This window comes from Pararhodobacter zhoushanensis (assembly GCF_025949695.1).
In the GTDB taxonomy this organism is placed as follows: domain Bacteria; phylum Pseudomonadota; class Alphaproteobacteria; order Rhodobacterales; family Rhodobacteraceae; genus Pararhodobacter; species Pararhodobacter zhoushanensis_A.
On the sequence record NZ_JAPDFL010000001.1, the window covers coordinates 560422 to 618092 of the forward strand.

Sequence of the window (57671 nt, forward strand, 5' to 3'; positions counted from 1 at the left end):
AGCACGATCCGGCCCTTGTGCAGCAGCACCGAGACACCGACCGCACCATCCTGCGCGCGCGCGTCGAAGACGTGGTTGATCATGTCCATGACCAGCGCCGATTTGCGCGTCGCCCCGGTGACCAGCGCGTCGCCATGCCCGTGCTGAAGCATCAGCGCCGAGAAGATGTGCCGGTCGCGGGTGGTCATGCGATGGACGTCGCGTTGGTCGAAGCCTTTGCGTTGCAGGCGTTTGTAGAGATAGTTCTTGTACACCTCGAGGTGGCGCGTGTTGGCGGCATTCACCACCGTCAGTTCGCGCACCGCGTCGGCCAGACCGGCGGTTTCCAGACGGCGTTTGACGTCTTCCTCCTGGCCCACCACCAGCGCCTTGCCCAGACCGGCGCGCTGATAGGCGACGGCGGCGCGCAGCACGCGCTCGTCATCGCCTTCGGCAAAGATCATCCGCGATTGCGCCTGACGGGCGCGAGCGAACAGGCTCTGCTGGATCGAGGCCGTCGGGTCCATGCGCGAGCGCAGGGTGTGGCGGTAGGCGTCCATGTCGATGATCGGACGGCGCGCGACGCCGGTGTCCATGCCCGCCTTGGCGACGGCGGGCGGGATCACGTAGATCAGGCGCGGATCAAACGGCGTGGGGATGATGTAATCGCGGCCAAAGCTGAGCTTGCGACCGTAGGCCATGGCGACCTCATCGGGCACGTCTTCACGCGCGAGTTCGGCCAGCGCACGGGCGCAGGCGATCTTCATCTCATCGTTGATCGCCCGGGCGTGGATATCCAGCGCGCCGCGGAACAGGTAGGGGAAGCCGAGGACGTTATTGACCTGATTGGGATAATCCGAGCGCCCGGTGGCGACGATGGCGTCGGCGCGCACGGCATGGGCCTCTTCCGGCGTGATCTCAGGATCGGGGTTGGCCATGGCGAAGATGACCGGGTTGTCGGCCATGGATTCGACCATCGCGGGCGTCACCGCCCCCTTGGCCGATACGCCAAGGAACACATCCGCCCCGCGCATCGCCTCTTCCAGCGTGCGGGCGTCGGTGGTGGCGGCATGGGCCGATTTCCACTGGTTCATACCCTCGCTGCGGCCCTGATAGATCACGCCCTTGGTGTCGCACATGATGCAGTTGTCATGCTGCGCGCCCATCGACTTGAGCAGTTCCAGACAGGCGATCCCGGCGGCCCCTGCCCCGTTCAGGACGATCTTCACATTCTCGATCTTCTTGCCGCTGATCTCCAGCGCGTTGATCAGTCCGGCGGCGCAGATCACGGCGGTGCCGTGCTGGTCATCGTGAAACACCGGAATGTCGCAGAGTTCCTTGAGGCGCTGCTCGATGATGAAACACTCGGGCGCCTTGATGTCCTCAAGATTGATGCCCCCGAAGGTGGGGGACATCAGGTGCACGGCCTTGATGATCTCGTCCGCGTCTTCGGTCGCCAGCTCGATGTCGATGGCGTTGACGTCGGCGAAGCGTTTGAACAGGACCGCCTTGCCCTCCATCACCGGCTTGGAGGCCAGCGCGCCCAGATTGCCCATGCCCAGAATGGCGGTGCCGTTCGATATCACGGCGACCATGTTGCCCTTGACGGTATAGTCATAAGCAAGCCCCGGATCGCGGGCGATCGCCTCGACGGGAACCGCCACACCGGGCGAATAGGCCAGCGACAGGTCGCGCTGGGTGGCCATCGGCGTGGTGGCGACGATCTCGTATTTGCCGGGGGTCGGCTCGAAATGATAGGCCAGCGCCTCTTCAGGCGTGATGCGGGACTTGCGGGACATGGGGCCTCCTCCAACAGAGGTTCTGCATAGCGCGGGCGTGCGCATCGAACAACGCGGGAATCGGGCCTTTTCGGCGGTCGGGGGTTTTGTAGGGTCGCGCCGATGACGGGGAGAGTTCAGTGAACGACGCGCAAGTCACGGTGCCAGCCGGTGTAACGCCGATGATGGCCCAATTTCTGGAAATCAAAGCCCAGCACGCCGATGCGCTGCTGTTTTACCGCATGGGCGATTTCTATGAGATGTTCTTTGACGACGCGGTGGCGGCCTCGGCCGCGCTGGACATTGCGCTGACCAAGCGCGGCAAGCATCTGGATGAAGACATTCCGATGTGCGGCGTGCCGATCCATGCCGCCGAGGGCTATCTGCTGACGCTGATCCGCAAGGGATTCCGCGTGGCGATTGCCGAACAGATGGAAGACCCCGCCGAAGCCAAGAAGCGCGGCTCGAAATCGGTGGTGCGGCGCGAGGTGGTGCGGCTGGTGACGCCGGGCACGCTGACCGAGGATGCGCTGCTGGAACCCCGGCGGCACAACTTTCTGGCCGCCTGGGCGGATATTCGCGGCGAGGCGGCGCTGGCCTGGGCGGATATTTCCACCGGCGAGCTGCGCGTGGTTCCCTGCCCGCGCGTGCGGCTGGCACCCGAGCTGTCGCGGCTGGGCGCGCGCGAGCTGGTGGTGCCCGAGGACATGGCCGGTGAGCTGCGCGAGATGGCGGGCGAGATGGCGCTGGCGCTGGCCGAGCGGGGCCGCGCAAGCTTTGACAGCGCGGCCGGGACCAAGCGGCTGTGCGCGCTGTTCGGGGTGAGCACGCTGGATGGGTTCGGCAGCTTCACGCGCGAGGAGATCGCGGCGCTGGGGGCCTTGGTCGATTATCTGGACCTGACGCAAAAAGGCCGGATGCCACTGTTGCGCACGCCGGTGAAGGAAAGCGCCGGCGCGGCGATGCAGATCGACGGGCCGACGCGGCGCAATCTGGAACTGACGCAGGCGTTGGCCGGGGGGCGTGAGGGCTCGTTGTTGGCCTCGATTGATACCACGGTCACGGCGGGGGGTGCGCGGCTGCTGGAGCGGCGGGTTTCCAGCCCCTCGTGCGATCTGGGGGTGATCCGGGCGCGGCTGGCGGCGGTCGAGGCGCTGGTGGGCGATGATTTGTTGCGCGGTGACCTGCGCGCGGCCCTGAAGGCGGTGCCGGATATTGACCGGGCGCTGTCGCGGCTGGCGCTGGAGCGCGGCGGGCCGCGCGATCTGGCGATGCTGCGCAGTGGCTTGGCGCAGGCCGGGCTGCTGGCGGGCATGCTGGCCGGGGATCTGCCGGACGTGCTGGTCAGCGCGCGGCGGGCATTGGTCGGGCATGACGAATTGGCCGGGCTGCTGGAGGGCACGCTAGCGCAGGATCCGCCGCTGATGGTGCGGGACGGCGGGTTTATCGCGTCTGGCGTAGACGCCGATCTGGACGCCGCGCGCGAGCTGCGCGACGAGGGGCGCAGCGTGATCGCGCGGATGCAGGCGGAGTATGCGACCGAGACGGGGATTTCGGGGCTGAAGATCAAGCATAACAACGTGTTGGGGTATTTTATCGAGACGACCTCGACCCACGCCGAAAAGATGCTGTCGGCCCCGTTGAACGAACGCTTCATGCACCGGCAGACCACGGCCAATCAGGTGCGGTTCACCACGCTGGCGCTGTCCGAGATGGAGACCAAGATCCACAACGCGGGCGCGCGGGCGCTGGAGATCGAGAAACGGCTGTTCGAGGAGCTGCGCGGCGCGGTGATGGCTGCGTCCGCGAAGGTACATGGTGCGGCGCGGGCGCTGGCTGAGGTGGACGTGACGAGCGCGTTTGCCGAACTGGCGCGGGTACGCGACTGGGCGAAGCCACGCGTCGATGACAGCCGGGCCTTTGTCGTCGAGGCCGGGCGGCATCCGGTGGTCGAGGCGGCGCTGGCGCGGGCCGGGCAGCCCTTTGTCGCCAACGGGCTGGATCTGGAGCCCGGCGACAAGGGTGCCGCTGTGTGGCTGGTCACAGGGCCGAACATGGCCGGTAAATCGACCTTCCTGCGCCAGAACGCGCTGATCGCCATTCTGGCGCAGGCCGGGGGCTATGTGCCCGCGCGCGCGGCGCATATCGGCATGGTCGAGCAGGTGTTCAGCCGTGTGGGGGCCTCGGACGATCTGGCGCGGGGGCGGTCGACCTTCATGGTCGAGATGGTCGAGACGGCGGCGATCGTGAATCAGGCCGGGCCGCGGGCCTTTGTGATCCTGGATGAGATCGGGCGCGGCACGGCGACCTATGACGGGTTGTCGATTGCCTGGGCGGTGCTGGAGCATCTGCACAGCGTGAACCGCTGCCGCGCGTTGTTTGCCACCCATTATCACGAGATGGTCGGGCTGGCCGACCGGCTGGAGGGCGTGGAGAACGCCACCGTCGCGGTGCGCGAGTGGGAGGGCGATGTGGTCTTTCTGCACGAGGTGCGCAAGGGTGCGGCGGATCGCAGCTATGGCGTGCAGGTGGCACGCCTTGCCGGGCTGCCGGATGCGGTGATCGTGCGGGCGCGCGAAGTGCTGGAGATGCTGGAGCGCGGCGACGAGGGGCAGCGCGGGGCGACGACGCTGATCGACGATCTGCCGCTGTTCGCGATGAGCGCCCCTGCCCCGGTCAGGAAAGCAGCGCCCAAGGTGTCGGTGGTCGAGGAGCGGCTGAAAGACGTGCATCCCGACGCGCTGAGCCCGCGCGAGGCGCTGGCGTTGCTGTATGAGCTGCGGGGCTTGCTGGGCGGGGCGTAGGTCGGGGTTTCACCCCGACCTCCGTGGCCCGCGATGTCGGGGTGAAACCCCGACCTACGGGGCCGCCCGAGGGTGGGCGGCCGTTTGCTTTACTTGGCAGGCGTGGACGAAACGCCGACCTGCGCGGGGCGCAAGAGGTGCTCGTGCAGGCGGAAGCCTTCGGTGACGACCTGGACGATCTGTCCGGCCTTGGTGCCGGGCACCGGGGCTTCGAACATCGCCTCGTGGAAATGCGGGTCGAACGCGTCGCCAACCTCGGGCGCGACGCGCACGATGCCGTGGCGGGAGAAGATGTTGGTCAGCTCGCGCAGGGTCAGATCCAGACCGTCGACCATGCCTTTGGCGCGGTCGCGGGTTTCGTCGTCGATCAACGACAGGGCCTGACCCAGATAGTCATAGACCGCCAGCATGTCGCGGGCGAGCTTCTGGCCACCGTAGATGCCAGCCTCGCGTCGGTCTTTTTCGCTGCGCTTGCGGAGGTTCTCCAGGTCAGCGAGCGAGCGCATCAGACGGTCACGCATCTCACCGCGCTCGACCTCGAACGCGGCATGCGCGGCGTCGAGGGCCGCGTGAAGATCGAGGGCTTCGGGAGCCTCGGTTTCGGCGCCGGTCTCAGCCGGGGTTTCCTGGGAGTCAGCCATATGTTCCTCGTGTCAATCGGAACCCAGCTCGGTCAGCATGCGGCCGACGAGTTGGGCAGTGTAGTCTACAATCGGCACGATGCGTCCGTAGTTCAGTCGCGTGGGACCGATCACGCCGACCGCGCCGACAATCTTGCTGTCGGCGTTCATATATGGAGAAACGACCAGAGTGGAACCCGTTAGCGAAAAAAGCTTGTTCTCGGCGCCAATGAAAATGCGCACGCCCTCACCTTTTTCGGTGTGCTCCAGCACTTCAGCGATGTCACGCTTGCGTTCGAGGTCATCGAACAGCTCGCGGATGCGCTGAAGGCTGTCGGAATCGGTCTGTTCCAGCAGGTTCGCACGGCCCCGGACGATCAGGCGTTCGTGACGTTCGCCCTGATGTTCCCACAGCGCCATGCCGCGCTCGATCAGGTCCGTGGCGATCGAGTCGATCTCGCGCCGGCCCGCCGCGATTTCGGTGCGCATCTTGTGGCGCAGTTCGGTCAGGGTGAGGCCGGCGGCGAGGGCGTTGATGAAATTGACCGCTTCGCGCAGGGCCGAGGGCAGCAGACCCGGCGGCGGGGTGAAGACGCGGTTTTCGACCTGACCATCGGCGAAAACCAGCACGACAAGGGCGCGGTCGTTGGAGATGGGCACGAACTCGATGTGCTTGATCGGCGCTTCGTGTTTCGGCGCAAGGACCAGCGAGGCACCGCGGGTGATGCCCGACAGCGCGTTGCCGACGCGGTCCAGCAGCGTGGTGACGTCACGTTCGTTGGACTGGCGCGTGGCCTCAAGGCGTTCGCGGTCAGCGGTGGTGACGGGGTCAACCTCGAGCAGCGCATCGACGAACAGCCGCAGCCCCTGCTGGGTGGGCACCCGGCCCGCCGAGATATGCGGGCTTTCCAGCAGGCCAAGGTATTCCAGATCGTTCATCACGTTGCGGATCGTCGCGGGCGAGAGTTTTTCATTAAAATCACGCGTGATGGTGCGCGAGCCGACGGGTGTGCCGGATTGCAGATAGCTGTCGACCACCCGGCGAAACACTTCGCGGGCGCGGTCGTTGAGGTCATGAAAGGCAGTCTGATCAGCTGGCATGGGCACCGATGCACTCTGTTGGCGCGTCAATCCGGTTGCAACGACGGTTGCGCCCCCTGTATCTGGGTCTCCAGATCATAAGAGGAAACGGACATGCGTCCTTCTGGAAGACACTTAGATGAAATGCGGGCAGTTTCAATCGAAACCGGCGTGATGCGGCATGCTGAGGGCTCGTGCCTGATCAAAGTCGGCAACACGCATGTTTTGTGCACGGCCTCGGTTGAAGAGCGCACGCCGCCGTTTTTGAAGAACACCGGGCTGGGCTGGGTGACGGCAGAGTATGGCATGCTGCCGCGCGCCACCAACACGCGCAACCGTCGCGAGGCAGCGCAGGGCAAGCAGGGCGGAAGAACGGTTGAAATTCAACGTCTTATCGGTCGGTCACTGCGCGCGGGGATTGACCGTTCGGCACTGGGTGAGCGGCAGATCACTGTCGACTGCGACGTGATCCAGGCGGATGGCGGCACGCGCTGCGCGTCGATCACCGGCGGCTGGGTGGCGCTGCGGCTGGCGATCAACACGCTGATGAAGACCGGTGCGATCAAGTCGGACCCGATGATCGGGCATGTCGCGGCGGTTTCTTGCGGTATTTATGCCGGGCAGCCGGTGCTGGATCTGGATTACGATGAAGACAGCGTTGCCGGTGTCGACGGGAATTTCGTCATGCTGGACGACGGGCGCCTGATCGAAGTGCAGATGTCGGGCGAAACGACGGTGTTTGGCCGTAGCGAACTGGGGACGATGCTGGATCTCGCGGAAAAAGGCATGGCCGGACTGGTGGCAGCGCAAAAGGCGGCGTTGTGAGCCTGGCGGGCACCACCCTGCTGTTCGCGACGCATAACGCGGGCAAGGTTGAAGAAATGCGGCAACTGCTGTCTCCCTACGGGGTGACAGTGGTGTCCGCTGCCGAGCGCGGTTTGCCCGAACCGGAAGAGACCGAAGACAGCTTTGTCGGCAACGCGCGGATCAAGGCCCACGCCGCCGCGAAGGCGACGGGGTTGGTGGTGTTGGCCGACGACTCGGGGCTGTGCGTCGATGCGCTGGACGGCGCGCCCGGGGTCTATACGGCCGACTGGGCGGAAGGGCCTGGCGGACGGGATTTCATGCGGGCAATGGAGAAGACACGCGCGGCTTTGGGCGACGCGCCAGAACCTTGGGGCGCCGAGTTTCGCTGCACACTGGTGATGGCGTGGCCGGACGGGACGGATGAGGTTTATGAAGGCGTCGTTCGCGGCACTTTGGTTTGGCCCATCCGTGGCGCGCAGGGGCATGGGTATGACCCGATGTTCGTGCCCGAGGGCGAGGATGTGACCTTTGCCGAGATGACCGCAGCGCAAAAGAATGCGTTGTCCCATCGCGCACGCGCGTTGCAGGCACTCATCGGGGCTCGTTTCACGTGAAACACTCCGGCCCGGATGATTGGCGAAACGGCGGGTTTGGGCTGTACGTCCACTGGCCGTTTTGCGCGGCCAAGTGCCCGTATTGCGATTTCAACAGCCATGTGGCCAAGGAAATCACCCATGACGCGTGGCGCGAGGCCTACGTGGCCGAGATCGCGCGATGGGCTGAACGGACGCCGGGGCGCGTGCTGACGTCGATCTTTTTCGGCGGTGGCACCCCGTCGCTGATGGAGCCCGAGACGGTTGCGGCGGTGATCGATGCAGCCAAGACGGCGTGGACCCCGGCCAATGATCTGGAAATCACGCTGGAAGCGAATCCCACATCCGTCGAGATGGGCCGATTTCAAGGCTTTGCGGATGCCGGGGTGAACCGGGTCTCACTGGGCGTGCAGGCACTGGATGACGAGGCCTTGCGGCTGTTGGGTCGTCGGCACAGCGTGGCTGAGGCGATGGCGGCCTGGGATGTGGCGAATACGGTCTTTTCACGCACCAGTCTGGATCTGATCTACGCACGCCAGTTTCAGGAACAAGAGGCGTGGCGGCGTGAGTTGACCACCGCCTTGTCCCTGAAGCCGACGCATCTGTCGCTGTACCAACTGACCATTGAAGACGGCACCGCGTTTGGCGATCGGTGGGCGAACGGAAAGCTGCCCGGCCTGCCGAGCGAAGACCGGGGCGCCGACCTGTGGGACATTACCCAAGACATGTGCGGATCTGCCGGTTTGATGGCCTATGAGGTTTCGAATCATGCCGTTGCGGGCGAGGAATCGCGCCACAATCAGGTCTACTGGCGCTATGGCGATTATGTCGGCATCGGGCCGGGCGCGCATGGACGGATCTCATCCCCGCGCGGACGGAGCGCGACCGTTGCCGAGCGCGCGCCGATTGGGTGGTTGAGTTCCATTCAGAAGCGCAGCCCAGCGGTCGATGAAAGCGCCATCGAGCCCGAAGAACAGGCCATGGAATACCTGATGATGGGGATGCGTCTGTCGGAAGGGATAGATCTTGAGCGCTTTGCCCAGATGAAAGGCCGTCCCCTTGAGGAGACGGCCGTGGTTCAACTGGAAGAGTTGGGTCTGGTCACGCGGAAAGACGGGCGCTTGGCGGTGACGGCATCTGGCAGACCGGTGCTCAACAGCGTGCTGCGCGCCCTGTTCTGAGGCGTGTCAGCGCACCGAGGACAAAAGTTGGCAGAGTTGGTCGAGTTGATCGAGCGTCTTGTACCGGATCGTCACCTGCCCCTCGCCCCCTGCCCTATGGTCAATGACCACGCCCATCTGCAGATTGGCTGAGAGATCTTCCTCAAGCGCACGCGTGTCCGCGTCTTTCTGTCGGTTCTCACGCGGGGAATTGGTGCTGGTGCGCGGGTTGGTGGCGATGCGGCGCGCGAGGTCTTCGGTTTCGCGTACCGAGAGCCCTTCACCGGCCACCTTCAGTGCCAGCGCAATCGGGTTTTCGGCAGTGACCAGGGCGCGCGCGTGTCCGGCGCTGATCGTACCGGCAATGACCATGTTCTGCACATCTTGCGGAAGGTTCAGCAATCTCAACAGGTTAGCGATGTGGCTGCGGCTCTTGCCAAGCGCCTCGGCGACGCGCTCCTGGGTATGGCCAAAGCGGTCAATCAGTTGCCGATAGCTGGCGGCCTCTTCAATCGCGTTCAATCCTTCGCGCTGGATGTTCTCGATAATTGCGACTTCGAGAACTTCCTGATCGTTGAACTCACGAATCAGAACAGGGATTTCGGCCAGTTGTGCCAATTGCGCCGCGCGCCAACGGCGTTCGCCGGCGACGATTTCATACATCCCCGGCAGGTTCGGCGCGGGACGCACCACCAGCGGCTGAACGATGCCCTTCTCACGGATGGAATCAGACAGTTCTTTGAGCGCGCGCTCGTCAAACTTGCGGCGCGGCTGATCGGGGTTTGCGCGAATTGATTCAACAGGGAGCGAGATCGACGTTGCGCCGCTGAACTTCCTTCGGTGTGAGAGGGTCGTTAACCCCCGCATCGATGCCAATATCGGCCATCAGCGCGGTCAGACCACGGCCCAACCCGCGACGCTCTGGTTTCCGTTCGGTCATGTCAGGCTTCCTCACGCAGATCGTGGTTATTCTTCAGGAACTCCCGCGCAAAGGCACGGTAGGCCATCGATCCTTTGGACAGTGGATCATAGGTCAAAGCGGGAACCGCAAAAGACGGCGCTTCGCTGAGGCGGACGTTCCGCGGAATCACGGTTTCATAGACCAAAGCGCCCAGCGTATCGCGGGCGTCGCGTTCGACCTGTTGCGACAGATTGTTGCGTTGATCGTGCATGGTGAGCAAAACACCTTCAACGCGCAGGTCGGGATTGGCCGTTTGCCGGATCTCACGGATGGTGAGCATCAACTGTGACAGGCCTTCGAGCGCAAAAAACTCGCTCTGCAGCGGGATCAACACCGCATGCGACGCGACCAACGCATTTACGGTGAGCAGATTCAGCGACGGCGGGCAGTCAATCAGGATGTAATCGAAGGCAAACGGTGCAAGCGACGCACTGGCGAGTCCATCGCGCAACAGATAGCTGCGTTTGTTGACGTTATAGAGCTGAACGTCAGAAGAGGACAGTTCCGTCGTGGAAGGGATGACGTAGACGCCCTGCGTTTCGGTCTGAACCACGACAGAGCCCGGGTCAGCATCCCCGAGCAACAGGTCATAGATTGTCCGGCTACGCTGATCCAGACCGATGCCAAGACCGGTCGACGCGTTGCCCTGGGGATCCATATCGACGACAAGCACCCGCTTTCCAAGCTCTGCGAGACTCGCCGCGAGATTGATGGCCGTCGTCGTCTTGGCGACTCCGCCCTTTTGGTTGGCGATGGCTATCGTCTTCATGTTCATATGTCCAATGGTCGCAGGTCGCGTACAATCAGGATCGTGCTGTCGGGGTCCGCTTGGCTTGGTCGGGTCACATAGTCGAAGTGCCACGATTGCTGCGCTGCTTCAACCTCTTGTGCATGGTTGCGTCCCTTTGGCAGCAGCGCAATCCCCCCTGCGGCCATATGGCGGTGACAGTAAGACAGCAAGAGCGGCAGCGGTGCCAGTGCCCGGGCGGAAACGATATCGGCATTGGCGGGGTCGGCCTCTTCAAGGCGGGCGCGCCTGACCGTGACCGGCAGGTCAAGGTCGCGCGAAATCGTCGCCAGAAACGCTGCTTTTCGGGCGTCGGATTCGATGAGGGTAAAGCTGGCGTCGGGATTTTGTTCCTTGCTCAGAATAGCGACAACCATCCCCGGCAATCCCCCGCCCGACCCCATGTCGCACCAGCGCCGAAACTTTGGTGGTGCGTGCGTGAAGAGTTGGGCAGAATCCAGGATGTGCCGGTTCCAGATGTCGCTATGGGTCGACTTTGCGACAAGATTTATGGTCTGCGACCACTTCAACAGGGCTTGAACATACGCCTCAAGCCGCACTTGTGTTTCACGTGAAACATCCACGGCCCGCCATTCCTCAGGCTTCAAGGCTGCGTTCCGTCTGCTCGGCAATCTTCAGATGCGCCATGATGGTGATCAGGGCGGCGGGCGTCATGCCTTCAATGGCACCGGCATCGCCAATCGTTCGCGGACGGTGTGCTGACAGCTTTTTCTGCAATTCGCTGGAGAGGGACGGCAGTGCCGTATAGCTGAACCACGCGGGAATCGGCGTTCCGGCTTCGCGCTTGAGCTGCTCGGCCTCTTTCACCTGCCGCACCAGATAGGGCGCGTAGAACGCCTCACGCGCTGCCTGTTCAAGGTCATCGCGGCGGGCGTCCGGGAAGACCGCCATCAGCGCGCTCACATCACGCCCCTCACCCAAAGCCTGGCCTGCAAATTCAAGATACGAGCGTTTCTGCCCGTCTCTCGGGGGCACGATGCCAATCTGCTCGTAATCGCTTTTGGGTGGTGCCGATGCGGACAGTTCAATTTTGAGGTCGGCAATCCGGCTGCATTTGCGCTCAAACCCGTTCTGACGCTCTTCCGTCACCAAGCCACCAGCGGCGCCAATCGGCGTCAGGCGCTGATCAGCGTTGTCAGCCCGCAAACTCAATCGGTACTCGGCGCGTGAGGTGAACATTCGATACGGCTCGGTCACGCCACGCGTCACCAGATCATCGATCATGACGCCAATATAGCTGTCGAACCGGGTGAGCGTGACCGCGTCCGAGTCCATGGCAACAGCAGCGGCGTTCGCGCCCGCAAGCAGACCCTGAGCGCCCGCTTCTTCGTACCCGGTTGTCCCATTGATCTGTCCGGCAAGAAACAAACCCGGAAGCGCCTTCAGCTGCAAACCGCGGTCCAGCCCGCGCGGATCGAGGTAATCGTATTCGATCGCGTAGCCAAACTGCAGGATCTCGACGGACTCCAAGCCTTTGATCGACCGAAGAAAATTAGTCTGAACCTCTTTTGGTAGCGACGTCGAAATCCCATTCGGATAGACCGAATTGTCGTCCAGGCCCTCAGGCTCCAGAAAGACGTTATGCGAATCCTTATCGGCGAAACGCGTTACTTTGTCCTCAACCGATGGACAATACCGTGGTCCGATCCCGGTGATGTTACCCGACCGCATCGCCGACAAATGCAGGTTCTCGCGGATGATCTGGTGCGTCACGTCGTTTGTCGCAGTAACGCCGCAGGCAATCTGCCTGGCCTCAGGCTGCGTGTTCAGGAACGACATCATCACCGGATCCGCATCCCCTTCCTGCCGACCGACGACGCCCCAATCGATGGTTTTGCCATCCAACCGCGCCGGCGTGCCGGTTTTCAATCGCCCGACACCTTCAGCGACATCGCGCAGTCTGGTGCCAAGCAAATCAGCTGCCTTTGCCCCACGCCGCCCCGCTGAAATACGCTCGGTCCCGATATGTATCTCGCCGCGCAGGAAGGTACCGGTTGTCAGGACGACGGCGCAGGCCTTGATGACACTCTCGTCGGCCAAAAGAACGCCGATAACGCGGCCGGCTTCCATGACCAGATCGACCACTTCGCCTTCAAGCACCTCCAGCGACGGCTGCGCCTGAACATAGCGCTGGGTAAACTCGGCGTAGCGCCGTCGATCGGCCTGAACTCTGGGCCCCTGAACGGCCGGACCGCGTGACCGGTTCAGCAGCCGATACTGGATCCCGGCATAATCCGCCGCCAATCCCATCATCCCGCCAAGCGCGTCGATCTCGCGCACCAGATGCCCTTTGCCGATACCGCCAATCGCTGGGTTGCACGACATGACGCCCAGATCGCTGACACGAAACGTGATCAACGCTGTGCGCGCGCCGCGCCGGGCAGCCGCCAGGGCCGCTTCAACGCCCGCGTGACCTCCGCCGACGACAATCACGTCATAATGTTTCACGTGAAACGAGCCCCTACTTGCCGATACAGAACGACGAAAAGATTCTGCCCAAGCACATCTTCTACATCGACGCGCCCAATGATTCCATCCAAGGCGCGAACCGCCATCTTCACATCTTCTCCGACGAGGTCCCAACTCAATCCCGACTCCAAGCCTGAAACCGCCGCGTTGATTCCGTCCCCCGCACGCGCCAGATTGCCGAAGTGTCGCTCGCGCGTAAAGACCGAGGAAGACGCCGCCCGCCCCCCAAGGCATTCCTCGATCGTCGCCAGCAACACGGCAACACCCGCGCCCGTCTTCGCCGAGATGCCGTCAAGCCCCCAGAGATCTGCCTTCGACAGCACGACGATATCGCCTGCAACAACACCAACCGGCTCTTCCCCCGGTTCGCTCAGCAGAAAGATCCGCAGATCCGCAGCCGCCGCGCGGGCGCGTCCACGTTCAATCCCGATTTGCTCGATCTCATCATCCGCGTCGCGCAACCCGGCCGTGTCAATCAACGTCACGGCAAGGCCACCAATCTCCATGCGAACCTCGATCACATCCCGAGTGGTCCCGGCCCGCGAGGACGTAATAGCCGCATCGCGACCTGCTAACGCATTGAGAAGAGTTGATTTTCCGGCATTCACCTGCCCGACGATCGCCACCTCGAATCCGCTGCGGACCGCTTCGGCGGCAGAGCGTCCGGCGATCTGCGCCGCCAAGCCAGCCTGCACCCGCACCAAGGGCGCCAGGACGAACCCGGTCAGATCATCCGGCAGTTCTTCATCCGCGAAATCCAGTGCCGCTTCCAGCATCGCCAGCGCTTGCAACAAATCCTCACGCCAGCCATCAACAACACGGCCCGCCGCCCCGTCCAGCACCGCCAGCGCCTGCTTTCGCTGTGCTTCGGTCTCGGCGTCGATCAGATCGGCCAGCGCTTCTACCTCGGTCAGATCCAGCCGGCCGGCCAGAAACGCCCGCTTGGTAAACTCACCCGCCGTTGCCGCGCGCACACCTTCTAGCGCCAGACAGGCCCGCAGAAGCGCTGAGACCACGGCCACGCTGCCATGAACCTGAAATTCGCAGACCCGCTCACCGGTAAAGCTGCGCCCGTCCTCAAAGACCAGCACAAGCCCGCTGTCGATCTCGGCCCCGCTGGCATCGCGCAGCCGCGCCAGACGCGCCTCACGCTCGGGCGGAACACTCCCGGCCAGCGCCGCACAGACGTCCCAGGCCCGCGGCCCTGAGACGCGGACAACAGCCACACCCGCGCGCCCCTGCGCGGTGGCCAGGGCAACGATCGTGTCCATGAGAGCCTCCGAAAACCCGACGGATCAGGAGTTCATCGAGATCGAAGAACTCGCCGTTGGTCTTGGTCTGTTTGAGTTTCGAGATCAGGAATTCGATCGCATCCGTGGTCCCCATCGGGTTCAGGATCCGACGCAGCACGAAGGTTTTCTGCAGGTTGTTCTTGTCGACCAGCAGCTCTTCTTTGCGCGTGCCCGATTTCAGGATGTCCATCGCCGGGAACACCCGCTTGTCGGCCACTTTGCGGTCCAGCACGATCTCGCTGTTACCAGTGCCTTTGAATTCTTCAAAGATCACCTCGTCCATGCGGCTGCCGGTATCGATCAGGGCGGTCGCGATGATGGTCAGCGACCCGCCCTCTTCAATGTTGCGCGCCGCACCGAAGAAGCGTTTCGGGCGCTGCAGGGCGTTGGCATCCACACCGCCGGTCAACACCTTGCCAGACGACGGCACCACAGTGTTGAACGCACGGCCCAGACGGGTGATGCTGTCCAGCAGGATCACCACGTCGCGCTTGTGCTCAACCAGCCGCTTGGCCTTCTCGATGACCATTTCAGCGACCGCAACGTGCCGCGATGCCGGCTCGTCAAAGGTCGAGGACACAACCTCCCCCTTCACCGAGCGCTTCATGTCGGTCACTTCTTCCGGCCGCTCATCGATCAGCAGCACGATCAGATAGCATTCCGGGTGATTGCTGGCGATCGAATGCGCGATATTCTGCATCAACACCGTCTTACCGGTACGCGGCGGGGCGACGATCAGCGCGCGCTGACCCTTGCCCAGCGGGGCGACGATATCGATGATCCGGGCCGAACGGTCGCGGATCGTCGGATCCTCGATTTCCATGTTCAGGCGCTCATCGGGATAAAGCGGCGTCAGGTTGTCGAAATGCACCTTGTGGCGCGCGCGCTCGGGATCATCAAAGTTGATCCGCGTCACCTTGGTCAGCGCGAAGTATTTCTCATTCTCACCCGGCGCGATCATCACGCCCTCAACCGTGTCGCCAGTGCGCAGGCTGAACTGGCGGATCATTTCCGGCGAGACGTAGATGTCATCGGGGCCCGGCAGATAGTTCGCCTCGGTCGAGCGCAGAAAACCGAACCCGTCCTGCAGAACCTCCAAGACGCCATCGCCGCCGACTTCCCAGCCATCCTCGGCCCGCTCTTTCAGGATCGAGAACATCATCTCGCCCTTGCGCATGGACGGGGCGTTATCGATCTCCAGCTCTTCGGCCATCGACAGCAACTCTGCGGGCGTCTGTGCCTTCAGTTCGGACAGATTCAAACGGTACTCGGACATGGACAGCCCTCCACGATGCATCGACGCATCGGTTCTTCAGCAATGTAAATCGGGAAACACGGGCACCGGACGGCCCCGCTTTTCCAAACCTCTTAGGGAAAACGCAGATCCGAGTCAATCGGCCCGGTTCGGGCGCTACGACCCTCTTCCCTCTTCTAAAAAAGAAAGAATCTTAAAGGGTAGATGATGTAGTAGGGGCAGTGGATAACCACAGTTATGTGCTTACCCCCCAAACAATCCACAGCCCGTCTGAACTGAACTTGCCTGCAACATCCCATTCAAGTCGTTGACTCTGCGGCGTTAAGTGCCAGCGCCGTCCCCCCTGCCACCCCGGCGTCATCAATCCTTCACAGCCTGTTCACAGGCGTTATCCCGTGTGGAGAACTGCCCCTCGCGGCTTGACAAATGTGGGTACAACCGGCGATTTGGCCGCTGACACGCCTTGATCACAGCTTTGCCCCACGGCGCCGCACAGGGTTATCCCCATGTCTATCCTCACCCTTGCGTCCTCTTCCGCCATCCGCGCGACGCTTTTGCGCAACGCGGGCGTCGAGATTCAGCTCAAACCCGCCCGTATTGACGAGGACGGTCTGCGTGAGTCGCTGACCGCCGAGGGTGCCACCCCCCACGATATCGCTGACGCGCTGGCCGAGCATAAAGCCCTGCGCATCGCCTCTCGCGACCCTCAGGCGTTGGTTCTGGGCTGTGACCAACTGCTCGAATGTGACGGACAACTCTTTAACAAACCGTTAAATCCGCAGGACGCCCGCTGCCAGCTGACTGCCCTGCGCGGCAGAACGCACCGCCTGCACACCGCTGCCGTGCTGTATGCCCAAGGTCAGCCGGTCTGGCGGCATGTTTCCACGCCGCGGCTGACGATGCGAGACGTCTCTGACGCCTTCCTTGACAGCTATATTGCCGCCAATTGGGACGAGATCCGCCATTGTGTCGGCTGTTACCAGATCGAAGGGCCGGGCATCCGGCTGTTCAGCAAGATCGACGGCGACCTCTTCGCCATTCAGGGCCTGCCGCTGCTGGAACTGCTCGCCATTCTTACCCAACGCAAAGAGATCCCCGGATGAAACCCACGCTGCGCCTTGCCGGGGTCATCGGCGACCCCATCGCCCACAGCCGTTCACCACGGTTGCATGGGTATTGGTTGCAGCGTTATGGCATCACCGGGCATTACGTCCCGCTGCACATCAGGGGCGAAGATTTCGCCAAGTCTCTGGAAGTGCTGCCAAAGATGGGGTTCACCGGCGTCAACGTCACCCTGCCCCACAAGCACAGCGCGCTCGCACTGTCGGACCATATCACCCCTTTGGCCCGCCGGATCGGCGCGGCGAATACGCTGACGTTTACCGAAAATGGTATCGAGGCCGACAACACCGACGCCTACGGTTTCGCCCAGAACATCCTTGAGGCGCACCCCAGCTGGGCCCCGCGCCGCGTCGCGTTGATCGGGGCCGGGGGTGCCAGCCGCGCGGTGATCGCGGCCCTTCAGGATCTGGGCGCGGCAGAAATCCTGCTCACCAACCGCACCCAGTCCCGCGCCGAGGCGCTGGCGCAAGAGTTTGGCGCTGGCGTCATCGTTGTCCCATGGGCCGACCGCGCCGCCATGCTCGACGGCTGCGATACGTTGGTGAACAGCACCTCGATGGGCATGCAGGGCAACCCGGCGCTCGATCTGGATCTCAGTGCCCTGCCCCGCGATGCCATCGTTAACGATCTGGTCTACGCGCCTTTGGAAACGCCGCTTCTGGCCGCCGCCCGCGCCCGCGGGAATGCCAGTGTCGACGGGCTTGGCATGCTGCTGCATCAGGCCGCGCCGGGGTTCGAGCGGTGGTTTGGCGTGACGCCGCAGGTGGACGCCGATCTGCGCAAGGCGGTGTTGGCATGAGCCTTGTTCTTGGCCTGACCGGCTCGATCGGGATGGGAAAATCCACCACGACCGGGTTCTTCCGCGACGCCAGTGTGCCGGTCTGGGACGCCGATGCCGCCGTCCATGCGCTTTATGAGCAAGGCGGCGCTGCCGTCGCGCCCATTGGCGCGCTGCATCCGGCCGCGGTGAAGGATGGCGCGATCGACCGCGCCGCGCTGCGCGCGTGGATCGCGGCGGATGCCACAGCGTTGACGCAGATCGAAAGCGTCGTGCATCCGCTCGTCGGCCAGTCGCGCGCCGATTTCATCCGCGAAAACAGCGACAAACCCTTGGTCGTCGTCGATGTCCCGCTGCTGTTTGAAACCGGTGGCGACCGGGGTGTCGACGTCACCCTTGTCGTTTCGGCCCCCGCCGAGGTGCAGCGCGCCCGCGTGCTTGCCCGCCCCGGCATGACCGAGGCGCATTTTCAGACAATCCTGTCAAAACAGATGCCCGACGCCGAGAAACGCGCCCGTGCGGATCATGTGATCGAAACGCTGACCCTTGAACAAACCCGCGCCGATGTGGTCGACTTGGTGGCCAAGCTGACAGGAAAACTGCCCGATGCGTGAGATCGTTCTGGACACCGAAACCACCGGCTTTGAGCCGTCCGAGGGCCACCGTCTGGTCGAGATCGGCTGCGTCGAGCTGATCAACCACATGCCGACCGGCAACACCTACCACCAATACATCAACCCCGAACGCGGCATGCCGGCCGAGGCCTTCGCGGTGCACGGGCTGGGGGATGATTTCCTGCGTCCGCAGCCGAAATTTGCGCAGGTGGCACAGGCGTTTGTGGATTTCGTCGCCGGGGCCAAGCTGGTGATCCATAACGCCGCGTTCGACATGAAATTCCTGAACACCGAGCTGGAATGGATCGGCAAGCCCAAGCTGGAAAACCCGGTGGTCGACACGCTGGCGATCGCGCGGCGCAAGTTTCCGGGGGCGTCGGCGTCCCTTGATGCGCTGTGCCGCCGCTTTGGCATCGACAACTCGAACCGGACGCTGCACGGCGCGTTGCTGGACAGCGAGATTCTGGCCGAGGTCTATCTGGAACTGCTGGGCGGGCGGCAGACGGGTCTGGCGCTAAACACGCAGAACAGCCGCTCCAGCGGGCCGGTGGATACCGACTGGCGCGCGCGGCCGCGCCCGGTGCCGCTGCCGTCGCGCCTGACCGAAGACGAGCTGGCCGCGCATACCAAGATGATCGCGGGCATGGGCGACGCGGCGATCTGGCGCAAATATGACGCCTGACGCGCTGGTCATCGGCGCCGGTCCCGCCGGGCTGATGGCCGCTGACCGGCTGCTCGCCGCCGGGTTCTCGGTACTGCTGGCCGAGGCCAAGCCTTCGCCGGGGCGCAAGCTGCTGATGGCGGGAAAGTCCGGCCTGAACCTCTCGAAAGCGGAAACGGCTGAGCGTTTTCTGTCCGTCTATGCCGAGGCTGAAGACTGGCTGCGCCCGATGCTTGCTGTCTTTGGGCCTGACCAGGTGCAGGACTGGGCGCGCGGACTGGGGCAGGAAGTCTTCACCGGCTCATCAGGCCGCGTGTTTCCCAAGGCGATGAAAGCCTCACCGCTGTTGCGTGCGTGGCTGGGGGATCTGTCGGCGCGCGGGCTGGACCTGCGGACGCGGTGGCGCTGGGTGGGCGGGACGTCGTTTGCCACGCCCGAGGGGGTGCAGCAGGTGCTGCCCAAGGTCACCGTGCTGGCTATGGGCGGGGCCAGCTGGGCGCGGTTGGGGTCGGATGGGGCGTGGTCCTCGGCGCTGGCCGGGAAGGGCATCGCGCTGGCGCCGTTTCAACCGGCGAATATGGGCTTTCTGGTAAACTGGTCGCCGCATATGGCCAAACAGTTCGGCCAGCCGCTGAAAAGCATCGCGCTCATTGCCGGCACCCAGCGGGTGCGCGGTGAGGCGGTAATCTCGGCGCGGGGGATCGAGGGTGGCGGGATTTACGCCGTCAGCCGGGCGCTGCGTGAGGGGGCGGCGCTGTTCCTTGATCTTTTCCCGGACCGGGATGGCGCGGCTTTGGCCGAGAAGATCGCGGCGCGGCCCAAGGGTGAGACACTGGTGACCACCTTGAAAAAACTGGGTCTGTCGGGCGCGTCTCTGGCGCTGGCGCTGGAATGTGCACGCCCCTTCCCGGCTGAGGCGCCCGCGCGCGCTGCGCTGCTCAAGGCGCTGCCGGTGCCGCTGACCGGTCCCCGCCCGATGGATGAGGCGATCTCGACCGCCGGAGGGATCGCGCGCGCCGCGCTGACGGATGACCTGATGCTGCGCCAGTGGCCCGGCGTGTTCGCGGCGGGCGAGATGCTGGATTGGGAAGCGCCGACCGGCGGCTACCTGTTGACGGCCTGTCTGGCGACGGGTCGATGGGCGGGCGATGCTGCCGCGCGGTTCATGCAATCCCGGTCAGGATGAATCCACCACCGATGGCATAGCGCCCGGACAGGATATGGCCGCGCTCGAACGGGCCGACATTGCGCTGGAATTCGGCGTGAAAGGTGGTGTCGCCCAGCGTGATGCTGATCACCTCGAACCCAAAAAGCTCTTTTGTAACAGGATATTGCGCCTTATAGACGCATTCCTTGGCACTAAAGATCAGCTTGGCGCGGCGGGTGTCGGCCCCCAGCGCGGCGCGTTCTTTCGGCAGCAGGACGGTGCCGAAAACCTCGGTGGGAAGCGGTTCATCCTCTTCCAGATCAATACCGATCATGCCCTTGCCGACCACCGCCAGCGCCCAGCCCTGCGTATGGGTTATCGACCCCGCGACGCCCGCAGGCCAGACCGGCGCGCGGTCGGGGCCCATGGGGATGGCGACGGATTGACCAAGGGCGCGGCGGGCCGCTGTGCGCCCGGCAGCGAATTCGCGACGGCGCGCAGGGACCATCCGCGCGAGGGTTGCTTCTTCTTCCGGCATCACCGAAATATCGCCCGCCGAAGCAATGCCCAGTGCGATCTCTGGTGCAAAGACATCCGCCGCCAGCTTTTCGAGCTGACGGCGGATGGCGCTATGCGTCGGCAGGGTCATCCGAGTTTACTCAAGCGCTCCGCCCGCATCGCGCGGCGCCTGGACATCGCGTCAAGCCTGCCGCGCGCTGCTTCAGCCTCGACCGGGGCTGCGGGGGCGGGGTGGCGCTGACGGGTTTCAGCTTGGCGTCGATATGGGTGGCCAGCGCCGAAAGGACCGGAAAGCGGAACACATCGGTGATGGACAGACCGGGGAGTGCCAGCGCCTCGCGGATCTCACGGTGCGCTTGCACGGCCAACAGAGAATGGCCGCCCAGTTGGAAGAAATTGTCGCCCGGTTTGACTTCAGTCACGCCCAGAACGTGGGTCCAGATCGCCGCAATCCGCGCTTGGGTGTCGCCTGCATTGGCGGCGACCGGCGCGGCGATCACGGCGGGGCGCACCACGCCCGGCGCGGGCAGCGCCTTGCGGTCGATCTTCTTGTTGGGCGTCAGTGGGAAGCTGTCCAGCCTAAGGATCTGTGACGGCACCATATGCGCGGGCAATTGCGCGGCCAGCGTGGCTTTCAGCGCGCCCGTGTCGGCGTGGCCCAGCACATAGCCGACCAGACGCACGTCGCCCGGCACATCTTCGCGCGCGATAACAACGCTTTGCGTGACACCAGATTGTGCGTCGAGCAGGGTTTCAACCTCGCCCAGCTCGATCCGATAGCCACGGATCTTGACCTGATGATCGGCCCGGCCCAAGAAATCCACCGCCCCGTCAGCCCGCAGCCGCACCAGATCGCCGGTGCGATAGAGCCTCTCGCCGCCGATGGTGACAAAGCGTTCCGCCGTCAGTTCCGCACGTTGCCAATAGCCGCGCGTGACCCCCGCGCCGCCGATCCACAGCTCACCCTCAGCCCCCAGCGGAACCGGGCGCTGCGCCTCGTCCAGCACATGCAGCGTGGTGTTGGCGATGGGCGTGCCGATGCCGACAACGCCGTCACCGCCGGTGCTGCGCGCGGTGGTGGACCAGATCGTCGTCTCGGTCGGGCCATACATGTTCTGCACTGGCGCACCGGTGATCTGCGCCAGCTCAGACGCCAGCGCGCCCGGCAGGGCCTCACCCCCGACCATCATATGTTTCACGTGCGACAGCGCCGCGCGGGCCTCATCATTGCCGGCGAGCATGCGCGCCATGGACGGCGTGCATTGCAGATGCGTGACCTTGTGGCGCTGGATCTGTGCGGCGAGCGAGAAGTCACCGGCGTCCAGTTCCGCGGGTGCATTCGAGCGCCGCAGCACTTCGGCCAGTGGATAAAGCCCTTCGAGCACCTGCGCGGTGGGGATGCCATAGTCGATCAGGCAGCCGATCTCGGCGATGCCGATGGCTTTCAGCTGCTCAACCCGGCGCAGGCAGTCGTCCACCGTGCCAAACAGGCCGGAATCCTCGAAATAGCGGTTGAAGGCATAGTCCAGAATACCGTCGACCTCATCCTGACTGAGGCTGTCGAGGTCAATCTGCATCGGGTTCGTCACGCCCTGCGGTTTCTTGAACGCCGGGAAGGCCCAGGCGTATTGCTTGACCAGCCCGGCGGCGGACAGCAGGTAGCTTTTCATCGGCCCGCGCGCCGTTTCGCGCGCGACGTCGCGGGTGCGGGCGACATAGGTGTGCAGCATCAGCGTGACGGTGAAGTCCTTGGGATCATGCCCAGCCTTGCGCAGCGCGGCGTGGTAGATCTTGATCTTGCCCGCGACCTCATCAATCGACTGGCCCAGCAAGTGGGTCAGCACATGCGCGCCAATCTCGCCGGCTTCACGCCAGGTATCGGGGTTGCCAGCGATGGTCAGCCAGAGCGGCAGTTCCTTGGACACCGGGCGCGGCAGGGATTGCACGCTGCGCGTCTCGCCATTGTGGTCAAACTCGACCGCTTCGCCGCGCCAGAGTTTGCGCACGGTCTCGATGGTGTCGAACATCGCGGCCTTGTTGTGGGGGACCGAATTTTCCGGCCGCAGCACAAAATCCACCGGATGCCAGCCACTGGCCATCGCTACCCCGGCGCGGCCGTTGGTCAAGTTGTCGATGACCGCCCATTCCTCGGCGATCCTGAGCGGATGGTGCAGTGGAGCAACGCAAGAGCCTGATCTGACGTCGATATTCTTGGTTACCGCCGCGACGGCTGCGCCAGTCACAGCGGGGTTCGGGTAGGGCCCACCGAAGGCGTGGAAGTGGCGTTCCGGCGTCCAGATCGCGCGGAACCCGTGGGTGTCGGCGAATTTCGCGCCTTCCAGCAGCAGTTCGTATTTCTGCGGACCGGGGCCGTCGTCATTGCCCCAGTAGAACAGGCTGAAGTCCATTTTCTGGTCAGACACCGGCAGCGACCCGCCCGAGACCATCATGCGGTCCTCGTCCGAGGTCAGCACCAGCTTGAACCCGCGCGCCAGCGTCCAGAACAGCTCCAGCACCGAAATATCGAAGCTGAGCGAGGTTACGGCCAGCCACACCCCCGCCGGACCCTGCTGGATGCGGTCGTCCATCCCGGCGAAGAAATTGGCGACGTTGCGGTGTTCGACCATGACGCCCTTGGGCAAGCCGGTCGAGCCCGAGGTGTAGATCAGATAGGCGAGGTTTTCCGGGGCCGCCCCGGTGGCGGGGTTCTGTTCGCTGGCCGCCGCCAGCCGCGTGTCGGTGTCCAGCACCAGCAGTTGTGCGGCGTGGTCGGGCAGCGTGTCGATCAGCCCGGATTGGGTGACGATCACCGGCGCTGCACTGTCTGTCAGGAAGTGTTTCAGCCGGTCGGCGGGATAGGACGGGTCCATCGGCACATAGGCCCCGCCCGCCTTCAGAATACCCAGCGCGCCGATCAGCAGATCGGGCGAGCGGCGGGCGCAGAGCGCAACGGGCGTGTCGGGCGCGATGCCCATGGCTTGCAGCACATGCGCGACGCGGTTCGCCTTGGCGTTCAGCTGGGCGTAGGTCAGGCTTTGCCCCTCGAACACCAGCGCCGTGGCACCGGGGGTTCTGGCGACCTGCGCCTCGAACAGCTGGGCGATGGTCTGGTTGTCGAAGGGGCGGGCGGTGGCGTTCAGCTGGTTCAGGATCGCGCGTTCGGGGGCGCTGATCAGGTCCAGCGTGGCAAGGGGCGTTGCGGTGTCAGCGCTAGCCAGATGCGCGATGCGCCCGGCGCAAAGGTCGAGCGTGGCTTCATCCACCAGCGACAGGTCCGCCGAGAGTATCATGCCCTCTGATCCCTGAACGATGCACAGGGCGGTGCCGTCAATCCGCTCGCCTGCGGTGGACAGACCCAGCGCGGGGATGGGGATGGGCATCAATGCCGGGTCACGCCCGATCAGGTCGCGGGCGTAAGAGGGATGCTTTGCGGCGGTTTCGAGGGTCGCGGCAATGGTGGTTTCCAGCGCCGAGAGGCTGTCGCCCAGCGGCATCAGCGGCACCCAGGCGGCGATATAGCGTGGCGCTGCATTGTGCGCGGATTTGGTTTCAGCGCTGGTGAACGCCCAGCCGCTCGGCGCATAGGCCGACAGGATCGCAGCGGCGCGGGGGGCGGAAACGCCGGTCACGACGCGGGTGGCGATCCCCTGCCCGCCCGGTTTGGCGGCCAGCTCGGCGGCGGTGAAGCCGGTCAAGGCTTTGCGCCAATGCGCCTCGCCTGCGGTCACGCGCGCCATCGCGTCGGTCAGCGCTGGTTCTGGCGCGCGCAGGATTTCCCCGACGCTGGCAATGTCTTGCACCGGCAGACCGCCCAGACAGGTGATCCCGCTCAGCCGCACCGCGCCATCGGCGCAGGCGACGGTCAGGGTGTCGCCAGCCTCAAGAACCGTGCCCGCAGCACCCTGCCCCGCCGCAATCTCAGCCTGCCCGACTGCATAGACCCCGCGCGCGGTTTCAACTTTCGGCAGCGCCAGCGGGTTCCAGTAGCCTGCGTGATCCAGCGCGCGGACCGTGCGCACAATCTCAGCCGCCGGGCGGGTAAAATCGAGCCGCGCGGCCATTGCGGGCCGGTCATCGCGCAGCGTCAGCGTGCGCTGGCTCAGATCCTGCGCGCGCCGGTTCGGCACGCCCTGTTCCAGCGCGGTGATCACCGCCGGGAAACTCTCGATCGCCGCGCCATAGCAGCGGGCGTTCAGGGAAAAAGCGGTATCCTCGGGCGTGATCTCGAACAGCGCCTGCTCGACGATGGCGCCCTCATCGACGCCCCCCTCGATCAGGTGCCAGGTGATGCCGTGCTGCGCCTCGCCGTTCAGCAAGGCCCAGACCGGCGCGTTCAGACCGGCGTAGCGTGGCAGCGGTCCGTCGTGGAAATTGACCGCGCCCTTTGCCGCGCGGGCCAGCAGCGCGTCGGGCAGCAGCGAGAGGTTGGCAATCGACAGCAGCCAGTCGAATGGGGCTGTCACCCGCCCCTCGATCCCCTTGCCCGGCGCGACCACGGGGACGCCCGCCGCCGTTGCCCAGGCGATCACCTCGGCATTGCGGCTGGCGATGGTGGTGAGGGAGTGTCCGCGACCCAGCAGAAGCTTTGCGCCTTGAATCAGCAGGGATTCATTGCCAACCAACACACATGAAAACGGGGTCATCTTACTCTCCTGGGGGTCTGCGTACTCAGAGGCTATGTCGCAAAAGATCGCGGAGAAAGTGTGGCGGTGTCTGGCGCGGTTTGCGTTGCAAGACCACACGCAGGCCATAAATCCCCAGCCCCGCAACATGCGCCGCCGTCGCGGCCAGCGCATAGAGCCGCCCGTGGTTCTTTTCAAAATAATGTCGGCGCGAGGCAAACCAATAGCGCGGCACGCGCGCCCATTCCTTCATGCCCGTGCTGACCGAGCCGATGTGCATCACCCGGCTTTCCACCACATACACCGCCCGCCACCCGGCCCGCGCGCCGCGCAGGAAGAGGTCGGTTTCCTCGAAATACAAAAAGAACGTCTCATCAAACAGGCCGATCTGATCCAGCATCTCGCGCCGCATCAGCACGCTGGCCCCGGCGACCCAATCGACAAGGGTGGTCGTGCTGGGCAGGGCCGGGGCAACGATGGCGCTTTTCAGCAGCTTCGAGATCGGACCGGTCTTTGCCGCCCCTTCAAATTCGCTGGCGATCGAGGGGAAGCGGAAGGCGGTGGTATGCGGCGCGCCGTCTGGCCCGTGGATATGGCTGCCTGCAAAGCCGACCTGCGGGTGGGTATCGAGGTGATCCACCAGCACGCGGATCGCATCAGGCGCGGGAAAGGCGTCCGAGTTCAGGATATAGACGTAATCGGGCGCGGACCCGTCCGGCAGACCGGCGCGGATGCCGTGGTTATTGCCTGCACCAAACCCGCCGTTGCGCCCCGCTTGCAGCACGCGCACGCCGGGCCAACCGGCGGCGCTGAGCGCCTCATAGCTGCCGTCCTGGCTGTCGTTATCGACCACGGTGATCGAACCCTCGATTCCCTGCATCGCGGTGATTGCCGCCTCAACCGCGCGCGCCGTCATCTCGGCGGTGCGCCAGTTCAGGATGATGCACAACACGCTGCTCATGCTTCGGCCTTTGAGATCAGGGCTTTCAGCTTCGCCGCCATCACCCGCACATTGGGTTCCAGCACCATGCTGTCATGGTCGCCCGGCACCTCATGCACGCCCAGTTGCGGCATCCACGCAGACCAGTCGTTATCCTCGGACACGTATTCCTTGGCCTGACTGACCCAGCGGCCGCCGGTGACCTTCCAGTGCTTGTCCAGCGCCGGGCGGAACAGGGCGACGGGGGCGTCGTAGTGGTCAAGGGAAACATGCGGCAGCGCGTCGCGGAAGGCAGCTTCGATCGCGCGGTTGTGGAAACCGCTGTCCGCCTCGCCCTGCGCCTCTTCGGCCATGCGGGCAAGTTCCGCTTGCCACGCCTTACGCTCGGCCCTCCATTCGCCAAGGTAAGCCGGGCCTTTGCGGGCGAGTTCGGTCAGCTTGATCATCGCCTTGTCGGCGCGGCTCAGGCCGGGGCGCATCGGCAAGGGCGTGTCGAGCAGCGTGAGCAGGCGCACCTCTTCCCCGGCAGCGCGCAACTGCTTGGCCATTTCCAGCGCGGTCAGGCCACCGCCCGAGAAGCCACCGAGCAGATAGGGCCCCTGCGGCTGCACTTGCCGGACCTCGGCCAGATAATCCCGCGCGGCGTCATCCAGACGGGCATGCGGCTCGGCCCCACCCAGAAGACCCCGCGCTTGCAAGCCATAGAACGGGCGATCCGTGCCCAGCAGTTGCGCCAGATGGCGCAGGTTCAGGACGTTGCCGAACATACCGGCAACCAGGAAGAACGGGGTTTTCGGCCCGCCCTCGCCCTCATGCATCGGCACGAGGAACTCATAGCGCCGCACCGGGGTGGCGACCGCCGGCGCGTCGCCACTGTCCGAGATCCCGGCGATTTCGGCCACGCGGGCGGCGATTTTTTCAACCGTCGGGGCCTCGAACAGCACCGAGATGGGGAAATCCACCGACCACGTCTTTTTCACCCGCGCGAACAGGCGCACGGCGATCAGCGAGTGGCCGCCAAGGTCGAAGAAGCTGTCCTGAATGCCGACGCCCTCAACGCCCAGCAATTCCTCCCACATGGCAACCAGCATCCGCTCGACGTCATTGCGCGGGGCGATATAGGCGCTGTCCAGATCGGGACGCTCGAATTTCTGGCCGTCGCTGGCGGCGGTTTCCAGCGGTTGCGCGGATTCAGCGATCAATTCCGGCAGTGTCAGAGACGAAATCACCACCTGTGCCCGGACCACCGCCAAGGCGCGCAGGAAGCCCTCGGCCCCCTCAGCCGCGGTCAGCCCCTGCGCCAGATTGCGGGCGAGGCGTTCTTCGCCCGCGTTCAGCGCGCGGCCCTCACCGGGGGCGTCGCTGAATGCGACTTCCGACGGCAACAGCGGCGCGGGCGTGCCAAAGCCGCCCTCAAGTCGCTTGATCGTGAAGCGCTTGATCTGCGCGCAGATGGTGCCGTCGGGCATGGCGAGCGTGATGTCGAAACTGGCGAAACCCGGTTCTGCGGGCGCGATGCGGACGTGGCTGATGACCTGCGCGGGCAGGGCATGGAAAACGGTGACGCTGCCATAGCTGACCGGCACCCAGAGCGCGCGGCCGAGGTAGCCGGGGATCAGATCCATCGCCCAGCCGGTTGCCAGATCCATCAGCGCGGGGTGCAGGACGTAGCCCTGCGTGAGATCCGCATGGAAGGCGGGCGGCAAGGCCAGATGGGCGACGCCCTCGCCCGTGCCATAGGCCATGCGCTGCAACACGCGCCAGCGGGGGCCGAAATTGAGGTGGGCCTCCTGGCCGGTGGCGATGCCCTTCGTGTCCTCGGTGATGCCGGTCTGGCAGCGGGCGATCAGCGCGGGCACGTCCAGGGGCTCGGGTTGCGCGATGGGGCCCATGGTGATGCGCGCCTGCGCGTTCAGCACGAAACCCTTGCGCCCGCGCAGGGTTACATCCGAGCGCAGGGCGAAGTCATACCCGGCGTCCGAGCGCGCCAGCGTGACCTGAATGTCGCGCGGCTGATCCACATCGAGCGCGCGGAAGAAGGTCAGATCGGCGATCTCGAAGGGTTCGCCCTCGCCCTGCCCGTGCAGCGATTGCACGGCGATCTCCAGCAACCCGGTGCCGGGCACCAGCGCATGGCCATCCTTGGTGCGGTGTTCGTCCAGCAACCACATATCGGTGGTGTAGCGCGCCTTGAACACGCGGTTCATGGCGGCGTCGAAGCCCGCCGTATCCAGCAGAGGCACGGCAGTGGGCGTGTCAGGCATCGCCGGGCCCTGCCCCAGCCGCGTCGCCATGGCGTCGGCCGCCATACCGACCTCGGCCCAGATGCCCCAGTCGATGGCGGTGACCTTGGTCTTGCCACTGCGGGCCTTGGCCCACGCATTCAGGTATTCGTTGGCGGCGACGTAATCGACCTGCCCCGCCGGGGCGGTCAGGGTCGAGGTTGAGGAGAACACCACGATCCGCTCAACCGCGCCATCGGGCAGCAGGGCGTCCAGCACGCGGGTGCCGTGGACCTTGGGGGCGAAGACGCTTTCCACGCTGCCGACGGTCTTGGCGGCCAGCGGCGCGTCGTCGATGGCCCCGGCGGCGTGGATGACGCCGTAGAGCGGGCCGAAACGGGACTTGGTGGCGTCGATTGCGGCGCGCATCTCGTCGATGTTGCAGACATCGGCGGCGAGGGTGAGCACCTCGGCCCCCAGCGATTCCAGTCTCTCCACCTGCAGAATCCGGCGCATCAAGGGGCTGCCCTGCTCTTTGAGCGCAGGCCAGTCGGCGCGCGGCGGCAGGGCGGTGCGGGCGATCAGCGCGATCTTCGCGCCCGAGGTCCGGATCAGCGCCTCGGCCACCGATTGCCCGATACCGCCAAAGCCGCCGGTGATCAGCCACGCCGCGCCCTGCGGCAGCGCAGGCGCTTCAGGCAAGGGCTGCGCGCGCAGACGTTGCTCGAAGCGCTTGGTGCCACGCAGGGCGGCGATGGTGTTGGCGGGCGGCGTGAACAGCTCTTCCAGCAGCGGATCGGTCAGGTCAGGGTGCCCGCCGCGTTTGCGCGCGCGCGGGTCGATGTCGAGCGTCGAGACGGTCATTCCCGGCATTTCATGCGGCATGACGCGGGCGGGACCGGCGATCAGCGCCTTTTCCGGCCAGCGCAGCGCTTCGTCTTTCACCTGCGCGGCGCCGGATGTGATCACAGTTGTGTGGATCGGGCCGGTCAGCCCCTCAGCCGCGATGGTCTGGCCGAGGAACAGCAGCGAATAAAACCCCTGCTCGACATGCGCCTGAAACGCGGACGAGCCGGGGCGGAAGCGTTCCTCACCGCTGGCCAGCCAGAAATGCGCGATACGGGTGGGGAGAGTGCCGCGATGCACCAGATCTTGCAGGAGTTGGTCGTAACCTTCGCGCCCGCGCTCGGACGGCAGGGTATAGGCGCTGTCGGTGCGGCGGCGGAAGCTGTCGCCCGCGTGCACCTCGATCACCTTTTGCCCGGCGGCGCGGAGCTTTGTGATCACGGGGGCGGCGATGCCGTCCTGATCCGCGAAGATGAGCCAGGTTTCCTGCGGCGCCTCATGGAGTTCGCTGTCGACATCAAAGTCGATCTCGGCCGAGCGCGCGACCCAGGCCAGCCGCGTGCCCATGTCGGCGATGTCTTCGATACGAGCGGGCAGCGCGGTGGCGGTTTCGATGCTGGCTGTGGCGGGGGCGATGAAATATTCGCGGCGGTCGAAGGGGTAGCCGGGCAGCGGCAACTTCACGCGCCTCGCCTCGCCCCAGATCTGCGCCCAGTCGAACGTGCCGCCCAGTGCCCAGATCCGGCCCAACAGGCCCATGTGGTAGGCGTCGTCGGCGATGTCCTCATCGGGATGCCGCAGGATGGCCAGAACCTGCTGGCCGGGCACCGCGCCGTGCATGCGGGTGAGCGAGGACAGCGCCTTTCCCGGCCCCACCTCGATCCAGATGCGATTGGGCTTTTCGGCAAGGTTAGAGACACAGTCGGCGAACATCACCGTGCCGCGCAGGTGCTGGGTCCAGTAGTCGGGGCTGGTCGCCTGCTCAACCGTCAGCGGCTGACCGGTGCGGTTGGAGATGATCGGCAGGCTCGGCGCGTGCAGCGGGATCGAGGCGAGATAGGCGCGGAAGCGGGCAAGGATCGGTTCCAGCATCCGGCTGTGCGCGGCGATGTCGATGGCGATGCGCTGGGTGTCATGGCCATCGGCGGCAAGGCGCTGGGCGAGGTCATCAAGTGCTGCATCCGGCCCGCTGACCACGGTCAGCTCGGGCGCGTTGACCGAGGCGATGTCGAGATCGCCGAGGTAGGGCGTCAGCGCGTCGACCGAGAGCGGCACCGACAACATCCCGCCCGCAGGCACCGTATCGAACAGCGTGCCGCGCAGATGCACCAGACCGATGCAATCCTCGAAGCTGAGCACACCGGCCAGACAGGCGGCGGTGTTTTCGCCCATGGAATGACCGACCAGCGCGGCAGGCTGCACGCCCCAGCTCATCAGCATCTGCGCCAGCGCGTATTCGGTGATCATGATCAGCGGCAGCTGGACAGACGGGCGCTTGAGCGTCTCGTTGGCCGCATCCTGCGACCCCGGTTCGGGCAGCCAGAGCGCGCGCAGGTCATAGTCCAGGCGCGGTTGCAGCAGATCAAGGCCGCGGTCCATCCATTCGGCGAAGACCGGCTCGGTTTCATAGAGATCGCGGGCCATGCCAGCGTATTGCGCGCCACCGCCGGGGAACAAGAAGACCACATCGGGGTTGTCGAGCGCGGTGTGGCTGAAGACGCGGCGCGGGTTGTCGGTTTCCAGCAACTCGGCGGCCTCAAGCGCCGTTTCGGCGACGACGACGCGGCGCTTGTCAAAGGCGCGGCGGCCTGTGTGCAGCGTCCAGGCGGTGTCGGCCAGATCCAGAGCGGGATTGGCGCGCAGATGCGCGGCGAGGTTTTGCGCCTGCGCGTCGAGCGTGGTTTTCGAGCGGGCCGAGAGGGTGAACAGCTGGAAGGGCCAGTCACTGCCGCCGCTGGCTTCGCGTTCGGGCGCTTCTTGCAGGATCGCATGGGCATTGGTGCCACCAACGCCCAGCGAGTTGACGCCCGCGCGGCGCGGGTGGTCGCGCTGTTCCCAAGACGTCAGGGCGGCGTTGACGGCGAAGGGCGAGGTTTCAAACTCGATGGTCGGGTTGGGGGCCTCAAAGCCCAGCGACGGCGGCATCTCGCGGTGGTGCAGCGAGAGCGCGACCTTGATCAGGCTGGCAACCCCGGCGGCAGTGTCCAGATGCCCGATGTTGGTCTTGACCGAGCCGATGCGGCAGAACTGCGTGGCCTCGGTGGTTTCGCGGAAGGCCTCGGTCATCGCCGCAACCTCGATCGGGTCGCCCAGATAGGTGCCGGTGCCGTGGCATTCAATATAGTCGATGGTCTCGGCGGGGGTGTCGGCGACGGCCTGCGCCTCGGCGATGCAGCGCGCCTGACCTTCGACCGAGGGGGCCAGATAGCCTGCCTTTTGCGCGCCGTCGTTGTTGATGGCAGAACCTTTGACCACGGCCCAGATGTGATCCCCGTCCGCCACGGCATCGGCCAGCCGCTTCAAGACCACGCAGCCCGCGCCCGAGCCGAAAACCGTGCCCTGCGCGCGGTGATCGAAGGCGTGGCACTCGCCATCGGGCGAGAGGATCTCGCTTTCCTTGTACAGATACCCGCGACCCTGCGGCAGTTCGATGGTCACGCCGCCCGCCAGTGCCAGGTCGCATTCACCGTTCAGCAGGGATTGCGTGGCATAATGCAAAGCGACCAGCGAGGTCGAGCAGGCGGTCTGTACGTTGACCGAGGGGCCGCGCAGGTCGAAGATATGACTGACGCGGGTGGACAGAAAGTCCTTGTCGTTGCCGGTGTGGCGCAGCAGGAACATGCCGACATCGCGCACCAGATCGCGGTTCGAGCAGAGGTTGAAATAGAAATAGCTGCCCATGCCGCAGCCGGCATAGACGCCGATGTTTCCCGTGAAACTCTCAGGCACAGCCCCGGCGTTTTCCAGTGCTTCCCACGCCACTTCAAGGAACTGGCGGTGTTGCGGGTCAAGGATGGCGGCTTCCTTGGGCGAAAAGCCGAAGAAATCCGCGTCGAAATCGGCGAAACGGTCCAGCGGCGCGGCGAAGGGGACGTAATTGGGCAGGCGCATCACGGCGGGGTCTTCGCCCGCAGCGAGCAGCTCATCGTCCGACAGCCGCCGGATCGCGCGCAACCCGTTACGCAGGTTGTGCCAATACGCGTCAACCGTCGCTGCTCCCGGCAAGTGGGCGGCCATCCCGACAATGGCGATATCGGTTTCACTGATCCCGGTGGACATATTTTACCTGCGCAACACTTCTATAATGATGGGAAACAATCGTTTCTTTAGGGCGATACTGGACCGGATTTCAGGCTGAAAGGTGGCGGGGGGTCACATCAGGGTCCGGGGTTTGTCAGGCGCCCGGTCCGGTGCGACGGTGGTGCCCAGCACAAGCCCGGCATGGGCGTTGCGCATCCGCGCGGTCCGGGTCGCGCGGTTGGTGGTGCGCAAGGCCTCGGCATAGCCCAGCAGCGACCCGGCGATCAGCCAGGTGAAGGGGATCAGGGTGGCGTTGGGCAGCAGATCGATCAGATTGACCGCCAGCATCAAGGCCAGCGCCGAGGCGGCGAAGGGGATTGGCGGCGCTTCGGGTTTGCGGCCTTCCCACCAGAGCGAGAGGACCGGAAGCGCCAGCAGCCCGAACATGGCGATATAGCCCAGCCAGCCATATTGCCCGATGGTAATGATCCACATGCCGTCAACGATGGTGAGTGACTCGCCCGTGGCGGGATCATAGACCATGAACCGGCCCCAGCCGCCCCATCCGAACAGCGGTTTGTCGGCGACATGTTCGATAATGCGGTCTTCGTTGGTGAAGCGGTAGTTGAGGGATTCCGCGCGTTCCTCGCTGATTGCGGCGACGCGGTCGACGATGGCCTGCGCCGGAACCAGCCCGCTGCCGCGCAAGAGCGGGTAGGCGATGACCAGCGTGACGATGATCGCGGCGATGGCCAGATGCGCGCGGGGGCGCAACACCAGGACGATGGGCAAGAAGATCAGCGTGAACATCAGCGCGCCCATGGATTTGCAGATCACCACCAGCCCGACGCCGAAAGCCACCATCACCATGCGCCGACCCGCCACCTGTCGCGTTGCCTCACGCGCGCGGGCCGAAGCGGCGAGGGCGACCATGAACGCAAAGAAGGCAACCCACAGCCCGTGCGGCATGAAGACGAAGGGGCGGAAGCCACCGTTGCGGACCGCCTGCGAGAAATCATGCTGGAAGAACCCGTAGAACCGGATGTGCAGCTGTGGGGAAAAGCGCACCTCGTACAGCATCGGCAGCGCGTAGATCAGCCCGGCGATGACCAGCGCCAACAGGATCTCGCGGATCGCCTCTTCGGTGCGCAGCAACTCGCGCGCCAGAAAGAACGGTAGCATCAGGAACATCTGCTGCACCAGCGCCGAGGCCGAGTCATAAATCCTGAGCCCCGGCAGCCCCCAGAGCGCCAGCGCATTGGGATCGACCAGCCGCATCGTGCCGAAGGTATCGACGCCGAACTGCACCGCGTCCAGATTGGTCACGACCGAGAAGGCCGGGCTGACGATGAACATGGCCAGCAGAATGCGTCCCGGCCACCCCTCGGGCACCAGATGCGGCATGCGGCCCCAAAGGCCCAGACAGCACAGAAAGGCGGTCAGGTTGGGGATGGATTCCTTGTTCATTGGCGGCACGACCGGCAGGTTGATCGAGCTGAGCTGCGGCAGGAACATATAGGCGGCCAGGATCGACCAGATCAGCGCGCGCTCGGGCGGCAACAGGCGGAACATCAGCACGCCAACAACCGGCCAGCCCAGCAGTGCCAGCAGTGCTAAACTGTTGCCAATGTCGATCATGCCTGCGCACCCTTAGGGCACCGTGACCTTGCCTGCGTCTTCATTGCCCGGTTTCCACTGCTCTGACCGCTCCACCCTCTGCCGGGGCTTTCGTCGCGGTACGGCGGAAACTATAACAATCCACAGCCGCGTTGTCTGCCCAGACCGGGGCAGGTTCACCGCCAAATGCGACGACACTAAGGGGGTTTCGTGGAGTTTTCCTTTCCGCCGCACCGGATCGTGGTGAACATGCCTGACGCGGGCACCCTGTTGTCCGAGGTGCGCCGCCGATTGCAGGCGGGTGAAGGGTTCGCGCTGGCGACGATCAATCTGGATCATCTGGTCAAACTGGCGCGCGATCCGGGGTTCCGCGCGGTCTATGCCGCGCAGGATCTGGTTTGCGCCGATGGCAATCCGATCGTGTGGCTGTCAAAGCTGGCGCGCAAGCCGGTGTCGCTGGTGCCCGGGTCGGACATGATCTTGCCACTGGCGCAACAGGCGGCGCGTGCCGGGGTGCCGGTGGCGCTGATGGGCTCGACCGGGGAAAGTCTGGCGGCGGCCGCGGTCGCGCTGAACGAGCGCGTGTCGGGTTTGCAGATCTTGGCGGCGATTGCGCCGCCGATGGGGTTTGATCCGACCGGCGAAGCGGCGCGCGCGATCCTGCACCAGATCGACGCATCCGGCGCGCGGCTGGTTTTTGTGGCGCTGGGCGCGCCCAAACAAGAGGCCTTCGCCGCCTTTGGCCGTGAGGTCACGCCGGGTATCGGCTTTGCCAGCATCGGCGCGGGGCTGGATTTTATCTCGGGTCGGCAGAACCGCGCGCCCGACTGGGTCAAGGCCATCGCGATGGAGTGGCTGTGGCGGATGCTGTCCAATCCGCGCCGTCTGGCCAAGCGTTATCTCGATTGCGCGTTGATCCTGCCGGGACAGGCGATCAACGCGTTTCGGCAGCGTTAGGGTCTATTTGTATTCGATCAGCCGGGTTTCGGTCTTGGCGACCTTGCGCGCGTAGAAGCGCAGCGCGCCGACCGCCTCGGGGAATTTGCCCAGCGTGTTGAAGAACGCTGCCGACCAGCCCAAACGCTCTTTCAGCCGCACCACTTGTAGCGGATAGGCCAGCAGCAACAGCAGCGCGGCGGGATGCAGCAGCGCGCCGAACAGCGCGACCAGCGGAATGCCCAGCCCCCAGATCCAGATGCGTCGGACCTCGGCCTGCCAATGCGGCGTTTGCGGCGTCGAGAACCGCGCGGCCCCCTCGGCAAAGGCGTGACCGGCGCGTTCGACCCGTTTCCACCACTGGCCAAAGCGGGTGACGTCGGCGTCATGCCAAGTCATCTCGGCGTCGATGCGCCAGATTGTCCAGCCGCGCGCGTGCAGGCGCAGGCACAGTTCGGGCTCTTCGCCCGCAATCAGATCTTCGCGATAGCCGTTGACTGCATTCACGGCCTGATGGCGCATCAAGGCATCGCCACCACAGGCGCGGGCTTCACCGACGGGCGTGTCCCATTCGGCGTCGATCAGGGTGTTGTAGACACTGGCCTCGGGGTGGATCTCGCGCCGTCGCCCGCAGACCACGGCGGCGCGCAGGTTTTCCGACAGGAACCGGACCGCGCGGTCCATCCAGCCCTCGCGCAGGATGCAATCGCCGTCGATGAACTGCACATAATCGGGCGCGTCTGCCTTCAGCGCTTTCAGCCCGGCATTGCGGGCGCGCGCGGCGGTGAAGGGCAGGCTCATGTCCAGCGCCACGACAATCGCGCCCTCGGCCTGTGCGGCCTGAACGCTGCCGTCGGTCGAGCCGGAATCGACATAGATAACGCGCCGCACCTGCCCGTGCAGCGATTGCAGGCAGGCTATCAGGCGCTCGCCCTCATTGCGCCCGATGACAACGGCATCGACACTCGGCTTGGGTTTGACCCGTGGCATACGCGTTACTCCATCCCTCCATGGATTAGGGGAGCACCCGGCCCGCTGTCCAGCACGCACGAATGTTGCACGCACCCACTGTGCAAGCAGCGCGCAATGTGTTGCATTCCTGCCTAGGCAGAGGAGGAGAACACCCATGACCCGCGCGCAAATCGTCGGCTGGAGCCACAGCCAGTTCGGCAAGGCCGAAGCCCCCGACACCGAATCCCTGATCGCCGGCATCCTTGGGCCTGCGTTGGAGCACGCGGGCATCGGGGCTGAGGATGTCGATGGCATCTTTGTCGGCGTGTTCAACGCCGGGTTCTCACGGCAGGATTTTCAGGCCGCACTGGTCGCGCTGGCCGATGAGCGCCTGCGCTATACCCCGGCGATCCGGTATGAGAACGCCTGCTCCACCGGCTCGGCGGCGCTCTATGGCGCGATGGATTTCATCGAGAGCGGGCGCGGCAGGATTGCGCTGGTGGTCGGTGCGGAAAAGATGACCGCGACACCGACGGCGCAGGTGGGGGACATTCTGCTGGGCGCCTCTTACGTTAAGGAAGAGGCCGAGGTTCAGGGCGGCTTCGCCGGTCTCTTCGGTCAGATCGCGCAGAGCTATTTCCAGCGCTACGGCGATCAGTCCGACGCTTTGGCGATGATCGCCGCCAAGAACCACGCGAACGGCGTCCACAACCCCTATGCCCATATGCGCAAGGATTTCGGCTTCGATTTCTGCAACACGCCCAGCGACAAGAACCCGCATGTCGCGGGCCCGCTGCGGCGCACGGATTGCTCGCTGGTCTCGGACGGGGCGGCGATTCTGGTGCTGGCGGATGCGGAAACCGCCCAGACCCTGAACCGCGCCATCGCCTTTCGGTCGCGCGTGCAGGCCAATGACTTCCTGCCCATGTCACGCCGCGATGTGCTGGAATTCGCCGGTGCGCGCCGGGCTTGGTCGCAGGCGTTGGAGCAGGCGGGGCTTAGCCTTGATGACCTCAATTTGGTTGAAACCCATGACTGCTTCACCGTCGCCGAGATGCTTGAGTATGAGGCGATGGGGCTGGCCGAGCGTGGTCAGGGCCACCGGGTGATCCGCGAGGGCATCACCGCCAAGGACGGCAAGCTGCCGGTGAATGCCTCGGGCGGGTTGAAGTCCAAGGGGCACCCGATTGGTGCAACCGGCGTGTCGATGCATGTCATGGCCGCGATGCAGTTGGCTGGCGAGGCCGGGGATATGGCGGTCAAGGATGCGCGCATCGCGGGCGTGTTCAACATGGGCGGCGTGGCGGTGGCCAATTACTGCTCGATCCTTGAGCGCGTGAAATGAGGGCGGATCTGTCCGCAGGCATCACTCCGGTGTCGACCCGGGTGATGAACCTGTCGCATCTGCTCACCGACATCGCCCGCCGCCACCCCGACGCGCCGGGGTTCATCTGGGACGACCGGGTCTGGAGCTGGTCGCAGATGGAGGCGCGCGCGGCGGCCTTTGCCGAGGCGCTGATAGAGCGGTTCGGCGTGCAAAAGGGCGACCGGATTCTGGTGCAGTCGGCCAATAACAACCAGATGTTCGAAGCGATGTTCGGCTGCTGGCGTGCCGGCTGCGTCTGGGTGCCCGCCAATTTCCGCCAGACGCCGCAGGATGTGGCCTTTCTGGCGCAATCCTCGCAGGCGCGGGGGTTGCTGGTGGGCGCGGAATTTGCCGACCACGCCCGCGCCTGCGCGCCGGTGCTCGATTTCACCATCTCGATTGGTGCGAGCGAGTTTGCCGAAGATTACGAGGCGCTGATCGCCCCCTATCTGGGCCGCGCCCGTCCCGCTGTGGGCGTGCAGCGCGATGATCCTTGCTGGTTCTTCTTCACCTCGGGCACCACCGGACGGCCCAAGGCGGCGGTGTTGACGCATGGCCAGATGGGCTTTGTGATCACAAACCACCTGTGCGACCTGATGCCCGGCACCGGGGCCGATTGGGGCACGCCGGATGCCTCGCTGGTCGTCGCGCCGCTCAGCCATGGCGCGGGGATTCACCAACTGGCGCAGGTGGCGCATGGGGTGCCGTCAATCCTGCCAGCGGGGGCAAAACTGGACCCGGCCGAGGTCTGGGCGCTGGTCGAAAAGCACCGCGTGACCAACATGTTCACCGTGCCGACCATCGTGAAACTGCTGGTCGAGCATCCGGCGGTCGATGCGCATGACCATTCCAGCTTGCGCTACGTGATCTACGCCGGTGCGCCGATGTACCGCGCCGATCAGATTACCGCGCTCGAGAAGCTCGGCCCCGTGCTGGTGCAATATTTCGGGCTGGGCGAGGTGACGGGCAACATCACGGTGCTGCCCCCGGTGCATCATTCCAGCGGCGAGATGAAGCTGGGCACCTGCGGGTTTGCGCGCACGGGGATGCAGGTGCAGGTCCAGCGCGAGGATGGGAGTGAGTGTGATCCGCTGGAAACCGGCGAGATCTGCGCCACCGGGCCGGCGGTCTTTGCGGGCTATTTCAACAACCCCGAGGCCAATGCGAAGAGTTTTCGCGACGGTTGGTTCCTGACCGGCGATCTGGGGCATATGGACGATGAGGGGTTCGTCTATCTGACCGGGCGGGCGTCGGACATGTATATCTCGGGCGGGTCGAACATCTATCCGCGCGAGATTGAAGAAAAGATCCTGCTGCATCCTGCGATCAGCGAGGTTGCCGTGCTGGGCGTGCCGAACCGCAAATGGGGCGAGGTCGGCATGGCGGTCTGCGTCTGCGCGCAGCCGGTCGAAGCTGCCGCGTTGCTGGCATGGCTGGCTGACAAGATGGCGCGCTACAAGCTGCCGCAGCATGTGGTGTTCTGGGATGAGATGCCGAAATCGGCCTATGGCAAGATCACCAAGAAGATGATCCGCGCGGAACTTACCGCGCGCGGACAGGTGCCGCCGGAATGATCGAAACGCTGCGCCATCCCGGCCCGGTCTCGGCCCGGCGCTGGGCCGTGGCCCGCTGCACGGCCGAACCGGTGGAGGTTGTCCTTCCCGTCGCCGAGACCTTCGCGAAATCCGCCGCGCTGGCGCTGGCGGATTATGACGGTGGGTGGCTGGTGATCGAGAATGAGACCCTAACAACGCTGGATTTCGTGATTCCGGGCGAGGATGCCACCGGCGCGCATGCCGCGTGGTACGCAGGGCCCTATCAGATGGGCGCGGGGCGGATTGACCATCTGGGGATGCATGTCGGCCGCAAGGACGGGGCTGCGTGGATCCATGGCCACGGCGTGTTCGATGCGCCGGGGTGGGAGGGGCCGCGCATGGGACACATCCTGCCCTTCGAGAGCCGCCTTGCCCACCCGATCCGCGCGCGGGGATGGGGTATCAGGGGCGCGAGATTGCAGGTTTGCGCAGAGTTAGAGACGAATTTCCCGCTTTTCCAGCCGGTTGATCTGGGCGGCGGCACCAACGCGGCGCTGGTCACCCTGCGGCCCAATCAGGACATGAACGCAGCCCTGGCGCTGGCGGCGGCGGAAGCGGGGATCACCGACGGGCAGGTTCTGGGGTTGGGGTCGATCGTGCGGCCAAAGCTGCAGGGCCAGCCCCGGATCGACAGCCACGCGACCGAGCTGCTGCTGACCCAAGGCACGCTGCAGAACGGCGTCGCCCGGATCGAAACCGAGATCGTCACACTGGACGCCAGCATCCACAAGGGCTGGCTGGAGCCGGGCCAAAATGGCGTCTGTATCACCGCCGAGTTGCTGGTGATCGCGGGCTGAAACAGGCTCTCAGCTTGCTGGAATCGCCTCTCGCAGCGCCGCGACCAGATCGTGAAACCGGTCGCCCTGCACGATGATATGCGCGTGGGTCGCCGCCGCTGCAGCTTCGGCATCGCCGTGCCTGACCGCGTCCAGAATAGCCTGATGTTCGCCCAGCGACCCGGCAATCCGGTTCCGGCTGCGCAGTTGCAACCGGCGGTAGGGTTGCAACATGCGGTGCAGGCGCAGCGCCTCGGCTTCCAGATAGCTGTTGTGCGTCGCGCGGTAGAGACAGTGGTGAAACACCGTGTTGCTGGCGTAATACGCCTCGGCATCGCCGGTGCCCGCGGCGGCGACGCAGGCCGCCTGCGCGGCGGTGAAGGCGACGAGTTCGGCCTCGGTGATGCGCCGCGCGGCGAGGCGGGCGCAACTGGCCTCGACCTCGGCCATGACCTCGAACCGTTCGGCCAGCTCGGCAAAGCTCCATTGCGTGACATAGGTGCCGCGTTTGGGCAGCACCTGTACCAGTCCCGACGCCTCAAGCAGTTGCAGGACATCGCGGATCGGCGTGCGCGAGCAGGCGAATTGCTGCGCCAGCGCGTCAGGGTCCAGCCGCGCGCCGGGCAGATAGTCGCCGTTCAGGATCGCGTTTTCCAGCGTCTGGCGGATGCGGTGGGTGTTGGTGCTCACGGTCTTTGCCTTTTGTGGCAGCATAACAGCGGGGCGGTTGGTATCAAACATTGGACATGATATATATAACAGAATACAGAATTGCGTATATGAATCGGAGTCAGCAATGATCAAGGTTTTTGGACAAGAGCGTCCGGCGTTTCTGGGCGATCTGTTGGATGCCGTCACCGAACGTGGCCGCGCGCTGCTGGGACTGCGCGAGGCAGGCCCGGTGCGCGCACCGGATCTGGCACAGTTGGGCGAGGTGCTGGTATCGCGGCGCGGGGAAGCCTCGGGCGTTGCCTTGGCGCAATCGTTCATCGGGGCCTATGCGGCAGCGCCCATGGCCGAACGGCTGGCCTTTCTGCACCTGCTGGCGGCGCAATTCGGGCCTGATGTCAGCGCCGTCGACACCGCCATTGCCGCGCTGAACACCGGCGAGCCGGGGGCAATCGAAGCACTGCACGCCGCGTCCGAACCCCGGCGGCAAGAGCTGTTTCGCCGTCTGAACGTTGCCCCCGGTGGCACGCAGGCGTTGCTGCGGATGCGCGAGGATTTGCTGGGTGTGCTGCGCGATCAGCCTGAACTGCGCCCGGTGAACGCCGATTTCACCCATCTGTTCGGCTCGTGGTTCAACCGGGGCTTTCTGTCGCTGCGCCAGATCGACTGGACGACTCCGGCCAATATTCTGGAGAAGATCATCCAGTACGAAGCCGTGCACGAGATCCAGAACTGGGACGATCTGCGCAACCGGCTGCAACCGCTGGACCGGCGCTGCTATGCGTTCTTTCACCCGCAATTGCCCGATGAGCCGCTGATCTTCGTTGAAGTCGCGCTGACCGTAGACAGTCCGCGCGCTGTGGCGCCGTTGCTGAACCTGACGCGCCAGCCGATTGCGGCTGAGACGGCGACGACGGCGGTGTTCTACTCGATCTCGAACACGCAACGCGGGCTGGCCGGGGTTTCGTTCGGCAATTTCCTGATCAAGCAGGTGGTTGAGCTGCTCAAGGCCGAACTGCCGCAGGTGAAGACCTTCGTCACCCTGTCGCCGGTGCCGGGGTTTGCCGCATGGCTCGCGGGGCAGCGTGACAATCCGTCGATCCTGACGCCAGCGCAATGGCAGGCGCTGGACACGCCTGACTGGCACCGCGACCCTGAGCGGGCGGCGGCGCTGGCCCCGGTGATGACCCGCGCGGCGGCGCAGTATTTTCTGGCCGCGCGCGATGCGCGGGGCCGTCCGGTCGATGCCGTGGCGCGTTTCCATCTGGGCAATGGCGCGCGGCTGGACCGTTTGAACCTGCTGGGCGATCTGTCGGCCAACGGCATGCGCCAATCGCACGGGCTGATGGTCAATTACCGCTATGCGCTTGACGCCATCGAGCGCAACCATGAGGCCTTTGCCGAATCCGGCACGATCGCCGCCTCGGACGAGGTAAAGCGGGCGGCACCGTCGCCCGTGTCTTCCTGAAACCTGTATGGACATGACAATGAGTGACAACCTGTTCGACCAGCTGACGCGGTCCATCACCGACCTTGAAGCCCCCGCGATCGAGACCGAGAGCGGCACGCTGAGCTATGCCGCGCTGATTGCGCGCACCGGGCAGATCGCCAATGCGTTGGAGATCGGCCCCGGGGACCGGGTGGCGGTGCAGATCGAAAAATCGGTCGATGCGATCCTGCTCTATCTGGCGACAGTGCGGGCGGGCGGCGTATTCTTGCCGCTGAACACCGGGTATACGGCGGCAGAGGTGGCGTATTTTCTGGGCGACGCGGCCCCCGCCGTGTTCGTTTGCGATCCGGCACAACTGGATGTGCTGAGGCCTGTCGCCAAAGCGGCGGGCGCGCGGATCGAGACGCTGGACACGCAGGGCGGCGGCTCGCTGGGGGTGGCGATAGCGGCGGCGTCGGCAGCGTTCGACACGGTGGCGCGCGGGACCGATGATCTGGCGGCGCTGCTCTATACCTCGGGCACCACGGGGCGCTCGAAAGGCGCGATGCTCAGCCACGGCAACCTTTTGTCCAACACCCGCGCGCTGCAAGACGCGTGGCGGTTCAGCGCCAGCGACGTGCTGATCCACGCCCTGCCGGTGTTCCACACGCATGGGCTGTTCGTGGCGACCAATGTCACGCTGTTTTCCGGCGCGTCGATGATCCTGCTGCCCAAGTTCGACCCGGCGCGTATTCTGGCGCTGATGGCGCGGGCGACGGTGTTGATGGGCGTGCCCACGTTCTATGTCCGGCTGCTCGATCAGCCGGGCCTGTCGCGCGATGCCGTTGAAAACATGCGGCTCTTTGTTTCCGGTTCTGCGCCGCTGCTGGAGGAAACCCACCGCAGCTGGCAAGAGCGCACGGGCCACGCGATCCTTGAACGCTATGGCATGACCGAGACGAACATGAACGTCTCGAACCCTTATGACGGCGACCGGGTCGCGGGCACCGTCGGCCAGCCGTTGCCGGGGGTTGAGGTGATTGTCACCGATCCCGCGTCAGGCGCTGAGCTGCCGCAGGGTGAGATCGGCATGATCGAAGTGCGCGGGCCGAATGTGTTTCAGGGCTATTGGCAGATGCCGGAAAAGACCGCCGAAGAGCTGCGCGCCAACGGGTTCTTCATCACCGGCGATCTGGGCCGCTATGACGACCGTGGGTATCTGCAGATCGTCGGGCGGGGCAAGGATCTGATCATCTCGGGCGGGTTCAACGTCTATCCCAAAGAGGTCGAGGCCGAGATCGACGCGATCCCCGGCGTGTTCGAATCCGCTGTGATCGGCTTGCCGCATCGCGATCTGGGCGAGGCGGTGACAGCGGTTGTTGTGACCAACGCCCGGCCTGCGCCGGATGAGGCAGCGATCCTGATGGCGCTGCACGACCGGCTGGCGAAGTTCAAGCAGCCCAAGCGGGTGCTGTTCGTCGAGGAACTGCCGCGCAATACGATGGGCAAGGTGCAAAAAACGCGCTGCGCTCGGCGTATGGGGATCTGTACGCCGGTTGAGCGCGGCTTCTCTTGTGCCGGGGCGGCCCCCTGCCCCGGCATTCCGGCAAAAAGGCTGAACGTATGACCCGAGCCACCACCCTCACCGCCGCCCGCGCCTTCGTCATCAGCGGCGGGTTTGCCGCCGAGCTGGCACCGCGCATCGCCATCCGCTCGGAAAGCCCGCGCGCCGATGCCTTGGCTGATCATCTGCTCTATCTGAACGGTGAGATGCGCCCGTTGCTGGAGGGGATGGGCTTTACCGTCACCCTGATCGACAACCCCGTTCTGCCCCGCCTGCCCGCGATCATCGCGCAGCGGATCGAAGATCCGGCGTTGAAAACCGTGCTGCTGTACGGGCATGGCGATGTGCTGTGGGGGATGGAGGGCGACTGGAAGGACGGGCGCAGCCCCTGGGTGCTGGATCAGGCGGAGGGGCGGCTTTACGGGCGCGGGACGGTGGACAACAAGGGCCAGCACGCGCTGAACCTTGCGGCGTTGCGCATCGTGTTACGGGCGCGGGGGCGGTTGGGGTTCAACGTCAAACTGCTGCTGGAGATGGGCGAGGAATGCGGCTCGCCCGGATTGAATGAGATGGCTGTCGCGCATCAGGAGGCGCTGGCTGCCGATTGCCTGATCGCCTCGGACGGGCCGCGCGCCGGATCGAAGACGCCGACGGTGTTTCTGGGCGCGCGCGGGGCGGCGACGTTTACACTGACCTGTGCGCTGCGCGAGGGCGGGCATCATTCAGGAAACTGGGGCGGGTTGCTGGTGAACCCCGGTCTGCGGCTGGCGCAGGCTTTGTCGGTGATCACCGATCCGATGGGCAAGATCCTGATCCCTGATTGGGTGCCTCAAGAGGTTGCCGCTGATGTCCGCTCTGCGCTGCAAGCCATTGAAATGGAGGTCAATCCGGGCGATCCCCTGACCGATCCGGCCTGGGGGGAACCCGGTCTGACCGGCGCGGCGCAAACCTGCGGCTGGTGCAATTTCGAGGTGCTGGCGTATCTTTGTGGCCGCCCCGAAGCGCCGGTGAACGCCATCCCCGGTTCGGCGATGGCCACCTGCCAGCTGCGCTATACCGTCGATATCGACAGCGCGCGTATCCTGCCTGCTCTGCGCGAGCATCTGGATGCGCACGGGTTTCAGGACGTGGTGATCGAGCCGCAAGGCGACGGTTTCGACAAGGCCACCCGCACCAGTTCGGACAATGATTGGGTACGGCTGGTGCTCGCCTCGATCGAGAAAACGCTGGGTCGCCCCCCTGCCCTGCAACCGAATTTCGGCGGTTCGCTGCCCAATCCGGTGTTCGCCGATACGCTGGGCCTGCCGACAATCTGGATCCCCCATTCGCACCCGGCCTGTTCGCAGCACGCGCCCAATGAGCACATGCTGCTGAGCGCGGCAGAGGAAGGCATCGCGATGATGGCCGGTCTGTTCTGGGATCTGGGCGGGGCCTAGAATCCGGCGAGCACCAGATCGGCGTGCTCGGCCAGATAGATGCGCAGCCACGGGGTGAAGTCCTGCGGGCGCTGAGCGAGCTGGTCGTGCAGTTCGGCGGTGTCGATCCAGCGGGTGTCCATGACTTCATCGGGATTGGGGGTCAGCGCCGGTTCGGCGTCACAGATGCCGAGGAACAGATCGACCACCTCATGCTCGATCATCGTGTGACCCACCGGCGCGCGGTATTCCACGACACCACGGTGCTGCAGGGCCACGCCGGTCAGCCCCAGTTCCTGCTCCAACCGCCGCTGGGCGCAATCGAGCGGCGTTTCGCCCCACAGCGGATGCGTGCAGCAGGTGTTCGCCCAAAGGCCCGGCGTATGGTACTTGGCCAAAGCGCGTCGCTGGATCAGCAAGCGCCCCCCGGCGACGACAAAGATCGACACGGCAGGGTGTTTCAGCCCGCGCTGATGCACGGTCAGCTTGTCCATCGGGCGCAACGCGCCGTCGATCCAGACGGGAATGTCCTGTTGCATCATGCTCTCACGCTTTTCAGCGCTTATTGCCGATGGCAGCGCCTTGGGAAAGGGTCAGATCATCCCTGAAAACACCAAAGCGGCGATCAGCCCGACGCCGATCAGCACCAGTCCGCCGAAGGCCCAGATCATCTGACGCCTGCGCCGTTCACGAACCGGCATGGCATAGGGGATCGATACCACCGGGCGCAGTTGCAGATCGCGCTCCATGCGCTGGGCGGTGCGGATCACCGGGTTCATCCATTCCAGCGCATAGGCCAGCAGGATGCCCAGAAAAATGCCCCCGGCGACGCCCATCACCGCCACCTTCTTGCGGCTGCGCGAAACCGGGTATTGCGGCACCAGCGCGCGTTCGAGCAGCTCGAAGCGTTCGGCCTGCTGGTCATCTTCGATCCGGGCGCCCAGTTCTGCCTCACGGCGGCGGTCGGCGGCGGCGGTGAGCTGGGCTTGCAGTTGCTCCATCCGGCGGTTCATGGCGATGACCTGCTGCTCGAATTCAGGCGCGCGGATCAGCAGCGCCTGAATTTCGGCGATACGGGCGGTCATGATGTCTTGCTGATCGGTCAGCTGGCTTAACTCTTCGGTCAACTGGGCGATCTGCCGGCGGGTTATCGCGCGGGTCGAGCTGGAGTCCTGCGCCGCGATCTCTGCCCGCTTGGCGCTGATCAAAGCGCGCAGGGCCAGCAGGTTCTCCTGAAGCCGGGCCTGTTCGTCACGGCGCTGCGTTACCGCATCGGGCAGAAAACCCTCATTGTCAGAGCGGAAGCGGGCGATTTCATTCTCAAGCCCCTGAATGCCGGTTTCCAGCCGCTGCTCTTCCGAGCGGAAGAAATCCAGCGCCTGCTGGGCGTTGGTCTGGCGGGCATCAAGGCTTTGCTGGACCATGGATTCGGCCAGTTCATTGGCGATAGCGGCCGCGGTTTCAGGATCATCATCCTGCGCGGAAACGATCAGCGCCGACAGCGAGCCGTCGCGGGTAAAGCCCTGCTGGGCGGCGGCAATCGAGGTGATCGAGAGGTTCGCGCGCAGGATGCCGACCTGCTCAACCGGGCCAAGGGGCGCGCCGTCGAACAGGTCATAGCGCTGTGCCAGATCAAGCAGCGCCTCACGCGACATCAGCCGTTGTTCAATCACCTGCACGCGGCGCGTCAGGTCGGGGGTGGCCGCAGTGGCACCGCCCTCGGTCGGGGCGACGATGACCGGGTTGATCACCTGAATCACCGCGCTGGCGGAATAGACCCGCTCGGTTTTCAGCGCCATGTACAGGCCCGCAACCGTGCCCAGCACCGTCAGCAGCACCACAATGCGCCAGCGGCGGCGCATCCAGCTGAGGATTTCGTGCAGGTTCTGAATCGGTCCCATGCGCGCGCTCCCTCAGCTCCGACGCCGCGCGGCGCGCGGGTCACGATCTTCGGATTTGTTCAGCACGACGCCCAGCAGCGGCACCAGCCCTTCAAGCAGGCGCTCGCTTTCCAGAATATCGGCGGGGGTCGTCCGCAGGCCATCAGCGACCAGCAGCACCGCATCAAGCTGCGGCAGCAGCGCGGGGGTGACAGGGTCCGACAGCAGGGGCGGCAGGTCATGGATCACCACATCAGGCGCGATACAGTCGATCATCGCACGCAGGGCGAGAATGGCCTCTGGTGCCATCATCCGTTCCGACCCTTGCCGCACAGCGGCGCTGTTCAGCGCCACGGCCAGCGACGAGCCGATGCGTTGCAGCTGATGCTCGGGCTCGGTGGTGCCCGCAAGCAGTGATTCCAGCGGGCCGGCCGGGGTCAGACCCAGCAAGGCGTGCAGACCCGGTTCTTCCAGATCGGCATCGATCAGCAGAACACGGGCGGTTTCCAGACGGGCGATGCTGGCGGCAAGCCCGGCGGCGACAAAGCTGCGCCCTGCCCCGCGGGACGGCGAGGAAATACCGATGCGTTTCCAGCCCTTGTCGGCGATGACGCGCATCAGTTGTGTGCGCAGCTGGTCCATGGCGGTGCCCGATGCGGTGCCGCGTGCAAAGGACGGGGTTTTGCCCTTGGTGGTCAGGTGATCGACCGAGTCCAGGATCAGCGGCAGGCTGGCCCAGATATCCTCGACCTCGGCCCGGCGCTGGGCGCTGGGGGCAGAGCGGCGAGCGCCGTTGATCCGGCCTTGCAGCATCGGCGCGTGACCGATGGCGCGGGTCGGCGGTGTGGGTTCGGCGCCCTCTTCCGTCGAGCGCCAACCCAGCCGTTGTTCAAGAATACGCGTGTTGACCATAACCAGACCCTTTGAGCGTGCCGAACCGCGCTCGTGCAGCGACCATTTATACCCGTTTTCGACAGAAAGCCTGTCACAAATAGGGCAGAAGCATGGTCATTGTTGCGGGTTTACAGGGTGAAAAGCGTTGCCAGCCGGTCCCCGTGTACCACGACCACGACCGCCAGAAGCAGCGCCGCGATGCTGGCCATGACCGCATCATGCAGCGGATCCCAGGCCCCGTGCTTGCGTGCCAGCCGCAGTTGCAGCGGGTAGCTGAGCAGCGCGGTCGAGGCCATGGCGATGGGCGCGCCGGGCAGGCCCAGCATCGGCACCAGCAGCAGAAGCAGCGCCACCAGAATGACCGCGCGTGTTGCGTTCAGCGCGAAGAACCCGCGCGAGTCGCCCGACGCCAGCGTGACCTGATCATAGGTCAGCCACAGCATCTGCGGCAGCAGCGCCATCGACACGATGACCACCACCGCACCCGAGGTCAGATAGCGCGCGTCATAGAGCAGATCGACAATATAGGTGCCGCCCAGAGCCAGCGGCGCAACCCCGGCAACCAGCATGCCCGACAGCATGAACCGGATCCGGCGCAGGCGCAGGAAATTCTCGCGCGATTCACGGGGTGGAGAGGCGCGGTAAAGCGGAATCATCAACCGCTGCACCAGCAACTGCCCCAGCATCAACGGAAAGCCGGCAAGGAAGAAACCGATGTTGTAGAGGCCCAGCTCTTCCATCGTCATGAAGCGGCCAAGGATCAGCTTGTCGCTTTGCAGCACGATGAAACCGGCCATGGTGCTGAAGAAAATCCAGCGGCCATAATGGATCAGTTCATGCGCGGATCTCGCGGTCCAGATGCAGCCGGTTCGAGATGCCGGGCAGCATGATCCATGCCAGCCCGGCGCGGGCCGCAGCCGAAATCACGTTACCCGCAACCAGCGCCCAGATCGATTGCGTGGCCCAGGCCAGCAGCAGCATGGCGACGACGCTGATCACCTGTGCGGTAATTTCCAGAACGGTGACCCGGCCCAGCAGCATGTGGCGCGAGGCGCTTTCGGCGCGGGTGGGTTCCAGCGACAGGATCAACAGGCTCGTGGCGGACACCGGGATCAGGTAGGCCAGCATCGGTTCGTTATAGAACCAGCCCATCGGCCATGCGAGCGCACAGGCCGCCGCGAACAGGAACCCCGCGCGGATCATGTTCAGCGTCCAGGCGGTATTCAGAAAGGCCGGTTCATCGCCGCGTTTGGACGACTGGATGGCGGGCTGGATGCCCAGATCCGACAGCATCGTCAGGCCGACCAGCAGCACCGTGACCAGCGCCATGGTGCCGAACGCCTCAGGGAACAACAGGCGTGCCAGGATCAGGTTCGAGCCAAAGCGGATCACTTGCTGCCCACCAAACCCAAGGATGGTGAACATCGACGACCGCATGATCTTGGCGGTGATACCGGTTCCGGGTTTTCTGGCTGGCATGAGAACGGCGTCGGACACTGAAGAATACTCCGGGTAATTGCAGCGACAACACCGGTAAAGACAAGGCGTCACGTCAATTCGTGAGAAATGAAGGTAAATTGCGGCGCGAATGTGGCAGGGTTACTGCCGCGCCAATACCTACAGTGTTTCTTGAATTTGCCCAATTTCGACCCTAGCCCAAGGACCAGTGTTCTTGACCAAGGTGCCCCTGTGAAGATCGGCTACATCCTCAATACCTATCCCGCGCCGTCGCAAAGCTTCATCCGGCGCGAGATGCGGGCGCTTGAGCGCCGCGGTATTGCGGTGCAGCGCTTTGCCATGCGGTCGTTTGACGGGTCCTTGCCGGATCGGTCGGATCAAGAGGAAGCCGCCGCCACGGATTATGTGCTGGCAAAGGGGCTGTTCGCCCTGCTGTGGGCGCTGTTCCTTGTCGGACTGCAATCACCGGTGCGCATCTATCAGGCGCTGTTTCTGGCGCTGAAGGCCAGCCGAGGCTCGGAAGCCGGGTTGTTCAAGCACCTGATCTATTTTCTGGAAGCGGCTTATGTCACCCGCCGGCTGGGCGAGTTGCAGGTGGACCGGATGCACGCGCATTTCGGCACCAACGCGACAACCGTGGCCATGCTGGCGTCAGAGATGAGCGGCAAGCCGTTCAGCTTCACCGTTCACGGGCCCGAGGAATTCGACAAACCCGCCGCCATCGCCCTGCCGCTCAAGCTGCAGAAGGCGGATTTCACCGTGGCGATCTCGTCCTATGGCCGCAGCCAGCTGTGCCGACTGGTCGATTACCGCTTCTGGCCGCGCATCCGCGTGGTGCACTGCGGGATCGAGCCGCAGCATTATGACTCGGCGCGGCCGATGCCGGTTACGCGGCCGGTGACAATGGTCAATATCGGGCGATTCGTTGAGCAAAAGGGCCAGATCCTGCTGATCGAGGCGATGGCCGAGGTCGCGCGCCGGGGTGTCGATGTCCGGCTGGTGCTGGTCGGTGACGGGCCGATGCGTCTACCGCTTGAGCGCGCGATTGCCCATTCGGGCCTTGGCCACCGGGTCGAACTGACCGGCTGGCTGGATGAGGCGGGCGTGCGCCGGGCGATCGATTCTGCGCATGCGCTGGTGCTGCCGTCCTTTGCCGAGGGGCTGCCGATGGTGGTGATGGAGGCGATGGTCTCGGCCCGTCCGGTCATCGCCACCTGGGTCGCCGGGGTGCCGGAACTGATGCAAGAGGGGCGCACCGGCTGGCTGGTGCCCGCAGGCGACGCGATGGCGCTGGCCGAGGCGATTACCGAGCTGGCGACGTCGCCCGACGACAAACTGCGCCGCATGGGCACGACAGGCCGCGCGCGGGTGTTGATGCGGCACAATATTGATACCGAGGCGGGGAAACTGGCGGCGCTGTTCTGTCAGCGTCCGCGCACGCAGAGCCGTGCTCAGCGCCCGCGCACCCAGCTGGTCTGACGCGACGGGCAAAGTCGCCCGCTCAGCCTGACGATGGCATACACGCCAAACGCCGCCGGGTCGCGCAAGGCGCTGCGGACCAGCCAGCCAAAGCTGGGCTTGGTCTTGCCTTCATTCACCATCAGTCCCGGTTCCATTCCGGCCAGCTCGGCCACGCCCAGATCCTGACGGCGCCGAACCCGGACCAACCGGCAGAAGCCCTCGACCAGCGGCCAGTCATAGACGGCGGGAACCTTGATGCGTTCGGCGGGGGTAAAGACGATGCGCACATAGGTATCGTCCGAAATGATCGTCGGAAACGCCCCCCAGCGCGCCCGGCCCGAGGCATTCACGGCATACAGTCCAAAGCCCGGCACGCCGTCGGTGACAAAGGGCAGGCGCATCCAGTATCGCGCATAAGCCCGTGTCACCCACGAGCGCGCGGTGATGTTGGGGGTGCCCGATGCATAGCGCGCGGCGCTGGTGTCCAGCGTCTCGGCCAGCTGTGCCATCAGGGGCGGCGAAACGGTCACATCGGCATCCAGATAGGCGCGCGTCGGATACAGCGCCGCCGCATCGCCCGCCGCCAGCGCACCGGGTTTACCCATCGCTGGCAGATCCAGCACGTCGATCAGCCACCCTCGTGCGGCGAAAGCCCGCGCATAGCTCCGCGCGCGTGCGGCGGTGTCATCGTTGCAGCCGTTGGCGACGACGACGACCTGCGCGACGGCGGGGCCTTCGCTGGCCAGCACGGCGGTCAGGCAGGCATCAATATAGTCGGCTTCATTGCAGGCCGGGATCAGGATGGACAGACTCATGGGGCAGTAGCCTCGATCAGCGCGGTCCAACGCGGCGTATCATCGTCGATATGGCGCAGATGGCCCCAGCTGCCCCAGACCGAGGGCTTACCGATATCGTTAAACGCAACAAACGGCGCGGGCGTCAAGGTGCGCCAACCGGCAATCAGCGTGCGATACAGCGCTCCCATCTGCGCCGACTGGTTGAGGGCGGTGAAAAAGGCGACCAGCTCTTCGTCGCCATGGTCCTGCGGGCGCACCACGACATGCGTGCCGCCCTCATACATCACCAGCGCCATGCCATAATCCTGCGCCACGGCGACATGATGGGGCAGCGTGCGGTCCAGCAGATCCCGCACCGAGTTTTCGGCATTGCCCGAAACCGAGCCATCCAGCAGCTCTTGCGCCGCCAGATCCAGCGCGGTGTCGAACCGGTGCGCGGCGATGAAGGCATCACGCGCCTCGCCGGTCAGGTTTTGCGCGTCCGCGTCGGCTTCAGCCGCCGCGCGGCTGTCACGCAGCCAGCCCTGCACCAGCGGTTGCTTGTCTTCGCTGTGCAGATCGCCGCTGAAATAGCCGGTGACGGCCAGCGCATCGAAGGACTCGCTGGGCGGGCGGTGCGCGGGGTCTTCTGCCACGTAGTCCGGCGCCGTGAGCATGTCGTGTTCCAGGCCCAGCCAGGCGGTGAACAGGCCCAGCACCCGTACCCGCCGCTCGGTCGCACCGGCGTAAACCGCGTCGATGATCCCCATCGCCTGCGCCGCGCGGACAGCGCCGTACTGCACCCAGGCCCATTCCCGGTTCCAGCGGGCGCGCGCGCTCTGTTCTGCCCAGTCTGCTTGCGTGAAGGACCAGTTCCAGATCTCGTTCGAGAACTCGAACCAGCCGCGCAGATCGGGACGAAGCCCGTCGCGCACGGTTTGCGCGAACTGGCGGATATAGGTGTCATCAGCCCGATGAGGCAGGGTGAACCACGGCTCGGCCCCGGTCTGGTTGGCCAGCCGCAGCAGGATCTCCAGCGGGACGCCCCGGCGTGACCAGCTGTAATCGCCGATTTGTGCGCGCTGATCCCAGTGCTCGACCGTGGAATTGTTGGTCAGCATCCAGTCCATGAAGCGCAGGGTCTCAACCCCCTGCAACCGCGCCAGAAAATCGGGATTGAAAATCTCACCCGCTGCATGCCGGGCCAGATTGCGTTCGTGCACAATGCTCAGGTTCCGCAGGGTGCCGCGGTTGAATTCGATCAAGACCGAGCCCTGACCGGGCGTAAACTCGAACGTCGCCGAATTATCGCCGAAGCGCACGTTCCGCGCGGCGCCGGAGAAGCTGAGATAGGCGCTTCCTTCCCATGTCGCGTGCCATGTCCCGGCGGTCGAGGTCATCTCAGCGGGCAGATCCATCAGCACGAAGGTGGACAGGCGGCGGGCTGTGCGCGGAATGGCGATGACCCAGCCGTCCTCATCCAGCGCGCCTGCGTCGCGCAGCGCGTCTTCATCCATGCCACCCCATTGGCCGGGCAGATGGCCCACCCACCGCGAGGCATTGTGCATGACGTCGATGAACGGCGCTTCGGTGGACCAGCCTGCGACCTCGGAAAGATTGAGGCCCAAAGCAAGCCGCCCCTCACGCGGTGAAACGTCGATCTGTGCTGCCAAGGGGCTGGCGGCACAGGTGAGAACCGTGAAAAAAACCGCGATCAGGGACGAGAAACGCATTGTCTTGGGCATCCTTGCTCTGCCAAGTATCAAGGTAGGATAGAATTTTCGATACATTCCAGAGTTTTCTGTGGAAATGCATGGATGAAGGGACGTTGTCGCCTCGATGGCTTCATTGGTAATGCTCTCCCCCGCCCCGATGGTGGAATTGCCTGCGGGTGAAGTGCTGCTCGACGTGAAATTCGTAGAGGGGATGAAGCTGCATTGCCAGCTCTGGCCGGGGCCTGTGCGCTGTGTGATGCGGCGCGGCCACTATCGGATCGACAGCCCGATGCGCTATTCGGTGGCGCAGCTGGGCTTCGATCTGATCGCGCTGGATGCGGGAGCGCCCGTGCCCGAGCTGCTGCTGGACGAAGCCGCGCTGGTCTATGTGGCGTCCGATGACATGAAATACCTCGACCTGCCCAAGGCGATGGAACGGCGGCTGGGCAAGCTGGTCTACACCATCGAAGAACCGCTGACCGGCCGGATCAGTCATGCGCTGGCCGCCAGCCCGTCGATGCGGCGGCGGCTGGGGGCGAGCTGGTGGAACATGCGGCGCGAGGGCGCGCTGAAAGCGGCGCTTCGCGCGGCGGACGGGGTGCATTGCGACGGGTATCCGGCGCATGACAGCTACAAACGGCTGAACCCGCGTGCGTTGCGGTATCTGGATAACCGGATGCGCGCGCCGATGATCGCCCGGGCCGAGGACCAGAGGATCCGCGCCGAGATGCAACGCCGGGGCGACCCGCTGCGGTTGGCGTGGTACGGGCATATGGGGCGGACCTCGGGCGTCGAGGATCTGCTGCCGATGGCGCATCTGCTCAAGACGCGCGGGGTGCCGTTCAAGCTGGAGCTGTTCGGTGCCGGGCCGCTGGAGGCCCGGTTGCGCGACGGGATCGCCGGGCTGGGGCTGGGTGAGACCATGTCGGTGCAGCCGATGGGGCCGTTCGATCCGGTGCTGGTGCCGCATCTGCGCACCGGTGCGGATCTGTTCATCGCACCGATCCGGCTGTCGATGCCGCAAAGCGCCTATGTCGAGGCGCTGGGCTGCGGGTTGCCGATCCTTGGCTATGGCAACAGGATGTGGAAACGCATGCAGGCGGAATCCAAGGCGGGTTGGGTGGCGCGCAAGAGCCCGGCGGCGCTGGCGCGGGCGGTCGAGCGGCTGCACGAAGACCGTGAGGCGGTGATTGAAGCTTCGACCCGGGGCGTGGAGTTTGCGCGGGCGAATGCGTTCGAGACGGTGTTTTCCCGCCGGATGAACGATCTGCGCGAGATTGCTGGCGTGGAGTAGGGGCGGCGCTCAGGCCCATCGAGGGCCTTCGCGCCGCGCAGGGGGCGCTGCCCCCTACGGCCTGACGGCCTACCCCCGGGATATTTGAGGACAGATGATGGGTCAGCGGGCCAGTCGGTGGGCGATGGCGGGAAGCGTGGACCAGTCGTCAAAGGCTTCAGCGTGCGGGATCTGGTCAATCGGAGATTTGCGGTAGCCAAGCGTGTAGAGCGCAAAGGGGACGCGCGCGGCCTGTGCGGTGCGGGCGTCCACCTCGCTGTCGCCGACATAGACCAGCGGGCTGTCGTCCAGCGCCTGCATCGCGGCAAGAAGCGGGGCGGGATCAGGTTTGGTCACCGGCAGGCTGTCACCGGCGATGACCACCTCGAACATCTCGGACCAGCCGAAATGCGCCAGAACCGCCAGCGCCGGGCGCAGGGGTTTGTTGGTGCACAGGCCCAGCTGCCAGCCCTGCGCCTTGAGCGTGGCCAGCGCGGTTTCGACGCCGGGGTAGACGGTGCTGAAGTCGTGCGCGATCTCGTATTCTGCGGCGAACCGGGCGCGCATGCGCTCGGTCCGGGCGGGGTCGTTGGTGCCTGAAGCGGCGCGTTCCAGACGGTCGACAAAGACCTTCGCGCCGCGCCCGACAAAGCTGCGCGCCTGGTCGGGCGTCACCAGCGGCAGGCCTTCGGCCGCCAGCGTCCGGTTGCCGGCGGCGTGGATATCCAGGGCGGAATCGACCAGCGTACCGTCGAGGTCGAAGATCGCCCTCATGCCGGGGCCAACAGGTTGAGCGCGCGTTCGCGGATCGGCAGATGCACCAGCGCCGAGAGCGCGCCGACGGCGATGCCGACCCACCAGACCAGCGTGTAATCGCCGTAAACGTCATACAGCGCGCCGCCCAGCCAGACGCCCAGGAAGCTGCCAATCTGGTGGCTGAGGAACACCAGCCCATAAAGCGTGCCCATGTAGCGCAACCCGTAGATATGCGCGACCAGCCCTGAGGTGAGCGGCACCGTGGCAAGCCACAACGAGCCCATGGCGACCGAGAACAACAGCACCGAGGTCGGCGTGATCGGCATCAGGATAAACGTCGCGCCGATGATCGTGCGGGCGGTATAGATCCCGGCCAGCAGGTATTTCTTGCTGAACCGTTTGCCCGCCCAGGCGGCGGCCAGCGTGCCGCCGATGTTGGCCAGACCGATCACCGAAATCGCCACCGCGCCCAAGGCCGAGGTGGTGCTGATCCCCAGCGCCGCCAGCATGCCGTCGGGCGCGGGGGTGCCGCACATCTCGGTCACCATGGCGGGGAAGTGGGCGGTGATGAAGCCCAGCTGATAGCCGCAGGAAAAGAAGCCGATGGCGATGAGCGAGAAAGACGGGTCTTTGAACGCCTGTTTCAGCGCCTGACCCAGCGATTGCTCAAGCTCGGCCCGGCTGGCCATTTTTTCGGAGCGCATCATCGGCAGGGCAAAGAGCGACAGCAGGATCACCCCGGCGAAGATGATGAAGACCGTCTGCCACGGGAAATGGCCCAGCAGGATTTCGGCAATCGGCGCACCGATGACCTGCCCCGCCGATCCGGCAGCCGTGGCAATCCCCAGCGCCATCGAGCGGTTTTCATCCGAGGCGGCGCGGCCGACGACGGCGAGGATCACGCCAAAGCCGGTGCCCGCGATGCCGAAACCGACGAGGAACTCCAAAAGCTGCATCGACCCCGGCGTCACGGCAAAGGACGACAGCACCAGACCGGCGGCATAGAACAAGGCGCCCAGGATGATCGCCTTGCGGTCGCCAAAGCGTTCGGCAAAGGCACCAAACAGCGGCTGGCCGATACCCCAGGCAAGGTTCTGGATGGCGATGGCCAGCGAGAATTCGGACCGGGGCCAGCCGAATTCGCTGGCGATGGGGATCTGGAACACCCCGAACGAGGCGCGGGCGGCGAAGCCGATCAGAATGATGATACAGCCGCCGATCAGGACGGGCGTGATGAGAGGGGCTCTGGTCGTCATGGGTCTGTCCTGAACTGCGGGCGGCGGAGGCCCCGGCCCCCGTGCAAAGCGGCGCATCCGGCAGGGAATTGTCCCCGCCGCGATGCGCCGCCGCTTAACCTGTTCAACTTTTCGTCAGGGTCAAGCCCCCACAAGGCGCGCAGCGCCTGCGCGCGCTCAGCGTGCCTGGGCGTGATACTCTTCGTTCGGCTCCATGCCGATGGCCGAGGCGACGCGGTTGGACATGTTGAAAAAGCCGACAATCGCCGCAATATCAAAGATATCGCGGTCGCTGAACCCTTGGGCGCGCAGCGCCTCGCGGTCAGCTTCGACAATCTCGGACGACGCCTTGGTGGCTTTTTCCGAAAATGCCAGCATCGCCTTTTGCCGGTCGTCGATCTTGGCCACGCGCCAGTTCATCACCAGCGCCTCACCCAGCGCCGGGTTGCCCGACAACTGGCGCACGGCAGCACCATGGGCAACCTGACAGTACCAGCAGCGGTTGGTCGACGAGACGACAACCGCGATCATCTCGCGTTCCAGCTTGGTCAGGCCGGAGCCGGCCAGCATCAGGTCGTTGTACATCGCCGTGAAAGCGTTGAGCTTGGCGATGTCAAAGGCATGCGCCTGCACCACATTCGGGACCATGCCCAGCTTCTCGACGCAGATGTCGAAATACCGCTGGGTCGCCTCGGGAAGCGGATCGACGGGTGGCAGGTCGAGCGCAGTAATTCGGCTCATGGTTGTTTCTCCCTGTAATGATACGCGTCAACTTCCAGCATGCCGAGTCGCGTGTAAAGGGCGCGCGCACCGGCATTGGCCTGCGTCACGGCGAGGGCGAAGGTCGTCGCCCCGTGGCGTTGCGCCCAGTCGGCCATGCCACGCACCATGTAGTGCGCAACGCCCTTGCGGCGGAAGTCAGGGTCAATATGCAGGGCGTGCAGCATCGCGATGCCCTGATGGATCGCCAGAAAGCCGACGCCGGCGGCGCGGTCCTGAAAGCGGGCGATGAAGCTCATCTTGGGGTCACAGGCCCGTTCCATCACGGCGATACGCTCGGGGCCGATATGCCCTTCGGCCCAGATATGCCGCTGGATCGCCAGCGGCGGCCAGATCGTCGGCAGCGAGACCGGGCGCGGGGTTTCGGCCACGGTTTCCACCGGCGCTGACAGGATCAGCGTGGGGTCAACGACGCGGTAGCCGCGCTTTTCCAGCGCGGCGTCCAGCGCGGTTTGACGGGTGCGCAGCTGGAACAGCGGCTGCTCTCCCAGCGCATCAAGCGCGGCCTCACTGAACGCGCCTTCCAGCACCGTCGCACTGACGCGCTTGCCGCCGCCTGCGCCGTTGCGCACGCGGAAGGGCCCGATGGTTTCGCTGGTGAGCGGTGGCCAGCTGGCTTCGAGCGCAGCGAAGAGCGCGTCGCTCATGATTGCGAAACCAGGCGGGACAGCGCCACGACGGCGGCGTCGATCTGCGCCGCGTCGGTGCCGCGCACGACCAGTTGCGTGCCATGCGCGCCGTTGCGCTGATAGGGGTACGAGCCAAAGCTCAGGTCGGGGTATTGCTGGGCCAGTTCCTTGAGCGGCTG

44 protein-coding genes and 2 pseudogenes (2 of these 46 only partly in view) are annotated in these 57671 nt (G+C 65.0%); 18 read left to right on the forward strand and 28 right to left on the reverse strand.

What is annotated here, in order from left to right:
- Nucleotides 1-1778, reverse strand: partial view of an NADP-dependent malic enzyme gene (locus tag OKW52_RS02870; protein WP_264504370.1) — the 5' portion only. Its footprint begins 493 nt before the window's first position; the window shows 1778 of its 2271 coding nt (coding positions 1-1778); its start codon is at nt 1776-1778; its stop codon lies off the left edge, out of view.
- Between the two features lie 161 nt (nt 1779-1939).
- Here OKW52_RS02870 and mutS point away from each other — a divergent pair, with 161 nt between their 5' ends.
- Nucleotides 1940-4561 (forward strand): DNA mismatch repair protein MutS, encoded by a 2622-nt coding sequence (mutS, locus tag OKW52_RS02875; protein ID WP_264507642.1) that lies wholly within the window; start codon nt 1940-1942, stop codon nt 4559-4561.
- Between the two features lie 89 nt (nt 4562-4650).
- Here mutS and OKW52_RS02880 read toward each other — a convergent pair whose 3' ends face one another.
- Nucleotides 4651-5202 carry a nucleotide exchange factor GrpE gene (locus OKW52_RS02880; RefSeq protein WP_264504371.1) on the reverse strand — a complete coding sequence of 184 codons (552 nt, stop codon included), beginning with the start codon at nt 5200-5202 and terminating at the stop codon, nt 4651-4653.
- A gap of 12 nt (nt 5203-5214) precedes the next feature.
- A complete protein-coding gene (gene hrcA, locus OKW52_RS02885) occupies nt 5215-6282 on the reverse strand; it encodes a heat-inducible transcriptional repressor HrcA (protein ID WP_127106368.1) in 1068 nt (355 codons plus the stop codon).
- A 93-nt stretch (nt 6283-6375) separates the two neighbouring features.
- Between hrcA and rph the strand changes: the two genes are divergently transcribed.
- The 3 genes from rph to hemW are packed head-to-tail and all read left to right on the forward strand — an operon-like array spanning nt 6376 to nt 8842.
- Complete coding sequence (rph, locus tag OKW52_RS02890; protein ID WP_264504372.1) at nt 6376-7086, forward strand: ribonuclease PH; 711 nt, start codon at nt 6376-6378, stop codon at nt 7084-7086.
- Nucleotides 7083-7682 carry an RdgB/HAM1 family non-canonical purine NTP pyrophosphatase gene (gene rdgB / locus OKW52_RS02895; RefSeq protein WP_264504373.1) on the forward strand — a complete coding sequence of 200 codons (600 nt, stop codon included), beginning with the start codon at nt 7083-7085 and terminating at the stop codon, nt 7680-7682. Before rph ends, rdgB begins: the two co-directional genes overlap by 4 nt.
- Complete coding sequence (gene hemW, locus OKW52_RS02900; protein ID WP_264504374.1) at nt 7679-8842, forward strand: radical SAM family heme chaperone HemW; 1164 nt, start codon at nt 7679-7681, stop codon at nt 8840-8842. The genes rdgB and hemW overlap by 4 nt, the downstream gene beginning before the upstream one ends.
- Before the next feature lie 6 nt (nt 8843-8848).
- Here hemW and OKW52_RS02905 read toward each other — a convergent pair.
- The 6 genes and pseudogenes from OKW52_RS02905 to rho all read right to left on the reverse strand — a co-directional run.
- Nucleotides 8849-9761 (reverse strand): annotated as a pseudogene (locus OKW52_RS02905) (ParB/RepB/Spo0J family partition protein).
- 1 nt (nt 9762) lies between these two features.
- A complete protein-coding gene (locus tag OKW52_RS02910; protein ID WP_264504375.1) occupies nt 9763-10551 on the reverse strand; it encodes a ParA family protein in 789 nt (262 codons plus the stop codon).
- A gap of 2 nt (nt 10552-10553) precedes the next feature.
- The gene (rsmG, locus tag OKW52_RS02915) at nt 10554-11177 is read right to left on the reverse strand and encodes a 16S rRNA (guanine(527)-N(7))-methyltransferase RsmG (protein WP_264504376.1); all 624 of its coding nucleotides are present in this window, start codon (nt 11175-11177) and stop codon (nt 10554-10556) included.
- Nucleotides 11167-13038, reverse strand: a complete 1872-nt coding sequence (gene mnmG, locus OKW52_RS02920; RefSeq protein WP_264504377.1) for a tRNA uridine-5-carboxymethylaminomethyl(34) synthesis enzyme MnmG — start codon at nt 13036-13038, stop codon at nt 11167-11169. The genes rsmG and mnmG overlap by 11 nt, the downstream gene beginning before the upstream one ends.
- On the reverse strand, nt 13035-14330 hold the full coding sequence (mnmE, locus tag OKW52_RS02925; RefSeq protein WP_319800448.1) for a tRNA uridine-5-carboxymethylaminomethyl(34) synthesis GTPase MnmE: 1296 nt from the start codon (nt 14328-14330) through the stop codon (nt 13035-13037). Before mnmE ends, mnmG begins: the two co-directional genes overlap by 4 nt.
- Nucleotides 14331-14370: 40 nt before the next feature.
- A pseudogene (gene rho / locus OKW52_RS02930) lies at nt 14371-15627 on the reverse strand (transcription termination factor Rho); the annotation flags it as partial.
- A 485-nt stretch (nt 15628-16112) separates the two neighbouring features.
- On the opposite strand from rho, the gene OKW52_RS02935 reads away from it, so the two are divergent.
- The 5 genes from OKW52_RS02935 to OKW52_RS02955 are packed head-to-tail and all read left to right on the forward strand — an operon-like array spanning nt 16113 to nt 19967.
- Nucleotides 16113-16709 carry a Maf family protein gene (locus OKW52_RS02935; RefSeq protein WP_264504378.1) on the forward strand — a complete coding sequence of 199 codons (597 nt, stop codon included), beginning with the start codon at nt 16113-16115 and terminating at the stop codon, nt 16707-16709.
- Complete coding sequence (locus OKW52_RS02940; RefSeq protein WP_264504379.1) at nt 16706-17527, forward strand: shikimate dehydrogenase; 822 nt, start codon at nt 16706-16708, stop codon at nt 17525-17527. The genes OKW52_RS02935 and OKW52_RS02940 overlap by 4 nt, the downstream gene beginning before the upstream one ends.
- On the forward strand, nt 17524-18120 hold the full coding sequence (coaE, locus tag OKW52_RS02945) for a dephospho-CoA kinase (RefSeq protein ID WP_264504380.1): 597 nt from the start codon (nt 17524-17526) through the stop codon (nt 18118-18120). The genes OKW52_RS02940 and coaE overlap by 4 nt, the downstream gene beginning before the upstream one ends.
- Nucleotides 18113-18802: a DNA polymerase III subunit epsilon gene (dnaQ, locus tag OKW52_RS02950; RefSeq protein ID WP_264504381.1), complete on the forward strand. Its 690-nt coding sequence runs from the start codon at nt 18113-18115 to the stop codon at nt 18800-18802. Before coaE ends, dnaQ begins: the two co-directional genes overlap by 8 nt.
- Entirely contained in the window at nt 18792-19967 is a 1176-nt protein-coding gene (locus OKW52_RS02955) for a TIGR03862 family flavoprotein (RefSeq protein ID WP_264504382.1), read from the forward strand. Before dnaQ ends, OKW52_RS02955 begins: the two co-directional genes overlap by 11 nt.
- Here the strand turns inward: OKW52_RS02955 and OKW52_RS02960 are convergent.
- The 5 genes from OKW52_RS02960 to OKW52_RS02980 form a co-directional block, all read right to left on the reverse strand.
- Nucleotides 19945-20577 carry a 4'-phosphopantetheinyl transferase family protein gene (locus OKW52_RS02960; protein WP_264504383.1) on the reverse strand — a complete coding sequence of 211 codons (633 nt, stop codon included), beginning with the start codon at nt 20575-20577 and terminating at the stop codon, nt 19945-19947. The two genes, OKW52_RS02955 and OKW52_RS02960, sit on opposite strands and share 23 nt — an antisense overlap.
- 10 nt (nt 20578-20587) lie before the next feature.
- Nucleotides 20588-25090, reverse strand: a complete 4503-nt coding sequence (locus OKW52_RS02965) for a MupA/Atu3671 family FMN-dependent luciferase-like monooxygenase (RefSeq protein WP_264504384.1) — start codon at nt 25088-25090, stop codon at nt 20588-20590.
- A gap of 25 nt (nt 25091-25115) precedes the next feature.
- A complete protein-coding gene (locus tag OKW52_RS02970; RefSeq protein ID WP_264504385.1) occupies nt 25116-26030 on the reverse strand; it encodes a glycosyltransferase family 2 protein in 915 nt (304 codons plus the stop codon).
- The gene (locus OKW52_RS02975; protein WP_264504386.1) at nt 26027-32356 is read right to left on the reverse strand and encodes a type I polyketide synthase; all 6330 of its coding nucleotides are present in this window, start codon (nt 32354-32356) and stop codon (nt 26027-26029) included. Before OKW52_RS02975 ends, OKW52_RS02970 begins: the two co-directional genes overlap by 4 nt.
- Before the next feature lie 93 nt (nt 32357-32449).
- Nucleotides 32450-33955, reverse strand: a complete 1506-nt coding sequence (locus tag OKW52_RS02980) for an amidohydrolase family protein (protein WP_264504387.1) — start codon at nt 33953-33955, stop codon at nt 32450-32452.
- A gap of 189 nt (nt 33956-34144) precedes the next feature.
- Between OKW52_RS02980 and OKW52_RS02985 the strand changes: the two genes are divergently transcribed.
- Nucleotides 34145-34891 carry a WecB/TagA/CpsF family glycosyltransferase gene (locus tag OKW52_RS02985; protein ID WP_406622183.1) on the forward strand — a complete coding sequence of 249 codons (747 nt, stop codon included), beginning with the start codon at nt 34145-34147 and terminating at the stop codon, nt 34889-34891.
- Nucleotides 34892-34894: 3 nt separating this feature from the next.
- Here OKW52_RS02985 and OKW52_RS02990 read toward each other — a convergent pair whose 3' ends face one another.
- Complete coding sequence (locus OKW52_RS02990; RefSeq protein ID WP_264504388.1) at nt 34895-35860, reverse strand: glycosyltransferase family 2 protein; 966 nt, start codon at nt 35858-35860, stop codon at nt 34895-34897.
- A gap of 136 nt (nt 35861-35996) precedes the next feature.
- On the opposite strand from OKW52_RS02990, the gene OKW52_RS02995 reads away from it, so the two are divergent.
- Genes OKW52_RS02995 through OKW52_RS03005 form a run of 3 tightly spaced genes read left to right on the forward strand, consistent with a single transcriptional unit; the run spans nt 35997 to nt 39579 of the window.
- Nucleotides 35997-37166 carry an acetyl-CoA acetyltransferase gene (locus tag OKW52_RS02995; RefSeq protein ID WP_264504389.1) on the forward strand — a complete coding sequence of 390 codons (1170 nt, stop codon included), beginning with the start codon at nt 35997-35999 and terminating at the stop codon, nt 37164-37166.
- Nucleotides 37163-38761 (forward strand): acyl-CoA synthetase, encoded by a 1599-nt coding sequence (locus tag OKW52_RS03000; RefSeq protein WP_264504390.1) that lies wholly within the window; start codon nt 37163-37165, stop codon nt 38759-38761. Before OKW52_RS02995 ends, OKW52_RS03000 begins: the two co-directional genes overlap by 4 nt.
- Nucleotides 38758-39579, forward strand: coding sequence for a hypothetical protein (locus tag OKW52_RS03005; protein WP_264504391.1), 822 nt, complete (start codon nt 38758-38760; stop codon nt 39577-39579). The genes OKW52_RS03000 and OKW52_RS03005 overlap by 4 nt, the downstream gene beginning before the upstream one ends.
- Before the next feature lie 9 nt (nt 39580-39588).
- Here OKW52_RS03005 and OKW52_RS03010 read toward each other — a convergent pair whose 3' ends face one another.
- The gene (locus OKW52_RS03010) at nt 39589-40248 is read right to left on the reverse strand and encodes a GntR family transcriptional regulator (RefSeq protein WP_264504392.1); all 660 of its coding nucleotides are present in this window, start codon (nt 40246-40248) and stop codon (nt 39589-39591) included.
- A gap of 106 nt (nt 40249-40354) precedes the next feature.
- Between OKW52_RS03010 and OKW52_RS03015 the strand changes: the two genes are divergently transcribed.
- The 3 genes from OKW52_RS03015 to OKW52_RS03025 are packed head-to-tail and all read left to right on the forward strand — an operon-like array spanning nt 40355 to nt 44656.
- The gene (locus OKW52_RS03015) at nt 40355-41695 is read left to right on the forward strand and encodes a malonyl-CoA decarboxylase (protein WP_264504393.1); all 1341 of its coding nucleotides are present in this window, start codon (nt 40355-40357) and stop codon (nt 41693-41695) included.
- 19 nt (nt 41696-41714) lie between these two features.
- Nucleotides 41715-43283, forward strand: coding sequence for a malonate--CoA ligase (locus OKW52_RS03020; RefSeq protein ID WP_264504394.1), 1569 nt, complete (start codon nt 41715-41717; stop codon nt 43281-43283).
- Entirely contained in the window at nt 43280-44656 is a 1377-nt protein-coding gene (locus OKW52_RS03025) for a M20 family metallopeptidase (RefSeq protein WP_264504395.1), read from the forward strand. The genes OKW52_RS03020 and OKW52_RS03025 overlap by 4 nt, the downstream gene beginning before the upstream one ends.
- Here the strand turns inward: OKW52_RS03025 and idi are convergent.
- From idi to OKW52_RS03050, 5 genes are all read right to left on the reverse strand, one after another.
- Entirely contained in the window at nt 44653-45174 is a 522-nt protein-coding gene (idi, locus tag OKW52_RS03030; protein WP_264504396.1) for an isopentenyl-diphosphate Delta-isomerase, read from the reverse strand. The two genes, OKW52_RS03025 and idi, sit on opposite strands and share 4 nt — an antisense overlap.
- 54 nt (nt 45175-45228) lie before the next feature.
- Nucleotides 45229-46536, reverse strand: a complete 1308-nt coding sequence (locus tag OKW52_RS03035; RefSeq protein ID WP_264504397.1) for a GumC family protein — start codon at nt 46534-46536, stop codon at nt 45229-45231.
- A gap of 12 nt (nt 46537-46548) precedes the next feature.
- On the reverse strand, nt 46549-47427 hold the full coding sequence (locus OKW52_RS03040) for a CpsD/CapB family tyrosine-protein kinase (protein WP_264504398.1): 879 nt from the start codon (nt 47425-47427) through the stop codon (nt 46549-46551).
- A gap of 110 nt (nt 47428-47537) precedes the next feature.
- On the reverse strand, nt 47538-48326 hold the full coding sequence (locus tag OKW52_RS03045; protein WP_319800494.1) for a lipopolysaccharide biosynthesis protein: 789 nt from the start codon (nt 48324-48326) through the stop codon (nt 47538-47540).
- Nucleotides 48244-48888: an oligosaccharide flippase family protein gene (locus OKW52_RS03050; protein ID WP_264504399.1), complete on the reverse strand. Its 645-nt coding sequence runs from the start codon at nt 48886-48888 to the stop codon at nt 48244-48246. The genes OKW52_RS03045 and OKW52_RS03050 overlap by 83 nt, the downstream gene beginning before the upstream one ends.
- A gap of 210 nt (nt 48889-49098) precedes the next feature.
- Here OKW52_RS03050 and OKW52_RS03055 point away from each other — a divergent pair, with 210 nt between their 5' ends.
- Nucleotides 49099-50346: a glycosyltransferase gene (locus OKW52_RS03055; RefSeq protein ID WP_264504400.1), complete on the forward strand. Its 1248-nt coding sequence runs from the start codon at nt 49099-49101 to the stop codon at nt 50344-50346.
- Here OKW52_RS03055 and OKW52_RS03060 read toward each other — a convergent pair.
- Together OKW52_RS03060 and OKW52_RS03065 are read right to left on the reverse strand one after the other, a co-directional pair.
- Entirely contained in the window at nt 50319-51143 is an 825-nt protein-coding gene (locus OKW52_RS03060) for a glycosyltransferase (RefSeq protein ID WP_264504401.1), read from the reverse strand. The genes OKW52_RS03055 and OKW52_RS03060 overlap by 28 nt on opposite strands.
- Entirely contained in the window at nt 51140-52837 is a 1698-nt protein-coding gene (locus OKW52_RS03065; RefSeq protein ID WP_264504402.1) for a hypothetical protein, read from the reverse strand. The genes OKW52_RS03060 and OKW52_RS03065 overlap by 4 nt, the downstream gene beginning before the upstream one ends.
- A gap of 121 nt (nt 52838-52958) precedes the next feature.
- Here OKW52_RS03065 and OKW52_RS03070 point away from each other — a divergent pair, with 121 nt between their 5' ends.
- Complete coding sequence (locus OKW52_RS03070; RefSeq protein ID WP_264504403.1) at nt 52959-54113, forward strand: glycosyltransferase; 1155 nt, start codon at nt 52959-52961, stop codon at nt 54111-54113.
- A 102-nt stretch (nt 54114-54215) separates the two neighbouring features.
- Here OKW52_RS03070 and gph read toward each other — a convergent pair whose 3' ends face one another.
- The 5 genes from gph to OKW52_RS03095 form a co-directional block, all read right to left on the reverse strand.
- Complete coding sequence (gene gph, locus OKW52_RS03075; RefSeq protein WP_264504404.1) at nt 54216-54866, reverse strand: phosphoglycolate phosphatase; 651 nt, start codon at nt 54864-54866, stop codon at nt 54216-54218.
- The gene (locus tag OKW52_RS03080) at nt 54863-56104 is read right to left on the reverse strand and encodes an MFS transporter (RefSeq protein ID WP_264504405.1); all 1242 of its coding nucleotides are present in this window, start codon (nt 56102-56104) and stop codon (nt 54863-54865) included. Before OKW52_RS03080 ends, gph begins: the two co-directional genes overlap by 4 nt.
- 156 nt (nt 56105-56260) lie before the next feature.
- Entirely contained in the window at nt 56261-56824 is a 564-nt protein-coding gene (locus OKW52_RS03085; protein WP_264504406.1) for a peroxidase-related enzyme, read from the reverse strand.
- Nucleotides 56821-57510, reverse strand: a complete 690-nt coding sequence (locus OKW52_RS03090) for a GNAT family N-acetyltransferase (RefSeq protein ID WP_319800449.1) — start codon at nt 57508-57510, stop codon at nt 56821-56823. Before OKW52_RS03090 ends, OKW52_RS03085 begins: the two co-directional genes overlap by 4 nt.
- Nucleotides 57507-57671, reverse strand: the 3' end of a protein-coding gene (locus tag OKW52_RS03095; RefSeq protein WP_264504407.1) for a competence/damage-inducible protein A. It continues 561 nt past the right edge of the window; the window shows 165 of its 726 coding nt (coding positions 562-726); its start codon lies off the right edge, out of view; the stop codon is at nt 57507-57509. Before OKW52_RS03095 ends, OKW52_RS03090 begins: the two co-directional genes overlap by 4 nt.

Excerpts from the sequence above, each read along its gene's own strand:
- mutS (WP_264507642.1), top strand. The coding sequence starts at position 1,940 with ATGATGGCCCAATTTCTGGAAATCAAAGCCCAGCACGCCGATGCGCTG.
- OKW52_RS02880 (WP_264504371.1), bottom strand. The coding sequence starts at position 5,202 with ATGGCTGACTCCCAGGAAACCCCGGCTGAGACCGGCGCCGAAACCGAG.
- hrcA (WP_127106368.1), bottom strand. The coding sequence starts at position 6,282 with ATGCCAGCTGATCAGACTGCCTTTCATGACCTCAACGACCGCGCCCGC.
- rph (WP_264504372.1), top strand. The coding sequence starts at position 6,376 with ATGCGTCCTTCTGGAAGACACTTAGATGAAATGCGGGCAGTTTCAATC.
- OKW52_RS02910 (WP_264504375.1), bottom strand. The coding sequence starts at position 10,551 with ATGAAGACGATAGCCATCGCCAACCAAAAGGGCGGAGTCGCCAAGACG.
- mnmE (WP_319800448.1), bottom strand. The coding sequence starts at position 14,330 with ATGGACACGATCGTTGCCCTGGCCACCGCGCAGGGGCGCGCGGGTGTG.
- OKW52_RS02935 (WP_264504378.1), top strand. The coding sequence starts at position 16,113 with ATGTCTATCCTCACCCTTGCGTCCTCTTCCGCCATCCGCGCGACGCTT.
- OKW52_RS02940 (WP_264504379.1), top strand. The coding sequence starts at position 16,706 with ATGAAACCCACGCTGCGCCTTGCCGGGGTCATCGGCGACCCCATCGCC.
- coaE (WP_264504380.1), top strand. The coding sequence starts at position 17,524 with ATGAGCCTTGTTCTTGGCCTGACCGGCTCGATCGGGATGGGAAAATCC.
- dnaQ (WP_264504381.1), top strand. The coding sequence starts at position 18,113 with ATGCGTGAGATCGTTCTGGACACCGAAACCACCGGCTTTGAGCCGTCC.
- OKW52_RS02955 (WP_264504382.1), top strand. The coding sequence starts at position 18,792 with ATGACGCCTGACGCGCTGGTCATCGGCGCCGGTCCCGCCGGGCTGATG.
- OKW52_RS02960 (WP_264504383.1), bottom strand. The coding sequence starts at position 20,577 with ATGACCCTGCCGACGCATAGCGCCATCCGCCGTCAGCTCGAAAAGCTG.
- OKW52_RS02965 (WP_264504384.1), bottom strand. The coding sequence starts at position 25,090 with ATGACCCCGTTTTCATGTGTGTTGGTTGGCAATGAATCCCTGCTGATT.
- OKW52_RS02970 (WP_264504385.1), bottom strand. The coding sequence starts at position 26,030 with ATGAGCAGCGTGTTGTGCATCATCCTGAACTGGCGCACCGCCGAGATG.
- OKW52_RS02975 (WP_264504386.1), bottom strand. The coding sequence starts at position 32,356 with ATGTCCACCGGGATCAGTGAAACCGATATCGCCATTGTCGGGATGGCC.
- OKW52_RS02980 (WP_264504387.1), bottom strand. The coding sequence starts at position 33,955 with ATGATCGACATTGGCAACAGTTTAGCACTGCTGGCACTGCTGGGCTGG.
- OKW52_RS02990 (WP_264504388.1), bottom strand. The coding sequence starts at position 35,860 with ATGCCACGGGTCAAACCCAAGCCGAGTGTCGATGCCGTTGTCATCGGG.
- OKW52_RS02995 (WP_264504389.1), top strand. The coding sequence starts at position 35,997 with ATGACCCGCGCGCAAATCGTCGGCTGGAGCCACAGCCAGTTCGGCAAG.
- OKW52_RS03000 (WP_264504390.1), top strand. The coding sequence starts at position 37,163 with ATGAGGGCGGATCTGTCCGCAGGCATCACTCCGGTGTCGACCCGGGTG.
- OKW52_RS03005 (WP_264504391.1), top strand. The coding sequence starts at position 38,758 with ATGATCGAAACGCTGCGCCATCCCGGCCCGGTCTCGGCCCGGCGCTGG.
- OKW52_RS03015 (WP_264504393.1), top strand. The coding sequence starts at position 40,355 with ATGATCAAGGTTTTTGGACAAGAGCGTCCGGCGTTTCTGGGCGATCTG.
- OKW52_RS03020 (WP_264504394.1), top strand. The coding sequence starts at position 41,715 with ATGAGTGACAACCTGTTCGACCAGCTGACGCGGTCCATCACCGACCTT.
- OKW52_RS03025 (WP_264504395.1), top strand. The coding sequence starts at position 43,280 with ATGACCCGAGCCACCACCCTCACCGCCGCCCGCGCCTTCGTCATCAGC.
- idi (WP_264504396.1), bottom strand. The coding sequence starts at position 45,174 with ATGCAACAGGACATTCCCGTCTGGATCGACGGCGCGTTGCGCCCGATG.
- OKW52_RS03035 (WP_264504397.1), bottom strand. The coding sequence starts at position 46,536 with ATGGGACCGATTCAGAACCTGCACGAAATCCTCAGCTGGATGCGCCGC.
- OKW52_RS03040 (WP_264504398.1), bottom strand. The coding sequence starts at position 47,427 with ATGGTCAACACGCGTATTCTTGAACAACGGCTGGGTTGGCGCTCGACG.
- OKW52_RS03050 (WP_264504399.1), bottom strand. The coding sequence starts at position 48,888 with ATGCCAGCCAGAAAACCCGGAACCGGTATCACCGCCAAGATCATGCGG.
- OKW52_RS03060 (WP_264504401.1), bottom strand. The coding sequence starts at position 51,143 with ATGAGTCTGTCCATCCTGATCCCGGCCTGCAATGAAGCCGACTATATT.
- OKW52_RS03065 (WP_264504402.1), bottom strand. The coding sequence starts at position 52,837 with ATGCGTTTCTCGTCCCTGATCGCGGTTTTTTTCACGGTTCTCACCTGT.
- OKW52_RS03070 (WP_264504403.1), top strand. The coding sequence starts at position 52,959 with ATGCTCTCCCCCGCCCCGATGGTGGAATTGCCTGCGGGTGAAGTGCTG.
- gph (WP_264504404.1), bottom strand. The coding sequence starts at position 54,866 with ATGAGGGCGATCTTCGACCTCGACGGTACGCTGGTCGATTCCGCCCTG.
- OKW52_RS03080 (WP_264504405.1), bottom strand. The coding sequence starts at position 56,104 with ATGACGACCAGAGCCCCTCTCATCACGCCCGTCCTGATCGGCGGCTGT.
- OKW52_RS03085 (WP_264504406.1), bottom strand. The coding sequence starts at position 56,824 with ATGAGCCGAATTACTGCGCTCGACCTGCCACCCGTCGATCCGCTTCCC.
- OKW52_RS03090 (WP_319800449.1), bottom strand. The coding sequence starts at position 57,510 with ATGAGCGACGCGCTCTTCGCTGCGCTCGAAGCCAGCTGGCCACCGCTC.